This is a genomic window from Nocardiopsis eucommiae (assembly GCF_965344335.1).
Classification (GTDB): domain Bacteria; phylum Actinomycetota; class Actinomycetes; order Streptosporangiales; family Streptosporangiaceae; genus Nocardiopsis; species Nocardiopsis eucommiae.
Genome location: NZ_CBDRIY010000005.1, coordinates 1 through 54,583, shown reverse-complemented (window position 1 = coordinate 54,583; position 54,583 = coordinate 1). Strand labels below are relative to the sequence as shown.

General features: G+C 72.0%; 53 protein-coding genes and 1 riboswitch (1 of these 54 cut by a window edge). Of the genes, 28 read left to right on the top strand and 25 right to left on the bottom strand.

Features of this window, described 5'->3' with window-relative positions; translation table 11 throughout:
• Positions 1-1,602, bottom strand: the 5' portion of a protein-coding gene (locus ACRWK8_RS04585) for a carbon starvation CstA family protein (RefSeq protein ID WP_378738887.1). The gene continues 162 nt to the left of window position 1, outside the view; 1,602 of the gene's 1,764 nt are visible here — the first part of the coding sequence; the start codon lies at positions 1,600-1,602; the stop codon falls past the left edge of the window.
• A 151-nt stretch (positions 1,603-1,753) separates the two neighbouring features.
• Here ACRWK8_RS04585 and ACRWK8_RS04580 point away from each other — a divergent pair, with 151 nt between their 5' ends.
• Complete coding sequence (locus ACRWK8_RS04580; RefSeq protein ID WP_378738889.1) at positions 1,754-2,560, top strand: hypothetical protein; 807 nt, start codon at positions 1,754-1,756, stop codon at positions 2,558-2,560.
• Positions 2,561-2,655: 95 nt separating this feature from the next.
• Positions 2,656-3,654, top strand: coding sequence for a small ribosomal subunit Rsm22 family protein (locus ACRWK8_RS04575; RefSeq protein ID WP_378738891.1), 999 nt, complete (start codon positions 2,656-2,658; stop codon positions 3,652-3,654).
• A gap of 307 nt (positions 3,655-3,961) precedes the next feature.
• On the opposite strand, the gene ACRWK8_RS04570 is transcribed toward ACRWK8_RS04575, so the two are convergent.
• Entirely contained in the window at positions 3,962-5,362 is a 1,401-nt protein-coding gene (locus ACRWK8_RS04570) for a CoA transferase (protein ID WP_431868539.1), read from the bottom strand.
• Positions 5,363-5,519: 157 nt separating this feature from the next.
• Between ACRWK8_RS04570 and ACRWK8_RS04565 the strand changes: the two genes are divergently transcribed.
• Positions 5,520-6,359, top strand: a complete 840-nt coding sequence (locus ACRWK8_RS04565; protein WP_431868537.1) for a helix-turn-helix domain-containing protein — start codon at positions 5,520-5,522, stop codon at positions 6,357-6,359.
• On the opposite strand, the gene ACRWK8_RS04560 is transcribed toward ACRWK8_RS04565, so the two are convergent.
• From ACRWK8_RS04560 to ACRWK8_RS04550, 3 genes are read right to left on the bottom strand one after another with little or no spacing between them, the layout of a single operon-like run.
• Positions 6,334-6,765, bottom strand: a complete 432-nt coding sequence (locus tag ACRWK8_RS04560) for a DUF2000 domain-containing protein (protein WP_431868535.1) — start codon at positions 6,763-6,765, stop codon at positions 6,334-6,336. The genes ACRWK8_RS04565 and ACRWK8_RS04560 overlap by 26 nt on opposite strands.
• 46 nt (positions 6,766-6,811) lie before the next feature.
• Complete coding sequence (locus ACRWK8_RS04555; protein ID WP_431868533.1) at positions 6,812-7,453, bottom strand: TetR/AcrR family transcriptional regulator; 642 nt, start codon at positions 7,451-7,453, stop codon at positions 6,812-6,814.
• A gap of 23 nt (positions 7,454-7,476) precedes the next feature.
• Entirely contained in the window at positions 7,477-8,640 is a 1,164-nt protein-coding gene (locus ACRWK8_RS04550) for an acyl-CoA dehydrogenase family protein (RefSeq protein ID WP_378738902.1), read from the bottom strand.
• Between the two features lie 144 nt (positions 8,641-8,784).
• Between ACRWK8_RS04550 and ACRWK8_RS04545 the strand changes: the two genes are divergently transcribed.
• On the top strand, positions 8,785-9,582 hold the full coding sequence (locus ACRWK8_RS04545) for a TIGR03084 family metal-binding protein (protein ID WP_431868531.1): 798 nt from the start codon (positions 8,785-8,787) through the stop codon (positions 9,580-9,582).
• A gap of 299 nt (positions 9,583-9,881) precedes the next feature.
• Here the strand turns inward: ACRWK8_RS04545 and ACRWK8_RS04540 are convergent, their stop codons facing one another.
• Positions 9,882-11,084, bottom strand: a complete 1,203-nt coding sequence (locus ACRWK8_RS04540) for a DUF418 domain-containing protein (protein WP_431868529.1) — start codon at positions 11,082-11,084, stop codon at positions 9,882-9,884.
• A gap of 1 nt (position 11,085) precedes the next feature.
• Positions 11,086-11,694 carry a TetR/AcrR family transcriptional regulator gene (locus ACRWK8_RS04535; RefSeq protein ID WP_431868527.1) on the bottom strand — a complete coding sequence of 203 codons (609 nt, stop codon included), beginning with the start codon at positions 11,692-11,694 and terminating at the stop codon, positions 11,086-11,088.
• A 159-nt stretch (positions 11,695-11,853) separates the two neighbouring features.
• On the opposite strand from ACRWK8_RS04535, the gene ACRWK8_RS04530 reads away from it, so the two are divergent.
• The 3 genes from ACRWK8_RS04530 (at position 11,854) to ACRWK8_RS04520 (ending at position 14,415) form a co-directional block, all read left to right on the top strand.
• Positions 11,854-13,152: a flavin monoamine oxidase family protein gene (locus ACRWK8_RS04530; protein WP_431868525.1), complete on the top strand. Its 1,299-nt coding sequence runs from the start codon at positions 11,854-11,856 to the stop codon at positions 13,150-13,152.
• A gap of 155 nt (positions 13,153-13,307) precedes the next feature.
• On the top strand, positions 13,308-14,111 hold the full coding sequence (thiD, locus tag ACRWK8_RS04525) for a bifunctional hydroxymethylpyrimidine kinase/phosphomethylpyrimidine kinase (protein ID WP_431868523.1): 804 nt from the start codon (positions 13,308-13,310) through the stop codon (positions 14,109-14,111).
• Positions 14,112-14,220: 109 nt separating this feature from the next.
• Positions 14,221-14,415 carry a CsbD family protein gene (locus ACRWK8_RS04520; RefSeq protein ID WP_378738915.1) on the top strand — a complete coding sequence of 65 codons (195 nt, stop codon included), beginning with the start codon at positions 14,221-14,223 and terminating at the stop codon, positions 14,413-14,415.
• Between the two features lie 72 nt (positions 14,416-14,487).
• Here ACRWK8_RS04520 and ACRWK8_RS04515 read toward each other — a convergent pair whose 3' ends face one another.
• The gene (locus tag ACRWK8_RS04515; RefSeq protein WP_352387820.1) at positions 14,488-14,994 is read right to left on the bottom strand and encodes a MarR family winged helix-turn-helix transcriptional regulator; all 507 of its coding nucleotides are present in this window, start codon (positions 14,992-14,994) and stop codon (positions 14,488-14,490) included.
• 90 nt (positions 14,995-15,084) lie between these two features.
• Between ACRWK8_RS04515 and ACRWK8_RS04510 the strand changes: the two genes are divergently transcribed.
• The 5 genes from ACRWK8_RS04510 to galK all read left to right on the top strand — a co-directional run bounded on the left by ACRWK8_RS04510 (position 15,085) and on the right by galK (position 20,200).
• Positions 15,085-16,047, top strand: coding sequence for an EamA family transporter (locus tag ACRWK8_RS04510; protein ID WP_431868520.1), 963 nt, complete (start codon positions 15,085-15,087; stop codon positions 16,045-16,047).
• Positions 16,048-16,287: 240 nt separating this feature from the next.
• The gene (locus tag ACRWK8_RS04505) at positions 16,288-17,076 is read left to right on the top strand and encodes a DeoR/GlpR family DNA-binding transcription regulator (RefSeq protein WP_431868518.1); all 789 of its coding nucleotides are present in this window, start codon (positions 16,288-16,290) and stop codon (positions 17,074-17,076) included.
• Positions 17,073-18,098, top strand: a complete 1,026-nt coding sequence (gene galT, locus ACRWK8_RS04500) for a galactose-1-phosphate uridylyltransferase (RefSeq protein WP_431868516.1) — start codon at positions 17,073-17,075, stop codon at positions 18,096-18,098. The genes ACRWK8_RS04505 and galT overlap by 4 nt, the downstream gene beginning before the upstream one ends.
• 3 nt (positions 18,099-18,101) lie before the next feature.
• Complete coding sequence (galE, locus tag ACRWK8_RS04495; RefSeq protein WP_431868514.1) at positions 18,102-19,064, top strand: UDP-glucose 4-epimerase GalE; 963 nt, start codon at positions 18,102-18,104, stop codon at positions 19,062-19,064.
• Positions 19,061-20,200: a galactokinase gene (gene galK / locus ACRWK8_RS04490; protein WP_431868512.1), complete on the top strand. Its 1,140-nt coding sequence runs from the start codon at positions 19,061-19,063 to the stop codon at positions 20,198-20,200. Before galE ends, galK begins: the two co-directional genes overlap by 4 nt.
• Here the strand turns inward: galK and ACRWK8_RS04485 are convergent.
• On the bottom strand, positions 20,197-21,030 hold the full coding sequence (locus ACRWK8_RS04485; RefSeq protein WP_378738931.1) for a tetratricopeptide repeat protein: 834 nt from the start codon (positions 21,028-21,030) through the stop codon (positions 20,197-20,199). The genes galK and ACRWK8_RS04485 overlap by 4 nt on opposite strands.
• A gap of 358 nt (positions 21,031-21,388) precedes the next feature.
• Here ACRWK8_RS04485 and ACRWK8_RS04480 point away from each other — a divergent pair, with 358 nt between their 5' ends.
• Entirely contained in the window at positions 21,389-22,324 is a 936-nt protein-coding gene (locus ACRWK8_RS04480; RefSeq protein WP_431868510.1) for a Gfo/Idh/MocA family protein, read from the top strand.
• 16 nt (positions 22,325-22,340) lie between these two features.
• On the opposite strand, the gene ACRWK8_RS04475 is transcribed toward ACRWK8_RS04480, so the two are convergent.
• On the bottom strand, positions 22,341-22,604 hold the full coding sequence (locus tag ACRWK8_RS04475) for a GlsB/YeaQ/YmgE family stress response membrane protein (protein ID WP_378738935.1): 264 nt from the start codon (positions 22,602-22,604) through the stop codon (positions 22,341-22,343).
• 342 nt (positions 22,605-22,946) lie between these two features.
• Between ACRWK8_RS04475 and ACRWK8_RS04470 the strand changes: the two genes are divergently transcribed.
• Entirely contained in the window at positions 22,947-23,390 is a 444-nt protein-coding gene (locus tag ACRWK8_RS04470) for a helix-turn-helix domain-containing protein (protein WP_431868507.1), read from the top strand.
• A gap of 39 nt (positions 23,391-23,429) precedes the next feature.
• On the opposite strand, the gene ACRWK8_RS04465 is transcribed toward ACRWK8_RS04470, so the two are convergent.
• The 3 genes from ACRWK8_RS04465 to ACRWK8_RS04455 all read right to left on the bottom strand — a co-directional run bounded on the left by ACRWK8_RS04465 (position 23,430) and on the right by ACRWK8_RS04455 (position 25,329).
• A complete protein-coding gene (locus ACRWK8_RS04465) occupies positions 23,430-24,041 on the bottom strand; it encodes an ATP-dependent Clp protease proteolytic subunit (protein WP_431868505.1) in 612 nt (203 codons plus the stop codon).
• The gene (locus ACRWK8_RS04460) at positions 24,038-24,694 is read right to left on the bottom strand and encodes a ClpP family protease (protein ID WP_378738941.1); all 657 of its coding nucleotides are present in this window, start codon (positions 24,692-24,694) and stop codon (positions 24,038-24,040) included. Before ACRWK8_RS04460 ends, ACRWK8_RS04465 begins: the two co-directional genes overlap by 4 nt.
• 140 nt (positions 24,695-24,834) lie before the next feature.
• Positions 24,835-25,329 carry a MarR family winged helix-turn-helix transcriptional regulator gene (locus ACRWK8_RS04455; RefSeq protein ID WP_378738943.1) on the bottom strand — a complete coding sequence of 165 codons (495 nt, stop codon included), beginning with the start codon at positions 25,327-25,329 and terminating at the stop codon, positions 24,835-24,837.
• A 245-nt stretch (positions 25,330-25,574) separates the two neighbouring features.
• Between ACRWK8_RS04455 and ACRWK8_RS04450 the strand changes: the two genes are divergently transcribed.
• Genes ACRWK8_RS04450 through mnhG form a run of 6 tightly spaced genes read left to right on the top strand, consistent with a single transcriptional unit; the run spans position 25,575 to position 32,366 of the window.
• Positions 25,575-28,535: a Na+/H+ antiporter subunit A gene (locus ACRWK8_RS04450; RefSeq protein WP_431868635.1), complete on the top strand. Its 2,961-nt coding sequence runs from the start codon at positions 25,575-25,577 to the stop codon at positions 28,533-28,535.
• Positions 28,532-29,365 carry a Na(+)/H(+) antiporter subunit C gene (locus ACRWK8_RS04445; protein WP_378738946.1) on the top strand — a complete coding sequence of 278 codons (834 nt, stop codon included), beginning with the start codon at positions 28,532-28,534 and terminating at the stop codon, positions 29,363-29,365. Before ACRWK8_RS04450 ends, ACRWK8_RS04445 begins: the two co-directional genes overlap by 4 nt.
• Before the next feature lie 2 nt (positions 29,366-29,367).
• Positions 29,368-31,035, top strand: a complete 1,668-nt coding sequence (locus tag ACRWK8_RS04440; RefSeq protein ID WP_378738949.1) for a Na+/H+ antiporter subunit D — start codon at positions 29,368-29,370, stop codon at positions 31,033-31,035.
• Positions 31,032-31,643 carry a Na+/H+ antiporter subunit E gene (locus ACRWK8_RS04435; RefSeq protein WP_378738951.1) on the top strand — a complete coding sequence of 204 codons (612 nt, stop codon included), beginning with the start codon at positions 31,032-31,034 and terminating at the stop codon, positions 31,641-31,643. Before ACRWK8_RS04440 ends, ACRWK8_RS04435 begins: the two co-directional genes overlap by 4 nt.
• Positions 31,640-31,963: a monovalent cation/H+ antiporter complex subunit F gene (locus ACRWK8_RS04430; protein WP_378738953.1), complete on the top strand. Its 324-nt coding sequence runs from the start codon at positions 31,640-31,642 to the stop codon at positions 31,961-31,963. The genes ACRWK8_RS04435 and ACRWK8_RS04430 overlap by 4 nt, the downstream gene beginning before the upstream one ends.
• A complete protein-coding gene (gene mnhG, locus ACRWK8_RS04425) occupies positions 31,956-32,366 on the top strand; it encodes a monovalent cation/H(+) antiporter subunit G (RefSeq protein ID WP_378738955.1) in 411 nt (136 codons plus the stop codon). Before ACRWK8_RS04430 ends, mnhG begins: the two co-directional genes overlap by 8 nt.
• Before the next feature lie 78 nt (positions 32,367-32,444).
• Here mnhG and ACRWK8_RS04420 read toward each other — a convergent pair whose 3' ends face one another.
• The 3 genes from ACRWK8_RS04420 to ACRWK8_RS04410 all read right to left on the bottom strand — a co-directional run bounded on the left by ACRWK8_RS04420 (position 32,445) and on the right by ACRWK8_RS04410 (position 35,744).
• The gene (locus ACRWK8_RS04420; RefSeq protein WP_431868501.1) at positions 32,445-32,846 is read right to left on the bottom strand and encodes a DUF779 domain-containing protein; all 402 of its coding nucleotides are present in this window, start codon (positions 32,844-32,846) and stop codon (positions 32,445-32,447) included.
• Positions 32,846-34,369: an acetaldehyde dehydrogenase ExaC gene (gene exaC, locus ACRWK8_RS04415; protein ID WP_378738959.1), complete on the bottom strand. Its 1,524-nt coding sequence runs from the start codon at positions 34,367-34,369 to the stop codon at positions 32,846-32,848. Before exaC ends, ACRWK8_RS04420 begins: the two co-directional genes overlap by 1 nt.
• Before the next feature lie 109 nt (positions 34,370-34,478).
• Entirely contained in the window at positions 34,479-35,744 is a 1,266-nt protein-coding gene (locus ACRWK8_RS04410) for a GAF domain-containing protein (protein ID WP_431868498.1), read from the bottom strand.
• 495 nt (positions 35,745-36,239) lie between these two features.
• Between ACRWK8_RS04410 and ACRWK8_RS04405 the strand changes: the two genes are divergently transcribed.
• Positions 36,240-37,355, top strand: coding sequence for a hypothetical protein (locus ACRWK8_RS04405; protein WP_431868496.1), 1,116 nt, complete (start codon positions 36,240-36,242; stop codon positions 37,353-37,355).
• Between the two features lie 78 nt (positions 37,356-37,433).
• Here ACRWK8_RS04405 and ACRWK8_RS04400 read toward each other — a convergent pair whose 3' ends face one another.
• The 3 genes from ACRWK8_RS04400 to ACRWK8_RS04390 form a co-directional block, all read right to left on the bottom strand.
• On the bottom strand, positions 37,434-38,855 hold the full coding sequence (locus ACRWK8_RS04400; protein WP_431868494.1) for a short-chain fatty acyl-CoA regulator family protein: 1,422 nt from the start codon (positions 38,853-38,855) through the stop codon (positions 37,434-37,436).
• A gap of 208 nt (positions 38,856-39,063) precedes the next feature.
• The gene (locus ACRWK8_RS04395; protein ID WP_431868492.1) at positions 39,064-39,285 is read right to left on the bottom strand and encodes a type II toxin-antitoxin system HicA family toxin; all 222 of its coding nucleotides are present in this window, start codon (positions 39,283-39,285) and stop codon (positions 39,064-39,066) included.
• Positions 39,282-39,515: a type II toxin-antitoxin system HicB family antitoxin gene (locus ACRWK8_RS04390; protein WP_431868490.1), complete on the bottom strand. Its 234-nt coding sequence runs from the start codon at positions 39,513-39,515 to the stop codon at positions 39,282-39,284. Before ACRWK8_RS04390 ends, ACRWK8_RS04395 begins: the two co-directional genes overlap by 4 nt.
• Before the next feature lie 196 nt (positions 39,516-39,711).
• Here ACRWK8_RS04390 and ACRWK8_RS04385 point away from each other — a divergent pair, with 196 nt between their 5' ends.
• The 4 genes from ACRWK8_RS04385 to ACRWK8_RS04370 all read left to right on the top strand — a co-directional run bounded on the left by ACRWK8_RS04385 (position 39,712) and on the right by ACRWK8_RS04370 (position 44,996).
• On the top strand, positions 39,712-41,220 hold the full coding sequence (locus ACRWK8_RS04385) for an MmgE/PrpD family protein (protein ID WP_378738967.1): 1,509 nt from the start codon (positions 39,712-39,714) through the stop codon (positions 41,218-41,220).
• A 73-nt stretch (positions 41,221-41,293) separates the two neighbouring features.
• Positions 41,294-42,430 carry a bifunctional 2-methylcitrate synthase/citrate synthase gene (locus ACRWK8_RS04380; RefSeq protein WP_378738969.1) on the top strand — a complete coding sequence of 379 codons (1,137 nt, stop codon included), beginning with the start codon at positions 41,294-41,296 and terminating at the stop codon, positions 42,428-42,430.
• A gap of 217 nt (positions 42,431-42,647) precedes the next feature.
• Entirely contained in the window at positions 42,648-43,682 is a 1,035-nt protein-coding gene (locus ACRWK8_RS04375; protein WP_431868487.1) for a methyltransferase, read from the top strand.
• A 138-nt stretch (positions 43,683-43,820) separates the two neighbouring features.
• Complete coding sequence (locus ACRWK8_RS04370; protein WP_378738974.1) at positions 43,821-44,996, top strand: beta-1,3-glucanase family protein; 1,176 nt, start codon at positions 43,821-43,823, stop codon at positions 44,994-44,996.
• 165 nt (positions 44,997-45,161) lie between these two features.
• On the opposite strand, the gene ACRWK8_RS04365 is transcribed toward ACRWK8_RS04370, so the two are convergent.
• The 5 genes from ACRWK8_RS04365 to ACRWK8_RS04345 all read right to left on the bottom strand — a co-directional run bounded on the left by ACRWK8_RS04365 (position 45,162) and on the right by ACRWK8_RS04345 (position 50,412).
• Positions 45,162-45,572, bottom strand: a complete 411-nt coding sequence (locus tag ACRWK8_RS04365) for a hypothetical protein (protein ID WP_378738976.1) — start codon at positions 45,570-45,572, stop codon at positions 45,162-45,164.
• A gap of 172 nt (positions 45,573-45,744) precedes the next feature.
• The gene (gene mmsB / locus ACRWK8_RS04360) at positions 45,745-46,671 is read right to left on the bottom strand and encodes a 3-hydroxyisobutyrate dehydrogenase (RefSeq protein WP_431868484.1); all 927 of its coding nucleotides are present in this window, start codon (positions 46,669-46,671) and stop codon (positions 45,745-45,747) included.
• Entirely contained in the window at positions 46,668-47,774 is a 1,107-nt protein-coding gene (locus ACRWK8_RS04355; RefSeq protein WP_431868482.1) for an enoyl-CoA hydratase/isomerase family protein, read from the bottom strand. Before ACRWK8_RS04355 ends, mmsB begins: the two co-directional genes overlap by 4 nt.
• Complete coding sequence (locus ACRWK8_RS04350) at positions 47,774-48,916, bottom strand: acyl-CoA dehydrogenase family protein (RefSeq protein ID WP_378738982.1); 1,143 nt, start codon at positions 48,914-48,916, stop codon at positions 47,774-47,776. Before ACRWK8_RS04350 ends, ACRWK8_RS04355 begins: the two co-directional genes overlap by 1 nt.
• A complete protein-coding gene (locus ACRWK8_RS04345) occupies positions 48,913-50,412 on the bottom strand; it encodes a CoA-acylating methylmalonate-semialdehyde dehydrogenase (protein ID WP_378738984.1) in 1,500 nt (499 codons plus the stop codon). Before ACRWK8_RS04345 ends, ACRWK8_RS04350 begins: the two co-directional genes overlap by 4 nt.
• Positions 50,411-50,556, bottom strand: a riboswitch (adenosylcobalamin (AdoCbl) riboswitch). It overlaps the preceding gene by 2 nt.
• A 175-nt stretch (positions 50,557-50,731) precedes the next feature.
• Here ACRWK8_RS04345 and ACRWK8_RS04340 point away from each other — a divergent pair.
• On the top strand, positions 50,732-52,012 hold the full coding sequence (locus ACRWK8_RS04340) for an MFS transporter (protein WP_431868480.1): 1,281 nt from the start codon (positions 50,732-50,734) through the stop codon (positions 52,010-52,012).
• Between the two features lie 38 nt (positions 52,013-52,050).
• Here ACRWK8_RS04340 and ACRWK8_RS04335 read toward each other — a convergent pair whose 3' ends face one another.
• On the bottom strand, positions 52,051-52,650 hold the full coding sequence (locus ACRWK8_RS04335) for a TetR/AcrR family transcriptional regulator (RefSeq protein WP_378738989.1): 600 nt from the start codon (positions 52,648-52,650) through the stop codon (positions 52,051-52,053).
• A gap of 478 nt (positions 52,651-53,128) precedes the next feature.
• Here ACRWK8_RS04335 and ACRWK8_RS04330 point away from each other — a divergent pair, with 478 nt between their 5' ends.
• Positions 53,129-54,232 carry a WD40/YVTN/BNR-like repeat-containing protein gene (locus tag ACRWK8_RS04330; protein WP_378738992.1) on the top strand — a complete coding sequence of 368 codons (1,104 nt, stop codon included), beginning with the start codon at positions 53,129-53,131 and terminating at the stop codon, positions 54,230-54,232.
• A gap of 1 nt (position 54,233) precedes the next feature.
• The gene (locus ACRWK8_RS04325) at positions 54,234-54,518 is read left to right on the top strand and encodes a MoaD/ThiS family protein (RefSeq protein ID WP_378738994.1); all 285 of its coding nucleotides are present in this window, start codon (positions 54,234-54,236) and stop codon (positions 54,516-54,518) included.
• The last annotated feature ends 65 nt before the right edge of the window (positions 54,519-54,583 follow it).

The window sequence follows — 54,583 nt, the reverse complement described above, 5'->3', positions numbered from 1 at the left end:
CAGGAAGAGGTCGATCAGGGAGTCCGACCTCAGGAACGAGACCAGGTTGACAATCAGCGCCCACGAGGTCATCACCAGCAGGAACAGCAACGGGATGAGGATGGCCAGCGGGTTGCGGCCCCGCTTGGTCACCCACACCGCGATCACGGCCAGCGCGAGCCCGGCGGTGAGCTGGTTGGTGGTGCCGAACAGCTGCCAGAGGGTGCCGAAGGCGAAGTCGCCCGGGATGAGCGCCAGGCCCAGGGGGACGATCGAGGCGACCAGGGTCGCGGCGGTGAGGTTGCGCGCCAGCGGCCTGAAGCGGACGATCTCGGCGATCTCCTGGACGATGTAGCGCTGGAGGCGCACGCCGGTGTCCATGGTGGTGGCGGCGAAACTGACCACCACGACCACCGCGAAGATGACGCCGATCTCCAGCGGGACGCCGATGTTGTTGGCGAACTGGCCGACACCCTCGACGAAGTTGCCGGTGGCCCCGGCGGACGCGGAACCGAAGTCGCTGTACAGCCCCCGCCAGTCCGCCAGCGGCGAGGCCGAGGCGGCGACGACACCGGCGGTGCAGGCCAGGATCGAGCAGACCGCGAGCGTGCCCTCACCGGCCGCGCCCAGGTAACCGACCATCCGGGAGTCGGTCTCCTTGTCGATCTGCTTGGCCGTGGTCCCCGACGCCACGAGGCTGTGGAAGCCGGAGATGGCGCCGCAGGCGATGGTGACGAACAGCAGGGGGAACCAGGGCGGGGAACCCGCCGGGACGTCGCTGTTGATCACCGGGGCGACGATCGTGTCCCAGCCGACGATCACACCGAGGCCGATGACGACGAAGGCCAGCATCATCTGGTGCAGGTTGATGTAGTCCCGGGGCTGGAGCAGCATCCACACCGGGATGCGGGAGGCCACGAACGCGTACACGAACAGCAGGATGATCCACACCGTGTTGGGGGTCATCCCCATCGCCTCGGAGACACCCGTGATGTCGATCGGGAACATCACGCCGAGCGGGATGCACACGTAGACCAGGGCCAGCGCGATGATCGAGGGGACCAGGGCCGCGGTGCGCCTCTTGTAGACGATCTGGCCGACCGCGATCGCCAGCGGGATCTCGATGAGCACCGGCAGGACGGCCGCCGGGTAGCTCACGAACAGGTTCGAGATGACCACCGCGAACACGGCGTTGACCATGGTCAGCAGGAAGAAGATGATCACCAGGAAGAGCGTGCGGGAACGCTTGCTGATGACCTCGCCCGCGAGGGTGCCGATGCTGCGGGCCTTGTGCCGGACCGACACCACGAGGGCGCCGAAGTCGTGCACACCGGCGGCGAAGACGGTGCCGAGCAGGATCCACGCGAGGGCGGGTCCCCAACCCCAGAAGACCGCGACGGCCGGGCCGACGATGGGCGCGGCACCCGCCACCGAGATGAAGTGGTGGCTGAAAACGATATGCCGATTGGTCGGAACGAAATCGACGCCGTCCTTGTAGGTGTGCGCCGGGGTGATGTACCCGGGGTCGAGCGCGTACACCTTCTCTGCCAAATATCGCGAATAGTAACGGTAGCCAACGGCGAACACCGCCACCGACGCGAGTAGGACTAGGGCTGCGGGCATGGCCGAGGCCTACCTTTCACGCTCCGGGTCCAAGTCGTCACCGCGTCCCCTCTGTCCGTGCTCGTCACCTGGGGGGTCGCGGCCGATTCGGAGTATGGGTTAAAGTCACCAGAAATTAACATGCGGCATTCCTCACATATAAGGCCTGACCTTGACGGACCTGATCACGGTTTGGCAGCGATCCACCGTCGCCGAACTCTCCTGGACCACTCCTTCCGGCCCTTCGGGTATTCCCGTGGTTCCACTCATGTGGCGTGACTCCCCGTGCGTCGCGCTGCCCTACTCCATGGCCGGGACCGCCGGGGAGCTCCGGGGGCGGACCGTGGCGTTCAGCGTGAGCGCCGAGGACGCGGGGGGCCGCTCGGCGGTGGTCGGGACCGGTCCGGTCGAGGTGGTCGAGGACCTCGACGGCTCCGCGTTCGTGGAACACCTGGTGGAGCAGGAGGCGATCAAGCACCCGCCCACACGGCTGCGCGCGGACAGCCTGATCGCCCGCCGTGAGAACTGGTGGTGGGTGCCCCGCCTGCTGGTCTCCCTCACCGGGATCGAGGAGCAGCACGCCCTGCGCCCCCGGACCCGCGCGCGGGACGCCCTGCTGGTGCGGGACCGTGCGGGCCGCCCGGAGGTCGAGGTGGTCACGGCCGAGGCCTGGTCCGACCGGGGCGACGTCACCCTGTGGTCGCGCGGCGGCACCCCGCTCGAAGGAGAGGGCGAACCGGCCTTCGTGTTCGCGCACCAGTACAGCCCGGACTTCGAACGCTGGGAGCGGTGGTCCCGCCGGGGCTCGCTCTCCGGGGACACCCTTCTGGTGACCGGATCCGAGGGCGGCCCCACCGGCGACTCCCCGTCCGGCCCGCTGGCCCCCTACGGCCTGCTGGAACGCCTCGGCAACCACCGCTCCCTCGCCCGCGCCTGCCGCACGGCCATCGCCCGGGCCGAGTCCCGACGGAACACCTGACCGGGTGGAGCCCCGGGGGTCCCCGCCGGACGCTCCGGTCCGGGCGGGGGCGGCGGATAGGATGCGCTGGTAACGGCGATCGAGAAGAAACGCGCATGGGGAATCTGAACACCGAACTCTTCGCGGCGATCGACGGTGTCGCCAGCGGGGCCAACGAACACGCGCTGGCCGCGTCGGTCCAGGAACTCATGAGGAAGTACCGGAGCAGGGTGGACCCGCAGGACCTGGTCCTGGCCTCGGACACCGACGTCGCCGCCTACGCCGCCTACCGGCTCCCCGCCACCTTCACCGCCGCCGAGGCCGCCTTCGAGACCGCCGCGGCCTCGATCCCCGGGTTCGCCCCCGCCACCCACCTGGACGTCGGCGGCGGCATGGGCGCCGCCGTGTGGGCCGCCTCCTCCGCCTGGCCGTCCCTGCGCTCGACCACCGTGCTGGAGCAGTCCGCCCCCGCCATCAGGCTGGGCAAACGCATCGCCCGCCGGTCCACGGCACCGGCGGTCAGCGGATCGGAGTGGGAACGCTTCCGGCTCACCGGAGCCGTCCCGGACGGTCCCCGCGTGGACCTGGCCACCATGTCGTACGTGCTCAACGAACTCACCCCGGAGGTCCAGGAGGAGGTCGTGCGCTCCCTGGCCCGACGGGCCCGGACCGTCGTGCTGATCGAGCCCGGCACCCCCGAGGGGTACGCGCGCGTGATCAGCGCCCGGAGGCACCTCCTGGCGGAGGGGATGACCGTGGCGGCGCCCTGCCCGCACGGCGAGGCCTGCCCCATCGCCCCGGGTGAGGACTGGTGCCACTTCTCCGAACGCCTCAACCGTTCGGGCGTCCAGCGCAGGCTCAAGTTCGGCACGCTGGGCTTCGAGGACGAGAAGTACTCCTTCGTGGCCGCCACCACCGACCCCGTCGACCGCCCCGCCGACCGCGTCCTGCGCCACCCCCAGAAGCGCAAGGGCCTGGTCTCGCTGAGCCTGTGCACCACGGGCCCCGGGATCGAGGAGCGGGTGGTCTCCAAGCGTCAGGGCCAGACCTACCGCGCGGCCCGCAAGGCCGACTGGGGCGACGCCTGGCCGCCCCCGGAGACGGTCGGCGACTGACCGCGTCCGCCACCCCGGCGTCATCCCCCGAGTACGGAAGCGAAGCCCGCTGGGAACCGCCGCGCCCCGACGACGAGGGCGTGGCGTGGCCCCGGACCGGGAGTACGTCTCCGTCCCGGCCCTCCCGAACGACGACGGCGTCCTCGTAGCCATTCCCGCTGGACGGTTCGGGAGACCGCGTCACCCTCCTGGACGGGGAACTGGAGCCCGTGGAGGACTTCACCGTCCCCACCCGGTGACCCGCGTCCCCTTCCGGTCGGACCGCCCGGGCGCCTCGATCGCGGTGACGGCCGCCGCTATCCAGTGGTCAGCGCCAGGTGGCCGGGTCCCCGCCCCACCGGGTGGAGGCGTGGGCCCACCCCTCGGGACCGCCCGCGTAGGAGACCGGCGGGAGCGCGTGGCGCAGCCCGCCGTAGGCGGACGGGGACTCCGTCAGCCAGTCGGCGGGGTCGTACCCCCCGCCCTCGGCCGGGACGCGGACGACGTCGTTCATCAGCCAACCGGCGGTGCCCGCGAGGGAGAAGCGCAGGCGCCGCCCACGGCCGTCCCGCTGGCGGTCGGTGAGGGCCCGCAGCACCCCGGCGGCCAGCAGGTAGCCGGTGCCGTGGTCCAGGGCCTGGGCGGGGAGCGCCCCCGGACGCCCCTCGGGACCGGCCTCGATCGCCGCGATCCCGCTCGCCGCCTGCACCAGGCTGTCGAACCCCCGCCGACCGGCCCACGGCCCCGACCAGCCCCAGGCACACAGCTGGGCGACGACCAGCCCGGGACGGCGGGCGACCAGTTCCTCGGCGGCCAGCCCGTGGGCGTCGAGTCCGCCGGGCCGGTAGCCGGCCACCACCACGTCGGCGGAGTCCAGCAGCGCCTCGAAGGTACTCCGCCCCTCGGCCGTGCCCAGGTCCAGCAGGGTGGAGCGCTTGCCCATGCCGGTGTCGGTGTGGCTGTCCGGGTCCTCCTCCAGCCACGGGGAGTCCACGCGCAGGACGTCCGCGCCGAGCAGCGCGAGGGTCCGGGTGGCGACCGGACCGGCGATGACGCGGGTCAGGTCGAGCACCCGCGCCCCGCTGGCGGGGAGCCCGATGTCGCCCTCGGCCAGGCGGCGCCCGCCGTCGGGCCCCAGCGCGGCGGCCTCCGCCAGCGGGAGCCCGGCCGCCCGGAAGCCGCCGGGCGCACCCGGCTCCCCGTTCCCTCCGGGCGCGGGCGCCACGGCGACCGCCAGGCCTCCCTCGGCGTACACCGCGTCCTGGACCTCGCGCGCGGGGGTCGAGGCCACCCTCGCGGCCAGCCCCTCCGGGCCGGTGCCCTCGTCCAGCTCCAGTGCGGCCAGCAGTCGGGCCCGGTGGTGGGGGTAGTTGGCGTGGGTGCGCACCCAGCCGTCGGCGGCCCGCCAGAATCCGGAGAGCGGTGCGAAGGGGGTCGGCGCACGACCGTCCACCAGGAGGTGGCGCTCGCTGACGAAGGAGGTGGCCACCGCTCCCTCCTCGACGTTCACCTCCGGGACCGGCTGGCCGCCGCGCGCAGAGAGCAGTTCGGCGGCGGCGAGGGAACACGCTCCCACGGTGGCCCGGGCCAGCTCCCGGACGGGCAGGGTGGCGGGCAGCACCGCCCCCGCTCCCCGGTAGGCCACCCGTTCCGTCAGCTCCGGTGCGCCACCGATCGACTGCCACGCCTGGGTCGTCGCCGTGTCCTGTGCTCCGCCGGGGTTCGTCATGGCGCCATTGTGCCCCTCCGGCTCCCGGACGCCTCCGATCAGCCCCCGGTCGGGGTGGCCCCGGGTCACGCACGGGGCCACCGGCTCGGGTCGGCGGCCCGGGTCGGTGGTTCACCGGTCGGACCGTCACCCGGTGCGCGCCGCGTAGGCTGCGGGGATGGACGGCCACGCGGACACGGTGGTCCTCAGACCGGGGATCGACGGCATCGCCGAGGTGTTCCACACCCACCTGCGCCAACACGCCTACCCGATGCACACGCACCGGTCGTGGACGCTGCTCATCATCGACTCCGGAACCGTCCGCTACGACCTGGGCCGCCACGAGCACGGCGCCCTCGACCGCACGGTCACCCTGCTGCCGCCGGGCGTCCCGCACAACGGCACCCCCACCACCGCGCAGGGGCTGCGCAAGCGGGTGCTGTACCTGGAACCGGAACAGATCGACACGGGGCTGGTCGGCCGGGCGGTGGACCACCCGATGTTCGACGACCCCCTCCTGCGCCACCGCGTCCACCAGCTGCACGGCGCCCTGTTCCGGCAGGGGGACCGCCCGGAGGCGGAGAGCCGGCTCGAACTGGTCTCCGAGCGGCTCCGTCAGCACCTGCGCGGCACGGTGGGTCCCGCCGCGCACCCCGACGACCCCGGCCTGGCCGAGCGGTTGCGCGACCTCCTGGACGCGCGCACCGTCGAGGGGGTGCCGCTGGCCGAGGCCGCCCGGACCCTGCACGCCCACCCCGCCCACCTGACCCGCGTGTTCACCAGGCGGTTCGGGATGCCCCCGCACCAGTACCTGGTGGGTCGGCGCGTGGACCTGGCGCGGCGGCTGATCCTGGAGGGGCGGGCTCCCGCGCACGCGGCGGCCGTCTCGGGCTTCTACGACCAGGCCCACCTGAACCGGCACTTCACCCGGATCCTCGGGCTGCCTCCCGGCCACTACGCCCGCGCGCGCCGAATGGGCGCCCCGTCGCGGCTCAGCGGTGCATCCGAGCGCCCTTGACGATCCGGTCCACCCCGTTCTTGGCTCCGTGCACGGCCAGTCCCACCAGGTCCAGGGAGTCGCGGCCGACCGCGCGGACGGCGGCCCTGTTGTCCCGGTCGTTGCCGGTGGCGAACAGGTCGGAGGTGAACACCGCCAGGTCGGCCTTCCGCGAGACCGCCCGGCCGTGCGCCCTGGTCAGGGTCTCCCTGTCGGCCTCGAACACCATGACGGGCTGGCGGAACATCGGCAGGTAGGCGGTGCCGTCGGCGTCCTCATAGGGGTGGCCGACCAGCTCCGGGACACGACTCCCCAGCCCACTGACCAGGAACGACGTGACGTTGAGCCGCTGCCAGACAGCCAGGTCGTCACGGAGCAGGACGGCGATCTTGGTGTCGAAGCGCACGGGTGCGTCTGTGGTCTCCATGCGTCACATCCTCACCAGTGGCACCGGCCGGGGTCTTGTACGTTCCTCACCGATCGCCCGGCGGCTCGTACTCCAGGCCGACGCCGCGCGCCCACAGTCGGGTGGCGGTCTCCACCACCACGTCCGGGTCGTGCTCCTCGCCGTACAGGAAGAGCATCCGGGCGGTGTGCTCCACCATGCCGCCGAGCATGCTCGCCGTGGCCTCGACGTCGATGTCAGCCGAGGCCAGCCCCTCCTCCTGGAGGCGGCGCGTCCCCGAACTGATGCGTTCGACGAAGAGGCCCCGGATCTCCAGGAAGAGGGTCCGGAAGACCGGGTGGCGCGGCGATATCTGCTCGATGACCTGCATGATCCGCGCGTTGTCCCGGTAGGCGGCCAGGAAGCGGACGGTGGCGTGCCGGATCCGGTCCACGGGGGCGGTGCCCCGGGGCGCGGCGGAGCGGGCCGCGTCGAACATCTCCCCGGCCACCCCCTTGGCGACCTCGTGGAAGACCTCGTCCTTGGAGTCGAAGTACGTGTAGAAGCTCCCGTAGGCGATCCCGGCACGGCCGGTGATCTGGGCGATCCTGGTCTCCTCGAACCCGCGTTCCTCGAACTCCTCGCGGGCCGCCTGGACCAGGGCACCCCGCTTGCGCCGCCCGCGTTCCGTGGGCGGTCGCCCGGTGGCCGTCTGCTTTCCCACTGGCATCCCTCGACCCTCGCTCCCCTCGGTCACCGCAGGGGGAGGAACTTCGCGATGACCTCGTTCATGATCTCGTAGGTGCCGCCGCCGATGCTGAACACCCGGGCGTCCCGGTAGTGGCGTTCCACCTCGGTGCCGCGCATGAAGCCCGTGCCGCCGTGCAGCTGGACGGCGTTGTCCACCACGTAGTCCATGGCCTCGGTCGCGGTGTTCTTGGCCATAGCCACCTCGGAGATGAGCGGCTCGCCGTCCTGGAGCCGCTCCGCGATCCCCCGCACGTAGGCGGTGGCGACCTCGGTCCGGCGGTGCATCTCCACCAGCCGGTGCCGCAGGACCTGGCGCCGGGACAGCGGCCCGCCGAAGGCCTCGCGCTCCCGCACCCACGCGACGGACAGGTCGACGCAGCGGCGTGCCATGGCGCAGGCCTGCACGGACAGGCCGATCCTCTCGCTGGCGAACTGGCGCATGATCTGGTGGAAGCCCTGGTCCACGCCGCCGACGAGGTGGTCGGCGGGCACCCGCACGTCGGTCAGGGAGAGCTCCGCGGTGTCCGAGGAGCGCCAGCCCATCTTGTCCAGCTTGCGGGCGGCGGTGAACCCGGGGGTGCCGCGGTCCACGACGAACAGCGAGATGCCGTCGTGGCCGGTGCCGGAGGTCCGGGCGGCCACGGTGACGAAGTCGGCCCGGTACCCGGAGGTGATGAAGGTCTTCGCCCCGTCGAGCACCCACGTGTCGCCGTCACGGACCGCCCTCGTGCGCAGGTGGGCGACGTCCGAACCGGCCTCGGGTTCCGTGATCCCCAGCGAGCAGACCAGCTCCCCGGCCAGCGCCGGGCGGACGTAGTCCCGCACCAGGTGCTCACGCCCGTCCTCGACCAGTGCGGGCAGGGCGATGGTGTGGGTGAACAGCGAGGCGAGGACCCCGGTGGGCACTCCGGCGAGGACCGCCTCCTCGGAGACGACCAGCTGGTCGATCATCTCCCCCTCGCCGCCCACGGACGCGGGCTGGCCGAGCCCGAGCAGCCCGAGCCGACCGGCCGCGCGGTGCAGGTCCCGGGGCAGTTCGCCCTCGTCCTCCCACCGTTCGACATGGGGAAGGATCTCCCTGGCCGCGAAGGTCCGCACGGTCTCCCGGAGCGCGGCGCGTTCGGGGGTGTTCCATCGGTCGGTCCGCGGGGTGTCGGTCCCGGTCATGTACGCACACTCGCATCCGTGTCGCGGAGGGGTTCGGCCGGACCCCTGGGAGATCCAGCTCACACTTTGTTATGGTGCGCGGAACATGACAGAACAGTCAACATCTGGGGAGCCGCAGGACAGGCGGCCCCGGGAGGAGCCCCCGTGGTCGACACCGCCGTACTCGTCGAGGACCTGCGAGCCGAGCAGGAGGAACTGGCCGCCCTGCTCCGGGGCACCGACCCCGCCGACTGGTCCCGACCGACCCCCTCCCCCGGGTGGAGCATCACTGACCAGATCGCCCACCTGGCCTTCTTCGACGAGTCCGCGCTGACCGCCGTCACCGACCCGCAGGGGTTCGCGACGATGGTGGAGGCGGCGCTGGCCGACCCGGAGGGGTACGTGGACACGGCCGCCGCCCCGCTGGCGGCCCTGCCTCCGGGCGCCCTGCTCGGTCGCTGGTGCGAGGCCTCGGCGGCGCTCCGGAGCGCCCTCCTCGACGCGCCCGCAGGGACGCGGGTGCCCTGGTTCGGGCCGCCGATGAGCGTGCCCTCCAAGGCGACCGCGCGGCTGATGGAGACCTGGGCGCACGGCCAGGACGTGGTGGACGCGCTGGGCACGACCCGACGCCCCACCGACCGCCTGCGCCACGTCGTCCACCTGGCCCTGCGCACCCGGTCCTACAGCTACCTGGCCCGTGGCCTGCCCGCGCCCGTCACGGAGGTCCGGGTGGAGCTCACCGCCCCGGACGGCGGCCTGTGGAGGATGGGTCCGGACGGGGCCGAGGAGGTCGTGCGCGGCGACGCCGAGGAGTTCTGCCTGGTCCTGACCCGCCGCCGCCACCCCGCCGACACGTCGCTGACCGCCGAAGGTCCCGCCGCCCGGGAGTGGCTGGAGGTGGGCCAGACCTACGCGGGCGGTCCCGGCCAGGGCCGCCGTCCCGGCCAGTTTCCGCGCCGTTGAGGTCCCGACCGCCGACACGGGCCCGGGTCCGGGAGTCCGAGAGCGCGGGAGTCCAGGAGTCCGAGAGCCTGGGAGTCCGAGAGCCTGGGAGGCGGACACCGGGGCGGGCGACCAGACCGTTCGGGAAGTTGACCGAACTGTCAGGACGAGTCCGGGGTCAGGTGCCCTGAACCCTGGTGCGTTGGTTCCGCTCGTCGAACTCCACGAGCGCGGGCGGCCGATGTTCGGTGCGGGAACGAGGGGTGCGGTGTCGGGACGCGGGCGCGGTCCTTCCGGGCTTCGGGGCGGGGGTCCCGGAACTACCGGGCTCGGGAGAGGACCTTCTTCTGCAGGGCCTCCAGCGGACCATGACGGAAGGCGCGCAGCCACAGCAGGGAGGACACCACCAGCACCAGCGACACCACGGCCCACAGGACCAGCACCCACCACCGTCCCGTGTCCGCCATCCGTTCGGCCAGTCCGAGGCCGAAGCCGTAACAGACGAACATGAGGAGGACGTTCTGGGCCACGTACCCGGTCATCGCCATCCGCCCGAGGGCGGAGACCCCCGTGACCACGGGCCCGGTGCCGTTCGTGCGGTCCAGCAGGCGGCCGACCAGCCCGATCAGACCCACGGCGACCAGCGGAGCCACCACGTAGCGGTCCATGAGGAGCCAGTCCGGCCCGGCGACGGCGGTGACCACGGTGAGCGGGACGCCGAGTCCGAGACCCCACCCGAGCAGGCGGACGCGGAGGGCCCGCCCGACGGGGTCGCCCGCGAAGGCACCGGCCCGCAGGAGCCGCACCCCCAGCAGGAACATGAACACCATCAGACCGAAGGTGAGGACGGGTTCGAGGCGCAACCCCAGGAAGTGGTCCAGGCGGAAGGCGACCTGGTCCGCGTAGGAACCGTGCGCGTAGAGCTCGACCGCCTCGGGTGGCACGGTCGAGGTCCTCGCGGGATCCGTCACGAGCGCCGCCGTCACCAGGCCCATGAGGGCCACGTGCAGGGACACCGACACCCACATGACCCTGTTCCGGGCGCGCTCCGAACGAGTGAGAAGCCAGGCGACCAGCAGGGCGACCGCCGCGTACCCCATGAGCACGTCACCCGCGAAGACCAGTGTGAAGTGCACCGTCCCCTCGACGAACAGGAACAGCGCCCGCCACCGGTAGGGTCCGGGCCAGCGCGCGCCCCGTCGGGCGGCCGACCGGAACTGGACGGCCAGGCCCGCGCCGAACAACAGCGTGAGCAGGGCGAGGAACGTGCCGTTGGCGGCGGTCCGGAAGACGCCCTCGGCCAGGGTGGCGGCGGAGGGGTCGGCGTGGAACGACGTGAACGGACTCAGCTCGTCGGAGCCGTACAGGATCGCGGCGTCCCCGCCGGGCCCGGCGAACAGCCACACGTTGGTGGCGAGGGTGCCGAGGATGGCGACACCCCGCAGGACGTCCAGCAGGGGCAGCCGTCCGCCGACGGCACCGCCGGGGGTTGCGCCTCGGAGCGCTGTGTCGTCGCTGGTCACGTCAGGCTTCCTCCGCCCGCGCGGAGAAGAGGCGGTCGAAGTGCAGCCGGAGCAGGCGCTCGGCGGTGGCGTCGTCGAACAGGTCCGGGGTGGCCAGCTGGTGCAGGGTGAGCCCGTCCGCCAGGGCCACCAGGGCCGCGGCCTCGGCGTGGGGGTCGAGGTCGGCGGGGAGCTCGCCCAGGCGCCGCGCGGCGTCCAGCCCCTCCGCCAGCCCGTCGACCAGCTGGCGGGTGGTGGTCCGGTGCAGCTCGGCCATCTCGGGGTCGCGGACGGCGTTGGGGAGGAACTCCAGCCAGACGGTCAGCTCCATGCGCCGTTCCTCGTCCATGGGCAGGAGGGTGTGCGCGATCCGGAACATGAGGTCGCGGACGGGCGCGACCCGCTCCACCGCCTCGATCCTCTCCTCACCGCGCCGGTAGAGGTGCTCGACGCCGAAGCGCAGGAGGTCGGACTTGCTGCGGAAGTAGCGCTGGACCAGCCCCACGGACCCGCCGAGCTCGTCGGCGACGTCCGCGAAGGTGGTCGCGGCCAGGCCCTTCCGGGCGATGGTGCGCAGCAGGGCCTCGGCGACCTGGCGCCTTCTCTCGTCGTGGTCAGCGGTGCGTGGCATATAAAAATATTAGGGACATATTTTTATTACCGCAAACGCTGACCCCTCCCGGCCGCCCCTGGTCCGGGCCTCCCGTGGTTTCCGTGTCCGGGGTCGCCCCGATAATGCGGTGACGGCTTGCCCGCGCACGGGGGCCGAGACGGGCGAACGGGAGGCGACGTGGGAGCGGACGGGCGGGGCGCGAAGGGCGCGCCGCGACCAGCGGTGAGCCGCAGGTCCCTGCTGGTCGGCGGGGGTGTTCTCCTGGGCGGCGCCGCCCTGCTGGGCGCCTCGGTCCACGCCGCCCGGGAACGCTGGGACGTGGCGGTCGTGGGGGCCGGGGTCACCGGGCTCTCCGCCGCCCGCAACCTCGCCGACCACGGCCTCACCGTGGTCGTCCTGGAGGCCCGCGACCGGATCGGCGGCCAGCTGTACACCGACCACACCTTCAGCTCCGTCCCCGTCGAGCTGGGCGCCGGACTGATCCACGGCCGGGAGGCCCACACCTGGGAACTGGTGGCGGAGGCCGGGGTCGAGACCGTCCCGGTGCGCGCCGGGGAGGGGGTGTCCGACCCCGTCCCGACCCCGGAGGCCCCCCGCGACGACGAGGACGCCGCCGCGTACCTGCGCCGGATGGGCGTGCCCGAGGACCGGTGGCCCCCGGTGGCCATCGACAACGAGTCGCTGGAGCGGTGGAGCGCCGTGTGGATGCGCGAGTACGGGATCTTCGACTGGTGGTCCGTGCCCCGGGACAACTTCCGGGTGGTCGGCGGCTACGACGGCCTCCTTCCGCCGCTCTCCCACGGGCTGGACGTGCGCCCGGAGCACACGGTGCGCCGCGTGCGGTGGTCCGGGCGCGGCGTGGAGCTGGACACGGCGGCGCCCGACGGGGACCTCACGGTACGGGCGGACCGGTGCGTGGTCACGCTGCCGATCGGGGTCCTCAAGGCGGGCGACGTCGCGTTCGAACCGGAGCTGCCGTCGAGCCATCAGGAGGCGGTCGACGCCCTGGACCGCACCGACGCCCTCAAGCTCGTGTACGAGTTCGACCGCGCGGTCTTCCCCGCCGACGAGGACGCCCTCGGATGGGACGAGGACACCGGCTTCGTGTTCTGGTGCCTGTCCCGGGTCTCCCCCGAGGTGGTGGTGGCCTGGGCCGCGGGAGAGCGCGCCCGGGAGCTCCTGGCGCTGCCGCCGGACCAGCGGTTCGCCGCCGGACTGACGGCGCTGTCCGAAGCGCTCGGGGAACGGCTGCCGACACCCGTCGCGCGGACCACGCACGACTGGGCGGCCGACGAGTTCAGCCGGGGCGCCTACCTGGTCGTCCCGCCGGGCGCGCACGACGCACCGGGCGCCCTCGCCCGACCGTTGGAGGGAGTGCTGTACTTCGCGGGTGAACCGACCACCGGTGAGAACACCGTGGACGGCGCCTACGCCAGCGGCTACGACACCACGGACGCCCTGCTGGCCCGGGGGTGAGGGCGCACACCCCGACGGATCTCCGGGTGTCCCCAGAACCACACCCTGAACGTTATGCCGGAAATGGGCACTTGTGATGCAATAACCAGTGGGTTCGTGACCCGTGAGGGCCCCGACACCGCGCATCTGCACAGCAAGTTAGAGGGAGGTTGGCGATGACCAACCGCGCGTACGTGATCGCAGGGTCGGAGGCCACCGGCGGCGCCGGGATCCAGGCTGACCTCAAGGCCTTCCAGGAACTGGGCGTCTACGGCATGGGGACGATCACCTGCATCGTCTCCTTCGACCCCGGGAACGGATGGGGCCACCGCTTCGTGCCGGTCGACCCCGGTGTCATCGCCGACCAGATCGAGGCCGCCACCGCCTGCCACGACCTCGACGTCGTCAAGATCGGCATGCTCGGCACCCCCGACACCATCGACGTCGTCTCCAAGGCCCTCCAGCGCCAGACGTGGCGGCACGTGGTCCTCGACCCGGTCCTGATCTGCAAGGGACAGGAGCCCGGCGCCGCCCTGGACACCGACAAGGCCCTGACCGCGCAGATCCTGCCGCTGGCCACCGTGATCACCCCGAACCACTTCGAGGCCCGCACCCTCGCGGGGATGGAGTCGATCGAGACCGTCGACGACCTCGTCGAGGCGGCCCGCCGCATCCGCGAGCTCGGCCCCCGGCACGTGGTCGTCAAGGGCGGCACGGAGCTGCCCGGCCCCGACGCCGTCGACGTCTACTTCGACGGCGAGGAGGTCACCGTCCTGAGCGCCCCGAAGATCGGTGAGGAGCGGGTGAGCGGGGCGGGCTGCACCTTCGCCGCCGCGATCACCGCCGAGCTGGCCAAGGGCGCCGAGGTGGGCGACGCCGTGCGCACCGCCAAGGCGATGGTCCGCGAGGGCATCTCCCAGCGGCTGACGACCCACGCGCCCTTCGCCTCCGTCGTGCCGGTCTCGCCCTCCCGGCCCTGATCCCCACGGGGTGTCCTCGGTCACTCTCGCCACATACGTCGCCCGGATCATGATTGATTCCGGCTGAATCGGACAAGCCTGTGGGTGAATCCGATCGAAGGAGGCTCGCATGTCCGAGAGCGACAAGGCCGAGAACAAGTTCGACGAGTTCAAGGGCAAGGCCAAGGAGGGCGTCGGCAAGGCCACCGGCAACGAGCAGTGGCAGGCCGAGGGCAAGGCCGAACAGACCAAGTCCAAGCTCAAGCAGGCGGGCGAGAAGGTCAAGGACGCCCTGACGCCGGACGACAGGCCCGGACGCGACTAGGACTCCCAGGTCGCACCCAGGACACCAGGGGGAGGTCCCGCACGGGGCCTCCCCCTCGTCACGTCCAGGGGCTCACGGCGTCTCGGGGGCGGTGTCGCCCAGGGAGAGCAGCAGCGTCCGCATCAGGTCGGCGAGCTGCTCCTGCTCCTCCCCGCTCAGGCCGTCGAGCAGGCGCGCCTCGTTCTCCACGTGCGCGGCCACCGCGCCGTCCACCAGCGCCAGACCCTTGCCGGTGAGGGTGACCAGGACACGGCGTCGGCTCGCCGGATCGACCTGGCGGTGGACCAGCTCCTTGCGCACGAGGCGGTCGACCCGGTTCGTCATGGCGGCCGAACCCACCATCATCATCCGGACCAGGTCCTTCGCGGTCAGCTGGTACGGCTCCCCGGACCGCCGCAGCGTGGCCAGCACGTCGAACTCCCAGCGCTCCAGGTCGTACTCGGCCAGGAGGTCGGAGACCCTCCTCCCCAGCAGCTGCTGCAAGCGGTTCATCCGACCGATCACCCCCATCGGGGAGGCGTCGAGGTCGGGCCGCTCTCGGGCCCACTGGGCGAGGAAGAGGTCGACGGCGTCGTTCATCCGGCGATCATAGCGCCGTGGCCTTGACCTCCTCCGCTCCGTTCACCTAACCTTTCAGCATCGAACACTTCGACATCGAAGGGTTGGCTGATGACTCCCCCCGTCACGGCGACCAACGGGCGCGTGCGCGTTCTCGGTGACTCACTGGTCACCGCCCTGGCACCCATGGTGTGGGGCAGCACCTACCTGGTCACCACCGAACTCCTGCCACCCGACCGCCCCCTGCTGGCGGCCCTCCTGCGCGCCCTTCCCGCCGGACTCCTCCTGGTGCTGTTCGCCCGGGCCCTGCCCTCGGGGGTGTGGTGGTGGCGTTCACTGGTCCTGGGCTCCCTGAACATCGGCGCCTTCCTCTACCTCCTCCACGTGGCCGCCTACCTGCTGCCGGGCGGCGTCGCGGCCCTGGTCATGGCGGTCCAACCGGTGATCGTCATGCTCCTGGCCGCCCTGTTGCTGGGCGACCGGCTCCGACTGACGCACCTCCTCGCCTGCCTGCTCGGCGCGTCCGGCGTGGGCCTGCTCGTGGCGGGCCCGGAGGCCGCCCTGAACCCCGTGGGGATCCTGGCCGGGCTGGCCGCCGCCGTCTCGATGGGCACCGGCCTCGTCCTCACCAAACGCTGGGGGCGCCCCGAGGGGGTGAGCCTGCTGGGCGCCACCGGCTGGCAGCTCACCGCCGGAGGGCTCGTCCTGCTGCCGCCCACCCTGGCCGTCGAGGGCCTGCCCGCGGGCCTCGGCGCGGCCCACCTCGCCGGGTACGGCTACCTGGGCCTGGTCGGCGCCCTGCTCTCCTACGTGCTGTGGTTCCGGGGGCTGGAGCGGTTGCCGGCGCTGGCGGTGTCCTTCCTGTCCTTCGCCAGCCCGCTCACCGCGACCCTCCTCGGCTACCTCGTGCTCGGCGAGACCCTCTCCCCCGTCCAGGGCCTGGGCGCCCTCGCCGCGATCGGCGCCGTGCTGCTGGTCCAGCTCACCTCGCACCGCTCCGCCGGACCCGCGCGCGACACCTTCCACCCGCCCAGGTCCAGACCGGCGGAGACCCACGAGGAACCGGTGTCCTGACGGGTCCCTGATCCATGGATCGGGCCAGGTACCGGCGGGCGGGGCCGCGCCGGGGCGTCCTCGGCGCAGGCGGTCCGGTCCGGACCGGCCCTGAGTTCGCGCGGTCGCACCGAGCCAGAACCGACTCCAGCCGGAAACCAACAGAATCCTTCAGTTCGACCCACCCCGTTGACAGCGAACCCGGCGACAGGGCACCTTAATCAAACAAGTTCGCACATTTTCAATCATCGGAGGGCTCGGATGCTGGCCGCGCAACGGCGGGAGCTCATCCTGGAACAGGTCCGACGGGACGGCGGTGTCCGCGTCACCGAGCTGGTCGAGGCCTTCGACGTGTCCGACATGACCATCCGGCGTGACCTCGACGCCCTGGAACACCGGGGCTCGCTGGTGAAGGTGCACGGTGGCGCCGTCGCCGCCGAGGGCGCCCGCACCACGGAGCCCGGGTTCGAGGCGAAGTCCACGCTCCAGTCCGACGAGAAGAGGGCGATCGCCCGCGCCGTCGCGGCGCTGGTCGAGCCGCACAGCGCCGTGGGGCTCTCCGCCGGGACCACCACGGCCCTGGTCGCGGAGCACCTGCGGGACACCCCCGGACTGACCGTCGTCACCAACTCGATCCACGTGGCCGAGGTCCTCTACCGCTCCGCGCGCACCGACCAGACCGTGGCGCTCACCGGCGGGTTCCGCACCCCCTCGGACGCGCTCGTGGGCCCGCTCGCCCTGGCCTCCGTCCGCGGGATCAACCTGGACACCCTGGTCCTGGGCGTGCACGGCATCCACGACCGGGCCGGGTTCACCACGCCCAACCTGACGGAGGCCGAGACCAACCGGGCCCTCGTGGAGGCGGCCGGGACCCTGGTGGTCGCCGCCGACCACACCAAGTGGGGCACGGTCGGGCTCAGCACCATCGCCCCGCTGGACCGCTGCGACGTGCTCGTCACCGACGACCGGATCACCCCCGCCGCACGTGAGACCCTCCAGGACCGCGTGGGCCGCCTCGTGGTCACCGACGTCCCCCGGGAGGACGGATGAGGAAGACCGCCGCGCGGCTGGCCGACGGCCGCGAGATCATCTACTACGACGAGGAGGGCAGCGTCCGCGAGGAGGTCCCGGACCGGCGCGACCTGCCGCCCACCGTCTCCGGATCCGAGCTGCGCTGGGACCCGCTCCGGCGCGAGTGGGTGATCATCGCCGCGCACCGCCAGGACCGCGTCCACCTGCCGCCGAGCGACGAGTGCCCGCTGTGCCCCTCCCGGGACGGTCACCACTCCGAGGTGCCCTCGTCCTCCTACGACGTCGCGGTCTTCGAGAACCGCTTCCCCGCGCTGAGCGGACCCGAGGGACGCTGTGAGGTGGTCTGCTTCTCCTCGGACCACGACACCTCGCTCGCCGCGCTCGGGCCCCGGCGCGTGCGCACCCTCGTGGACGCGTGGGCCGACCGGACCGAGGAGCTGTCCGCCCGGCCCGAGGTGGCCCAGGTGTACGTCTTCGAGAACCGGGGCCGGGAGATCGGCGTGACCCTGCACCACCCCCACGGGCAGATCTACGCACTGCCCTTCGTCACCCCCCGGACCGAACGCGACCTCGACTCGGCCCGGCGGCACCGCACGGCCACGGGCGGCGACCTGTTCTCCGACATCCTGGCCGCCGAGAGCGCCGGGCCCCGCGTGGTGCTGCGCAACGAACACTGGACGGCCTTCGTCCCCGAGGCGGCCCGTTGGCCCGTGGAGGTCCACGTCTACCCCCACCGGGCCGTGCCCGACCTGCCCGCCCTGGACGACGGCGAGCGCACCGCCCTCGCGGAGCTCTACGCCGACCTCCTGGGCCGCGCGGACCGGCTGTACGACACCCCGCTCCCCTACGTCTCCGCCTGGCACCAGGCGCCCGCCCACGACCCGGAGGCGCGCGGACTGGCCCGGCTGCGCCTCGAACTGTTCTCCGTACGCCGCGCCCCCGGCAGACTCAAGTACCTGGCCGGGACCGAGTCCGGCGCGGGTGTGTTCAGCAACGACGTGGCCCCCGAGGCCACGGCCCGACGACTCCGAGAGGTCTGATCCGTGAAACTCCTCGTCACCGGCGGCGCCGGCTACGTCGGCGGTGTCGTCACCGCGCTGCTGACCGGGGCCGGGCACGAGGTCACCGTGCTCGACGACCTCTCCACGGGGCACCGGGACGCGGTCGCCCCCGGGGCCATCATGGTCGAGGGGGACCTGCGCGCCGCCACCGACGTGCTCGACCCGTCCTTCGACGGGGTCGTGCACCTGGCCGCGAGGTCCCTGGTCAGCGAGTCCGTCCGGGACCCGGGACCGTACTGGGAGACCAACGTGGGCGGCACCCTGGCCCTGCTGGAGGCCGCGCGCACCCACGGGGTGCGCCGCCTCGTGTTCTCCTCCACCGCCGCCACCTACGGCGACCCGCCCACGGACGCGCCGCTGCGCGAGACCGACCCGGCCCTGCCCACCAACCCCTACGGTGCGAGCAAGCTCGCCGTGGACCATCTGCTCGACGGGTGGGCACGGTCGCACGGGCTGGGCGCGGTGAGCCTGCGCTACTTCAACGTCGCCGGGGCCCACCTGGGGTTCGGCGAACGGCACGAGCCCGAGACCCACCTCATCCCGAACCTCCTCCGGGTGGCCTCCGGGGAGGTCCCGCACGCCTCGGTCCTCGGTACCGACTACCCGACCCCGGACGGCACCGCCGTCCGCGACTACCTGCACGTGGCCGACCTCGCCGGGGCCCACCTGGCGGCGCTGGAGCACGCGGCCCCCGGTACCCACCGGGTGTTCAACCTGGGCGGCGGCACCGGTTCCTCGGTGCGCGAGGTCCTGGCCGCCGTGCGGCGGGTCACGGGACACCCGGTCCCGGTGGTGGAGGAGCCCCGGAGAGCCGGTGACCCGGCGGTTCTGGTCGCCGCCGTCGACCGGGCCCGCCGGGAGCTGGGCTGGGAGCCCACCCGTGGACTCGACGAGATCGTGGCGGACGCGTGGGACTTCACGCGTGCCGGGGAGGTCTCCCGGTGAGCGCCGCGACGGAGTTCCGGGCGGCGTTCGGCACGGAGCCCGAGGGGGTGTGGACCGCGCCGGGGCGGATCAACCTCATCGGTGAGCACACCGACTACAACGACGGCTTCGCGCTCCCGATCGCCCTGCCCCACGCGCTGACCGTGTCCGCCGCGCGCCGTCCGGACGCCCGGGTGCGCCTGCGTTCACGGGAGTTCCCCGACGTCTTCGAGGCGCGGCTGGCCGACCTCTCCCCCGGTACGGTGCCCGGCTGGGCCGCGTACCAGGCGGGCGCGCTGTGGGCGCTGGTCGACGAGGGACACCGGATCGGCGGACTGGACCTGCTGGTGGAGAGCGGCATCCCCACCGGGACGGGGCTGTCCACCTCCGCGGCGGTGTGCTGCGCGACGGTCCTGGCCGCCACCGGTCTGTACGGGTCGGAGCCCCCTCCGGCCGAGGTGGCCCGGCTGGCCCAGCGGGCGGAGAACGACTTCGTCGGGATGCCCTGCGGGATCATGGACCAGTCCGCGGTCATGCTGGCGGACGAGGGCCGGGCGCTCTTCCTGGACTGCCGCTCCCTGGAGACCGAGCAGGTACCGTTCGACCCGGCCGCCCACGGGCTGTCCCTGCTGGTGGTGGACACCCGGGCGCCGCGCCGTCTGGTCGAGGGCGCCTACGGCGAGCGACGGCGCTCCTGTGAGGAGGCGGCCCGGATCCTGGGGGTGCGGGCACTGCGCGACGTCTCCGTCGGGGGGCTTCCGCGGGCGCTGGCCGCACTGCCCGATCCCGTGGTCCGCCGCAGGGTGCGGCACGTGGTCACCGAGAACGCGCGGGTGCTGGAGACGGCGGCGCTCTTCCGCGCCGGGCGCCCCCGTGCGGCGGGCCCGCTGTTCACCGCCTCCCACGTCTCCCTCCGGGACGACTTCGAGGTGAGCGTTCCGGAGGTGGACACCGCGGTCTCCGCCGCCCTCTCCGCCGGTGCGCTGGGGGCCCGGATCACCGGCGGTGGTTTCGGCGGCTGTGTCATCGCCCTGGTGGAGTCCGGGGCCGTCGTGGACTGCGGCAAAGCGGTACGCGTGGCCTTCGCCGAACGCGGCCACACCGAACCGGTGGTGTTCACCGCCCTGCCCTCCGCCGGGGCCCGCCGCCTGAGCTAGGGAAGGAAGGAACGGATGCGCCGCGCCTCGGTCTCACTGCCGATCTCGCGGTAGAGCCGTTCCGCCTCCACGAGGTGGTCCCGCCAGTTCCTCTCCCCGGCCAGCTGGGTCACACCGGCCAGCGCCTCACGCACCCGGGCCATCTGCACGGTGTGGCCCCGGGCCTCGAACCCGGCCAGGGAGAGCTCCAGTTCGCCCCGGGCCTCCCCGCCACGGCGCTTGCCGTTGAGCGCGCGGCCGCGTTCCAGGCGCACCCTGGCGAGGTTGACCTCGTCCACCGGAGGAGCGGCGAAGACCATCAGAGCCGTGTCCAACCGCTCCAGGGCGTGGTCGAAGCGGCCCAGGGTCACCAGCGACCGTCCGCGCAGCAGGTCCAGCACCGCCGTCCCCCCGGGTCGCCCGTCCGGGTTCCGGAGCGGTTCGACCAGGTCGAACAGGTCCAGCGCCTCCTGGTCGCGCCGATCCCGCTGGGCGACGACGCCCCGGGCCTCCAGGGAGGCGGCGCGCGCCCGGTCGTCACCCTCGGCCTCGGCCAGCGCGAGGGAGGCGACGAACTCACGGTCCGCCCCCGCCAGGTCCCCCGCGTCGAGCAGCACGAGGCCCAGGAGGTGGCGGACCCAGGCCTCCAGCCCGGTGTCACCGAGCCTCCGGGCCGTGTGCAGGCTCGCCTCGAGCAGGTCGGCGGAGACTCCGGACCCGTGCTCGGCCCAGCGCGCGCAGGCCCGCAGGGAGTCCATGTTGGTGCGCATCCAGGCGCTGGTCTCCTCCGGCCCCTCCACGTCGAGCAGGACGGTGGTCCGAGGGGTGTCCTTCTTCTGGTCGGTGTCCACGGGTTGGCCCCCTTCGTGGCGAACACGCGCACCGGGCGGTCACCACGCCGCCGACGTCTCCGCTGGCCGAACCGCGCCCGGTGCTCACGATTGCCCATGATGGTCGAGACCGGAGTAATCCACCAGGAGTTTCACAGGCCGCTCCCGGCCCCACCCAGCGGCCCCTTCCGGGAGAAAGCCCGACCCACCTGCGACGACGCCGGAACGGGACCGCGGCCCGCGCGTCCGGACCTGGCCACGTCGAAGGTGCCCGAGGGGCTGTGGAGGATCGGGCTTCGCACCGCCCGGTCTTGCTGAGAGCGTGTCCGTGGGCGAGGGTGGCTGGTGCACGGCAAGACCACTGACACCGGAGGGTCCCATGGGAGTGCGGTTCGGACTGTTGGGCACGGGCTTCTGGGCGAGCGAGACCCACGGCGCCGCGCTGGCGGCGCACCCGGAGGTGACCCTGGTGGGGGTCTGGGGTCGCGACCCCGCGAAGGCGGCGGGGTTGGCCGAGGGACTGGGCACGCGGCCCTACGAGGACGTGGACGCGCTCCTCGCCGACGTCGACGCCGTCGCGATCGCCCTCCCCCCGGACGTCCAGGGCGACCTGGCGCTGCGCGCGGCCCGGGCCGGGAAGCACCTGCTGCTGGACAAGCCACTCGCCCTGTCCGTCGAGGCGGCCGACGCGATCGTGGCCGAGACGCGGGCGCGCGGTCTGGCCTCCGTGGTCTTCTTCACCAGCCGCTTCTCCGACACGGTGAACGACTTCCTGGTCCGGGCCGCCGACGACGGCGGCTGGGACGGGGTGCGGGCGACCCTGTTCGCGTCGATCTTCCAGCCGGGCAACCCGTACGGAGCCTCTCCCTGGCGCCGGGAGCGGGGCGGGTTGTGGGACGTGGGACCGCACGTGCTCTCAGTGGTGCTGCCCGTGCTGGGACCGGTCGAGGAGGTCACGGCGGTCGCGGGCCCCCGGGACAGCGTGCACGTGCTCACCCGGCACCGGGGCGGGGCGGTGGGTTCCCTCTCGGTGTCGCTGGACGCGGCACCGGAGGCGGGCGCCTTCTCCGTCGACCTCTACGGCGAGCACGGGTGGCGGGCGGTTCCGGGTGGGGGCCGGAGCGCGGTCGAGGCCTTCGGATCGGCCGTCGACCGTCTGTTGGCGCAGCTCCGCGACGGCCCCGGTGACCCGTGTGACGTACGTTTCGGCCGGGACGTCGTGGCCGTCCTCGCCGCCGCGCAGGCCTCCGCGAGCGGCGGTGGGACGGTACGCGTGGCCGAGGCCACCGGAACATATCCGGTGGCCTCGGACTGAGTCGCGGTGCGGCGGATCAGGCCGTGCTGGTGTTGTTCTTGGAGTACATGCCGTCGGCGAGGTACACGATGCCTGCGGCGACCAGGACCTGAACGATCAGCACGAACAACCAGAACCCGGTGAAGAGGCTCGCGATCCAGCCACCGACGAAGGCGGCCACGATGCCCAGGAGCAGCGTCAGCCAGATGGGCAGGTGCTGCTTTCCGGGAACTATGAGACGTCCGAGCGCACCGATGATCAGTCCAACGATGATCGCGGTGATGATTCCAGAGATCTCCACGAGTCCCTCCCCAGGTAGACGCGTTCCTCCCGTTCCCGCTCCGGAAGCCGTGGACACCGGACCAGACACATCCTTTGCCCCGCATTGTGCACTTTGGGGGCATCTCCGCGGACCCCGATGGACCCCGCGCCGGGACCAAGGACCCTCTCCGACACCCGGAAGCCGTTCGCGCCTCGCAATGCGGCGGGGGAGCCACGCCGGGACGCGGGAGCCACGCGTCTCGGGGCGGGTCCGCTCCCTCGGGGTTCTGCCGTCCGCAGAAGGCTCCCGGAACCCCTCCCGGTACGGGACCGGCGCGGCGTAGGCTCGAAGGGTCGGGACACGGCAACACGGGAGGCACCGATGTCCGAAGGCGTCCTGCGCGCGCTGGACGAGGCCCGCGAGGGCGACCGCTCCCGGGCGCGTCCCGGTGAGCCCCTGATGCGCGACCTCATCGGTGACCTGTTGCGCCGCACCCGGGTGGAGCAGGGGCGCACCCTGCGCGAGGTGGCCGAGGACGCCCAGGTGTCCCTCCCCTACCTGTCGGAGGTCGAGCGCGGCCGCAAGGAGGCCTCCTCCGAGGTCCTCGCCGCGATCTACCGCTCCCTGGGTCTGAGCATCATCGACGTCCTCGGGGAACTCCACCGGCGCACCCTCGTCGCCCGGTACGGGGCCGTCACCCAGCCCAGGTCCTCCCGCGTCGTCGACGAACCGGGCACGGGGGTTCCGAGCGTGCTCCTCAGGAGCCGGTCGGTCCACACGCCCGCGCCGTACCGCCGGACCGGAGTGGTGTCGCTCGCGGCCTGACCCACGACGGCCCCGGGTCCGCCCCGGGGCCGCGCCCGCTCAGGCGGTGACCCGCGTCAGGTCGCGGGTGGTGATGACCTCGTCCACCAGGCCGTAGTCCCGGGCCTGCCACGCGGTGAGGATCATGTCCCGGTCGGTGTCGGCCCGCAACCGCTCCTGGGTCTGGCCGGTGTGCCGCGACAGGATCTCCTCCACCTGGGACCGGACCCGCAGGATCTCGGCGGCCTGGATCTCCAGGTCGGCGGCCTCCCCCCGGCCCTCCGTGGACGGCTGGTGCAGCAGCACCCGGGCGTGCTCCAGCGCGGCCCGTTTGCCCGGGGCCCCGGCGGCGAGCAGCACCGCCGCGGCGGAGGCGGCCTGCCCCATGCAGACCGTGGCGACGTCCGCGCGGACGAAGCTCATCGTGTCGTAGACGGCGGTCAGGGCGGTGTTCGAGCCGCCCGGCGAGTTGATGTACAGCTGGATGTCCAGGTCCGGGCTCTCGTAGTCCAGGTGCAGCATCTGCGCCATGACGACGTTGGCCACGTCGTCGTCGAGCGGCGTGCCCAGGAAGATGATGCGTTCGGACAACAGCCTGCTGAACACGTCGAACGAGCGCTCGCCGCTGGGGGTCCGCTCGATGACCATCGGTACCGTGTAGCGCCCGCTCATCGGGGATCCCCCGTCCGTGCTCCGAAGCCGGTCGAGCCCCGCCCCAGGCGCATCACGCCCTCCATCTGGTCGATCGACTCCACCACGTGGTCGACGAAGCCGTAGTTCCGCGCCTCCTCGGCGGTGAACCAGGCGTCCCGGTGCTGGTCGGCGGTGATGGTCTCCGCACTCTGACCGCTGTGCCGCGCGATCAGCTCGATCATCGTCCGCTTGGTGTGCGCGAGGTTCTCCGCCTGGATGGCGATGTCCGCCGCCGTACCGCCCAGGCCCCCGGACGGCTGGTGCATCATGATCCGCGCGTGCGGCAGGCTGTACCGCTTGCCGGGCGCGCCGGTGCAGGCGAGGAACTGGCCCATGCTCGCGGCGAACCCCATGACGAGGGTGGACACGTCGTTGGGGACGAAGTTCATCGTGTCGTAGATGGCGAGACCCGCGGAGACGACGCCGCCGGGGCTGTTGATCGCCAGGGTGACGTCCCGGTGCGGGTCCTCGTCAGCGAGCAGGAGCAGCTGGGCGCAGACACGGTTGGCGCTGTCCTCGTCGACCTGCGTTCCCAGGAGCACGACGCGGTTGCGCAGCAGCCGTGCCGCGAGCTGGTCGTCGAAGCTCCCACCCGGCGCGTGCTCCGCGACGAGTTGTTGGTGGATCGGCATGGGCCCTCCTCGGTCCGGCGTTCGCGGAACGGACCACACGTCCGTTCCCGCCGGTCCTCCCAGCCTGGGCCGGTGCGGGCTCCGACCTCCACCGTTTCGGCCCGGGGCAGATCTGCCACGGGCAGAGCACCGGGGACGACTCAGGTGTCGTCTATGGCCTCACGCAGGTCGCGCAGGACATCGAGGACCACGGGACGCAGCGAGGGCCTTATCGCGTCGAAGACCTGGCGCTGTTTTCGTTCCATGTACTTGCGCCGTTCGGCGAGCACCCGCTCGCCCTCCTCCGTGATGGCCACCACGGTGCTGCGTTCGTCACGTTCCGAACGGCGCCGGACCATCATTCCCTTGCGTTCCAGCTGCTGGATCATCCGCGTGGCCGACGGGGACGACACGCCGACGATGTGAGCAACCGCACCGACACTCGGACTGTCCATGCCGCGTACCGCTTCCATCAGCAACGACTGTGTCAGGGTGAGTTCCTCGGCACCGCGATGCCCGTGCCCGCCGCGTGAGCGCGCATGGAGCGCCGCGTTGATCAGTTCGGTCCACACACGCTGGAACTCCTCGAGTTCAGCGGCGTTGGGCTCGGGTGATTCCTGCTGATCAGAACAGGGCTCGGGGGTCTCGTCGGGCACGAAACGGTCCTCGCAGGCTGGGCAGTGACGCGGGTCCTCGACCCGCGCGGAGGTTTGACGTTTGTGTAGTCTAGCTATTAAATAGCTTGCGCACGCAAGTTCAAGTTAATCCATGCCCCCTCAAAACGGTAACGACACCCCGTACACCGATCCGGTTGTGGCGGAGTTGTCTGCTGCGGGGCGTGGACGTCCGCCCGAACACCCGGGTGGGCCCGGACCGGTCCGGGAGGGGCGCATTGACAACAGTGCTGGTCGCGCATTTCATCACAGCTGCGGTCGCACCGTTACTGGTGCGCCTCTGGGGCCGTAACGGCTTCTACGCGCTCGCGATCGTCCCGGGTCTGGCCACCGTGTGGGCCCTCTTCCAGCTTCCCGCCGTCCTGAACGGCGAGAGCCTCTCCGAGTCCGTCGCGTGGGCACCCCAGTTCTCGCTCCGGCTCGGCCTCCACATGGACGCCCTCGGCCTGGTCATGACGCTCATCGCCGCGGGCGTGGGCACGCTGATCCTGATCTACTGCGCGCGTTACTTCAACGACTCCGAGCCCGGCCTCGGACGCTTCGCCGGTGTGTTCGTCGCCTTCGCCGGGGCCATGCTCGGCCTCGTGCTGGCCGACGACCTCATCCAGCTCTTCATCTACTGGGAGCTGACCACGGTCTTCTCCTACCTCCTCGTCGGTCACAACGCCGAGGTGAAGGAGAGCCGCCGGGCGGCGATGACGGCCCTGACCGTCACCACCTTCGGCGGACTGGCCATGCTCGTCGGCATGATCATGCTCGGTGAGACCGCCGGGACCTACGTGATCTCCGAGATCGTCGCCGACCCGCCCGCCACGGGCCCCGTCGTCACCTCGGCCCTGGTGCTGATCATGATCGGCGCCATGTCCAAGTCGGCGCTGTTCCCCTTCAGCCTGTGGCTGCCCGCCGCCATGCAGGCGCCCACGCCGGTCTCCGGCTACCTGCACGCCGCGGCGATGGTCAAGGCCGGCGTCTACCTGGTCGCCCGCCTCACCCCGGCCTTCGGGGACGTCGCCGTCTGGCAGGGCATGGCCCTGTTCTTCGGCGTGGCCACCATGGTCTTCGGCGGCTGGAAGGCGCTGCGCCAGTACGATCTCAAGCTCGTCCTGGCCTACGGCACCATCAGCCAGCTGGGCTTCCTCATCGCCCTGCTGGGCACGGGCACCCGCGCCGCCGCCCTCGCCGGCGTCGCGATGCTGGTCGCGCACTCGCTGTTCAAGGCCCCGCTGTTCCTCGTGGTCGGCATCATCGACCACAGCACCGGAACACGGGACCTGCGCGAACTGTCCGGCCTGCGCCAGTCCATGCCCACCACCTACTGGGTCTCGATCGTGGCCCTGGCCTCCATGGCCGGTCTGCCGCCCACCGCGGGCTTCGCCGCCAAGGAACTGGCCTTCGGCGCCTACACCCACGGCGGCACCCTGGACACCGTGGTCCTGGTCGGGCTGGTCCTGGGATCGACCCTCACCGTCGCCTACAGCCTCCGCTTCCTGTGGGGCGCCTTCTTCGACAAGGAGGGCGTCCAGCCCACCCCGGTCCACGCCCCCGGCGCGCTCTTCCTCGCACCGGCCGTGGTCCTGGCGGCGCTGAGCCTGGTCGGCGGTCTCCTCTCCTACTGGGCCGACCCCCTCTTCGCGGTCTACGCCGACACGGTCCCGCAGGGTGAGCACGAGACGTACCAGTCCTACCTGGCCCTGTGGCACGGCTGGGAGCTCCCGCTCCTGCTGTCCGCGATCTGCGTGGTCGGCGGTCTGGTCCTCTTCTCCTTCCGCAACCGGGTGGTGTGGCTGGGCACCCGCCTGGCCTTCGTCAACCCCGAGCGCAACTACCGGCGGATGCTCGCCGGTCTGGAGAACCTGGCCCTCCAGGTCACCGGCAGCACCCAGCGCGGTTCGCTCCCCGTCTACCTCGGCACGATCCTGATCGTCCTGGTCGTGGCGGCCGGGATCCCGATGGTCTCCGGCCGGATCTGGGCCGGACCGCAACCGGAGCTCCGGCTCTGGGACACGCCGGTCCAGATCATCCCGGCCCTGATCATCGTGATCACCTGCCTGCTGATCCTGTTCGTGCGGCGCCGCCTGTTCGCGGTGATCCTCGTCGGCATCGGCGGGTACGGCGTGGCCGCGCTGTACTTCCTCCAGGGAGCTCCGGACATCGCGCTCACCCAGTTCCTGGTGGAGACCGTCAGCCTGGTGGTCTTCGTCCTCGTACTGCGCCGCTTCCCGTCCCACTTCTCGGCACCGGCCCTCAAGGGCCGCCGGATCTGGAACATGATCATCGGCCTGGCGACGGGTCTGATGGTGGCCACCATGACCTGGTTCGCACTGGCCGGTCGGTTGGAGCCCTCGATCTCCGCGGGCTACCCGGCCGCGGCGAAGGAGGCGGGCGGCTACAACATCATCTCGGTGCTGCTGGTGGACGTCCGAGCCTGGGACACCATGGGTGAGATCTCGGTGCTCGCCGCCGCGGCCGCCGGTGTGGCCAGCCTGATGTTCGTCCGGCGCCGGGCCCAGCCCCGCAAGGCCCCGGGCGGCGTGATGGCACTGTCCGTCACCCAGCCCCCCGAGCCCACCAACGGCCACGGGAGCGTGGACCTGGGCGACCTCCGGGTCGCCCCGCAGAACATGCACGTGAAGCCGCAGTGGAACCGGACCTGGCTGCCGGGTGCCGACAGCCTGCCGACCGAACGCCGGTCACTGATCTTCGAGGTGGTCTCGCGCTTTCTCTTCCCGGTGATCATGATCATCTCGCTGTACCTGATGCTCACCGGCCACACCGACATCGGCGGCGGTTTCGCCGGTGGCATCGTGGCGGGGCTGGCGTTCATCGTCCGCTACCTCGCGGGCGGCAGGTTCGAGCTGTACGCCACCGCGTGGGTGCAGCCGGGCGCCCTGATCGGCGCCGGACTGGCCCTGGCCACCGGCGTGGCGATCGGCGGCGCGATCTTCGGCGGCGACGTGCTCGCCGGGAACGACTGGTACATCAACCTCGGGATCCTGGGCAGCCCGCACATCACGGTCTCGCTGTTCTTCGACATCGGCGTGTACCTGCTGGTGATCGGCCTGATCCTGGACATCCTGCGCAGCCTCGGAGCCCGTATCGACGAACAGATCGAACGGGACGCCGCGCACGCCGAGGAAGAGGGCTCCGCGCCCGGAACCGCCGCCCGCGCAGAGGAGGTCACCTCGTGAGCGAGTCACCCAGCCTGACCCTCGTCCTCGTCATCGGCGTCCTCGTCGCGGTCGGCGTCGTGCTCCTGCTGGAGCGCAGCCTCACCCGTGTGCTGCTGGGCTTCATCGTGATGAGCAACGGCGTCAACCTGATGATCCTGGCCATGGCCGGGCAGGCCGGCGGCCCGCCGGTCCTGTGGTTCACGCCGACCAACGACGAGATGACGGACCCGCTGCCGCAGGCGATGATCCTGACGGCGATCGTCATCACCCTCGGCATCACGGCGTTCCTGCTGGCGCTGGCCTACCGAAGCTGGCAGCTGGAGGGCAACGACGAGGTCCAGGACGACGCCGAGGACCTCCGGATCGTGCAGGGCGAGGGCCGCCGCGCCGTGCGGCAGCGCTTCCTCCAGGAGCGCCGCCGACTGCGGGCGGACATCCGCCGCCAGCGCGCCGAACTCCAGGCGACCATCGCCGCGGCCGACGCCCAGGAGCTGGCCGAACAGGCCCGTATCAAGGCGGAGATCGCGGCGGCCCAGGCCGAGCTGGCCCGGTTCGAGGTCGAGGCCGAGGACGGCCAGGGCGACGAACGCTCCGAGGAGACCGTGCGCCGCCTGACCGACCGTCAGCAGAGCATGGTCAACCAGGTCACGGAGCTGCGCGGCCGTATCCGGCTGGGCCGCAGGCGCCTGCGTGAGCACCGGCGCGCCGACCGCGCCGCCGAACGCGAGCTGTGGCGCGAGCTGCGCCGCCGCATCCGTTCGCAGCGGCGCCAGGCCAGCCAGACCATGCGCGCCGAGCGGGAACGCCTGGCTCGCGCGGAGGACAGCGATCTGCAAGGGAACGACTGACCATGGGATGGGACTACTTCGCCGGAATCCTCCACTACCTCATTCCCCTGCCGGTGGTACTGCCGCTCTTCGCGGCCGGGGTCAAGCTGGCCCTCGGTATCCGCTGGCCCCGCGTCCAGCAGTGGCTGAGCGTCATCACCCTGACGCTGGTGCTGGTGATCGGCGCGGCGCTGATGGTGGGCGCCGACATGTTCGGCCCGCAGGCCGTCCAGGTGGGCGGCTGGGAGACGCCGATCGGCATCACGCTGGTGGCCGACCGGCTGTCCGCGCTGATGGTGACGGTGTCGGCGGCGATCACGCTCGCCGTGCTCGTCTACTCCATCGGCCAGGGGATGGCGGGCAAGGCCGAGGTGGCGCCGCTGTCGGTGTACCAGCCGACCTACCTGATCCTGGTGGCCGGTGTCTCCAACGCCTTCCTCGCCGGTGACCTCTTCAACCTGTACGTCGGGTTCGAGATCCTGCTGACCGCCAGCTACGTGCTGCTGACCCTCGGGGGCACGCAGTCGCGCATGCGGGCGGGCGCCATCTACGTGGTGGTATCGCTGGTCTCCTCGGTGCTGTTCCTCATCGCCATCGCGCTGATCTTCGGCGCGACGGGCACGGTGAACATGGCCCAGCTGGGCGAGCGCCTCCCGGAGATCTCCACGGAGCTGGCCCTGGTCCTGGAGGTCATCCTCGTGATGGCCTTCGGCATCAAGGCGGCGGTGTTCCCGCTGGCGGCCTGGCTGCCCGACTCCTACCCGACCGCGCCCGCGCCGGTCACGGCCGTGTTCGCGGGCCTGCTGACCAAGGTCGGCGTGTACGCGATCATCCGGGCCGAGACCCTGATGTTCCCCGGCACGCAGCTGAACGAGATGCTCATGTGGGTGGCGCTGGCCACGATGATCATGGGCATCCTGGGAGCCGTGGCGCAGACGGACATCAAACGTCTGCTGTCGTTCACCCTGATCAGCCACATCGGGTACATGGTGTTCGGTGTGGCGTTGGGGAGCGAACTCGGCATGGCGGGCGCGGTGTTCTACATCGCGCACCACATCACCGTGCAGACCACGCTGTTCCTGGTGACGGGGCTGATCGAACGCAGGGGAGGGTCCACCTCCCTGGACCACCTCGGCGGTCTGGCCAAGATCGCGCCGATGCTCGCGATCCTCTTCTTCATCCCCGCGATGAACCTGGGCGGCATCCCGCCGCTGTCCGGCTTCCTCGGCAAGATCGGCCTGATCCAGGCCGGTGTGGAGTCCGGCACCCCGCTGGCCTACACGCTGGTCGGCGCGTCGGTCCTGACGAGCCTGCTCACCCTGTACGTCATCGCCCGGGTCTGGAACTACGCGTTCTGGCGGACCCCGTCCGAGGGCATGGTGGCCGAGCCCGGCACCGTGCTGGACGACTCCGAGGCCGACGACACCTCGACGGCGGCGCTCGGCCCGTCCGGCGAGGCGGTCGGCCCGTCGTCCCGGCTCGGTGACACCACCACCGCGACCGCCCCCGTGGTGACCTCGGTGGTCCTGCCCAAGAGCATGGTCGGCGCCACCATCGCGCTGGTCGCGTTCGGGCTGGCCATGACCGTGTTCGCCGGTCCGCTGATCGCGTACTCCTCGGAGGCCGCCGTCGAGCTGATCGCGCAGACGCCCTACATCGAGGCGGTCCTCGGATCCGGAGGTTCACAGTGAACGATCTGAAGACCAGGAAGAAGCAGGGCGCCCGGGCGATCCGGCACCGTCTGGGGAAGGTGCAGGTCCCGGTCGCCCTCGGCATGACCGTGGTCTGGATGCTGCTCTTCGACGGGTTCCAGCTCCGCACGGAGTCGCTGGGGATCGCCCTCCTCGGCTTCACGGTGTCCGTGGCGGTCATGCTGGTCTTCCCGCTGCCGCCGATCGTCCCGGGGTTCCGGTTCTGGCCCGTGCAGGGCGTGCGGATGTTCTTCTACGTCCTGGGGAAGATGGCCGTCGCCAGCTTCCAGGTGACGACCCAGGTGTTCCGTCCGGGGCCTCCGGTACGCAGCTCGGTGGTCTCCGTACGCCTGCGCACCGACTCCGACCTGATGCTGGTGTGCACCTCCATCACCGTCTCGGTGATCCCCGGCAGTGTGATCGTCGAGGTCGCCCAACCGGAGCACGTCCTGTACGTGCACGTCCTGGGCGCGGAGAGCGAGGCCGAGGCGGAGAAGGCCAAGGCGGACATCCTCGACCTGGAGGAGCGCATCGTGCGCGCGCTCGGCACCCGGGAGAACATCGCCGATCTGGAGGCCGCCCTGGCCGCCGGGAAGGGGAACACGTGAGCGCGCTGTGGGTCATCGTCGCCGTCCTGCTCGGGGTGGCCGCGCTGCTGTGCACCGCCCGGCTCCTGCTGGGGCCGAGCATCCTCGACAGGGCGCTGTCCGTGGACGTCCTGCTCGCCTCGGCCCTGACCGGGCTGGGCGCCTACGCCGCGTACTTCCGGGACCCCACGATCCTGCCGATCCTGCTGGTGCTGTCCCTGCTGGGCTTCGTCGGTTCGATCAGCATCTCCAAGTTCGTGGCCCGGCGTCCCGAGGAGCACGTCCGCCCGGAGGACACCATCCACCCGGGGACCAAGGGGGAAGGGGAGAGCAGTGAGTGACCAGCTCGTCAACGTCCTGGACTGGATCGCGATCCTGTGCATCCTGGCGGGGGCCCTGCTGTCCCTGGTCGCGGCCGTGGGTCTGATCCGGTTCCCCGATCTGCTCTCCCGTATGCACGCCGCCGCCAAGCCGCAGGTCCTGGGCCTGCTGCTGGTGCTGGTGGGGATCGCCCTGCGTCTGGTCCCGCAGGAGGAGACCGGCACCTTCAGCATCGGCACGCTGATCCTGGTGGGCCTCTTCCAGGTGGTCACCGTCCCGGTCGCCGGTCACATCGCCGCCCGTGTGGGCTACCGGACCGGCCGCATCCGCGAGGACCTCGTGGTCACCGACGAACTGGCCGACCGCCTGGACGCCAAGCGCCGGGCCGAGAAGGCCCAGGAGAGCGGCGGTAGCACCTCGTAGCGAGAAGCGGAGAACGCGGGCCGGGGCCGGAGGAACGGCGTTCTTCCGGCCCCGGCCGTTCCCACGGCGGGCGCGCCCTCACTCCGCGCGCTCCGCCTCCTCGTCGGTCATCAGCCGCGACCTGACCAGGAACCGGTGGCCGGTCGGGGCCTCCACGGAGAAGCCGGAGCCCCGGCCGGGGACGACGTCGATGGTCAGGTGCGTGTGGCGCCACAGCTCGAACTGGGACCGCGACATCCACACCGGAACGGGGTCCGGCAGTCCGGCGTCGAGGTCGCCCAGACGCACGTCGGAGCCGCCGGTCCGGAACTCCCCCACCGGATAGCACATCGGGGAGCTGCCGTCGCAGCAGCCGCCGGACTGGTGGAACATCAGCGGCCCGTGTTCGGCGGTGAGCTCCCGGAGCAGGGCCGCCGCGCTCTCGGTGAGGGCGACCCGCTGCACGGGCTCGGCGCCCGCCCTCCGTGGGGAGTCGTCCATCAGAAGAACCCCTGCGCCTGTTCCGAGTAGCTGACCAGCAGGTTCTTGGTCTGCTGGTAGTGGTCGAGCATCATCTTGTGGTTCTCGCGGCCGATCCCGGACTGCTTGTACCCTCCGAACGCGGCGTGCGCGGGGTAGGCGTGGTAGTTGTTCACCCACACGCGCCCGGCCTGGATGTCCCGGCCGGCCCGGTAGGCGGTGTTGCCGTCACGGGTCCACACGCCCGCGCCGAGCCCGTACAGGGTGTCGTTGGCGGTCTTCACCGCGTCGGCGTAGTCGTCGAAGCGCGTCACCGCGACCACGGGGCCGAAGATCTCCTCCTGGAAGATCCGCATGTCGTTCCGGCCCTCGAAGACGGTCGGGCTGACGTAGTAGCCGCCCGCGAGGTCGCCCTCCATCTCGGCCCGGCCGCCCCCGGCGAGCACCCGGGCACCCTCCTGACGACCGATGTCGACGTAGGACAGGATCTTCTCCAGCTGGTCGTTGCTGGCCTGGGCGCCGAGCATGGTCTCGGTGTCCAGGGGGTCGCCCTGTCTGATCCGGCCGACCCTCTCCAGGGCGTCGGCCATGAAGTCGTCGTAGACCGAGCCCTGCACGAGGGCACGCGACGGACAGGTGCAGACCTCCCCCTGGTTGAGGGCGAACATGGTGAAGCCCTCCAACGCCTTGTCGTAGAAGGCGTCGCGCTCGGCGGCCACGTCCGCGAAGAAGACGTTCGGGCTCTTGCCGCCCAGTTCCAGGGTGACCGGGATGAGGTTCTCCGAGGCGTACTGCATGATCAGGCGGCCGGTGGTGGTCTCACCGGTGAAGGCCACCTTGCGGACCCGCTGGTGGGAGGCCAGCGGCTTGCCCGCCTCGACCCCGAACCCGTTGACGATGTTCACCACCCCGGGCGGGAGGAGGTCCGCGATCAGGTCGACGAGCACGAGGATGGACGCCGGAGTCTGCTCGGCGGGCTTGAGGACGACGGCGTTGCCCGCCGCCAGGGCCGGGGCGAGTTTCCAGACCGCCATGAGGATCGGGAAGTTCCACGGGATGATCTGGGCGACCACGCCCAGCGGCTCCTGGAAGTGGTAGGCGACGGTGTCCGCGTCGATCTGGGAGCTGTGGCCCTCCTGGGCGCGGACGGCCCCGGCGAAGTACCGGAAGTGGTCGATCGCGAGGGGGATGTCGGCGGCCAGGCACTCACGGACCGGTTTGCCGTTCTCCCAGCTCTCGGCCACCGCGAGCCGCTCCAGGTTCTCCTCCATCCGGTCCGCGACGCGGTTGAGGACCAGCGCCCGTTCCGCCGCCGAGGTGCGGCCCCAGGCAGGGGCGGCCCCGTGCGCGGCGTCGAGGGCGAGTTCGACGTCCTCGGCCCCGCTCCGCGCGACCTCGGTGAAGGTCCGGCCGGTGACCGGGCTGGGGTTCTCGAAGTAGCGGCCCCGGACCGGCCGGACCCATTCGCCGCCGATCCAGTTCTCGTAGCGGGGCGCGTACTCGACGACGGCGCCGGACTCACCGGGGGGCGCGTAGATCACCATGGCGCGTTGCCTCCTCGTGTTCACTGCGCGGGCGCGCGGGGCGCCCGGCTCCTCCAGGAACGTGGAACCGTGACGCTAGTGACCGGCAGGTTGCGACCACGTTGCGCGGTCAGGATCCGAGCCTGCGGAGCCGTCCCCGGAGGGCCGCGTGGCGGGGTGAGCCCGGGTCAAGGGCGCGCAGGGCGGCCGTAAGGACCCGGGGGTCCTCACGCCACTCGGGCCGCTCCGACCAGGCCAGGAGCGCCTGGGGGTCGGCTCCGGCGGCGAGCACCTCGCACACCTCGGCCTGGAGTTCCTCCCGGGCCTCGGCGACCCCGGGCGCCTCCGACCGGGGCAGCACCGGCCCCTCGTAGAGGGCGACGGCCTCGCGGCAGCCGCCGTCGGCCAGGAGACGTCGGACCTCGTCGAGATCGGTGGTGAGCGGTCGGCACAACCGGTACGGGCGTGAGGCCAGCAGCCCCGACCCCAGCAGGCGGCGCAGCCGGGACATCTCGGCCCGGACGGTGACCGGGGCGGCGTCCCGTTCGTGCAGCAGGGCGCCGAGGGCGTCACCGGTCAGGCCGCGCGGGTGGCGGGCGAGGAGCAGCAGGATCTCGGAGTGGCGGGTGCTGAGCTCGACGGTCCGGCCGTCCGCCTCGAACAGTCCGTGGTCGCGGCCGAGGACCCGTAGGCGGGCCGGTTCTCCCTCCGTGCGGGGAGCCGGAAGGAACCCGCTGGCCCGCTGCGCCCGGATCTCCATCTCGGCGGCCGTGGCGGCCGCCCTGACCAGGGCCAGCGCCTGCGGGGAGGCGAGGGGGTCCGCTCCGGTGAGGTCGAGGACACCGATCAGCGCGCCGGTGTCGGGGTCGTGCAGCGGGGCCGCCGAACAGCTCCAGTGCTGAACGCCCCGGCTGAAGTGTTCGCTGGCGAAGACCTGCACCTCGTGGTCGAGGGTGAGCGCCATGCCGGGCGCGCTGGTGCCGACCGAGCTCTCACGCCAGTCGGCGCCCTCGACGAAGTGCATGGCCTCGGCGCGGCCGCGCAGGTGGTGGTCGCCCTCCACCCACAGCAGGCGGCCGGACGCGTCCCCGACCGCCACGATCTGCGGCCCGGGCGCGGTGTCCAGGAGGAGGCGGCGCAGCAGCGGCATGGCCGCGGCGAGGGGGTGGGCGCTGCGGTGGGTGTGCAGGGCGGGGCCGGTGAGTTCGAGGCGGGGCAGCGTACGGTCGGGGTCCACCCCGTGCAGGACACTGCGCCGCCAGGACTCCCCCACCACCGGCCGGACCCGTCCGCTGAGCCGACCGGAGCAGGTGAAGCGTTCGTGCGCGACGGCCACGTCCCGTCGCAGGGCCTCGGGGTCGGTCTCCCATGACCACGCGTTCCATACCCCGGACATCGGCGTCCCTTCGTCGCGACGGCTGGACCCGGCGGGTGTCCGGGCCGGGCCCCTGAGTCAATCCTCGCCGCCCGGTCCTGACAAGGGGTTCCGGGCGGAACCACCGGCGAGTTGCCCCGCGCACGTCACGTCCGTGCCCGAACGCGCCCCGGGCCCGGGGACCGCGCCGGTGATGGGCCTGGCTGGTACCGTCACCGATTCGACGCTCCCCGGACCCCGGGGGCCGCGCCGGGTGCCCCGTCCCGGGGGGAGGACGGCCCCGTGTCCCGCCCGCGACGGAGGAATCCCACGCATCCACCTCTGTCACGGGATTCTGGGACACTGCGTGCATGGGGCGTCCCCCTCAGCATCCGCGCCCCTCCCCCGTCCCCTCCCTTCGTGCACCGGATACCTCCGCGGCGAACGTGGTCGGCGTGGTCACGGCCCCGCGCCGCGGGTCGGCGACGACCTCCGAGCAGTCCCCGCACCGAAACTGACCCGCGAAAGCAGGCCCCCATGTCGACCCCAGAGACCGGCCCCGCTCCAGAGGCCGGTTCGACCCCCGAGGCGACTCCACCGGCGGGCGGACCCCCGGCCGCCCCCGACCTCGGGCTGCCCGGGCCCCCGCAGGGCGCACCTCCGCCGCCGCCCCCGCACCACCTCCCGCCCCGGCCGCCCGTCCCCGAGCCGCCACAGGAGGAGCCGACGCGGGTGCGGCCCTCCCGGCACTGGTACTGGACCGGCACGCTCTTCCCGGTGAGCCTGCTGGTCAGCATCCTCCTGCTGAGCGGCAACCCCGGCGCCGCACCGGGTCTCGTGGTCGGCGGTGTCCTGACGCCGATGCTGGCCTTCCTCGTCTCACTGATCACCTGCGTGACCGTGCTCGTCATCCGGTCCAGCCGGATCGCCCGTCGACGCGGGGAGCGGGCCCGGCGCGAGCACATGGCGTTCACGGGCGCGCCCGTGGGACCGCCGGTGTTCCACCCGGGGTACGCCCCGCCCCCGCCCCGGATCGAGATCCCCGCGGGGGACCTCCGCCCGCGCCGCCGTTCGATCCTGGCCAGCGCCCTCGTGCTGCCCGTCGGCGTCGCCGTGGGGGTGACCGCCATCGTGACGGGGTTCTCCTACGACCTGCCCCCGGAGCACGCCAGCGAGGTCATCCGGACCGGCGGCACGGCCACCTTCGAGGTCACCGAGGAGCAGACCGGGTCCCTGGGCCTGTACTCGAACGTCCCGCACGAGGACGAGGACGGGATCTCCTGCGTCCTGGACGGCGCGGGCGCCCCGAGGCTCACCGAGAAGGTGGTCGGGTACAGCCACGAGGAGTGGCGCCTGGTCCGGTCGGTCGAGTTGAGCGCCCCGGGCGAGTACGACCTGACCTGCACGGGACGGCCCGGCCTGGAGTACGTGGTCGCGGACACCGACGTCGCCGTCGCCTACGACAAGCGGATGATGGCCGGGTTCGGGACCCTGATGCTCTCCGTCGTGCTCGGTTTCTTCGTCTCGCTGATCCTCGTGATCACGCTCAGCGTGAAGCGCGGCGAGCACCGGAGCCGACTCGTCCGCGAGCACCAGGTCCGCGCCCAGCAGGCCTGGGTTCAAGCCCGGCAGCAGGGCCCGCCCCGGCACTGACACCCCCGGAGGGCGCCCCGGACCTCGCCCCGGGGTGGGCGACGCACCGGTGTCCTCCCCGGGCACGGCCGGACGGGTTCAGGCCGGGTGGTCCGCGACGGGGTAGGGCGAGACCGTGCTGGAGTTCTCGTTGACCAGCAGGGAGCGACCGGCCGGGGGGAACGCCCGCTGCGGGCAGGCGGGGCGCTCGCAGACCTTGCAGCCCAGGCCGATCGGCGTGGCCGAGCCCGGGTCCGCCAGGTCCAGTCCGGTGGAGTACACGAGCCGGTTCGCGTGGCGGAGCTCGCAGCCCAGCCCGATCGCGAAGGTCTTGCGGGCCGCTCCGTAGCCCCCGTATCCCCTGGTCACCGTGCGCGCGACCCAGAAGTAGGAGCGGCCGTCGGGCATCTGCGCGATCTGCCGTTGGATGACGTCCGGGGCGGAGAAGGCCGCGTAGACGTTCCACAGCGGGCAGGTGCCGCCCGAGCGCGAGAAGTGGAAGCCGGTGGCGGACTGGCGCTTGGACATGTTGCCCGCCCGGTCCACGCGCACGAACGAGAAGGGCACCCCCCGCCGCCGGGGGCGCTGGAGGGTCGAGAGGCGGTGGCAGACGGTCTCGAAGCCTACCCCGAAGCGGTCCGCGAGCAGTTCGATGTCGTGGCGCTCGGCCTCCGCCGCCGCCTGGAACTCGCGGTAGGGAAGGATGAACGCGCCCGCGAAGTAGTTGGCCAGGCCGATCCGCGCCAGCCGGACCGCCTGCTCGGTGGTGAGCTCCTCCCCTCGGGCGAGTTCGTCCAGGAGGGGCCCGTGTTCGAGGAAGGCCAGCTGGGTGGCGAGCTGGAAGGCGCGTTGGCCGGGGCGCAGGTGCGCGGCCAGGGTGAGGACCCGGCGCTCGGCGTCGTACACCCGGTTGCGAGCGGCCTCACCGCCGGGCGATTGACTCTCCACCCTGACGCCGTGGCGTTCCTCCAGCAGACGCGTGAGGACGACGTGGGCGCGGCCCGGTTCGACGCCCTGCCGCCCGGCGAGGTCCTCCGCGCGTTCGTCGAGCTCCCCCACGTAGTTCTGGCGCTCGTAGAAGAAGTCGCGGACCTGCTCGTAGGCCATGGGAGCCACGGACGCCCCTCCGTCGTCCCGGCCCTCGGCCAGGGCGGCGGCCTGCCCGGAGACGTCCCGGTACCTGCGGTGCAGGTCCACCAGGACCCGGGCCACGGAGGGCATGCCGGAGGCCAGCTCGTCGAGTTCGTCCGGGCTCACCTGGTCGCCGGTGGGGACGTCGGTGAGCGCCTCCCGGAGCTCCGCGATCAGCCGTGAGGTGTCGCTGGTCGCGAAGAAGCCGGGATCGACCCCGAACGCCTCGGTGATCCGTAGCAGGACGGGGACGCTGAGCGGGCGCTGGTTGTGCTCCATCTGGTTGAGGTAGCCGGCGGAGATGCCCAGCTCGCGAGCGAGCTCGGACTGCTTGAGCGAGTGCTCCTGCCGCAGCCTGCGCAGCCGCGGCCCCGCGAAGACCTTGCGCACGATGGCCCCTTCCGTCCCCGCCAGGCTAACCCGAAGGTGTCTCGCCAGGCGTTAGCAGACTTCGCAGGAATGCCGGGAGGACTTAGCCGACCTCAGCACGCGGGCCCGCACTCGTGGAGCCAGGACTCCCAACGGAGTCACCGGCTCGGTGCCTCTGAGCATCCAGGAATCGCACCCATCCGGGGGCCACCGTCGGAAGGCATACCACTCAGAGGAGGTCGCGGAGCTCGTCCGGGGTGAGACCCGCCTGTTTGAGGACGGACACCGTGGTCCCACGCTTGAGCTCCTTGTGCAGCGGGACGATCACCACCCGGGCACCCTTCCTGAGCTTCGCGTGGTCGCCCTTGGTCCGGACGTGCTCGAAGCCGATCCGCTGGAGTGCGGCGACCACTTTGGCACCGGAGGAGATCGGAATGTGGGAAGGGCTCACGCGGGCAAGCGTACGTCGATCTCCGTGACCCTGGTGGGAGTTTCCGCCAATTGCCGGACGGCGTCCTCGTCGTCCTCGAAGTACAGCTCCAGGGCTTCGGTGAGCGCATACAGCGCTTCCTCCTCCGTCTCACCCTGAGAGGCGACCTCAACGTCCACCGCGCGCGCCACGTAACCACCGGCCTCGTGGTCGGGCGTCACAGTGACGGCCAGGTGCAGTGTGCGGTGCATGCACGCAACGGTACCCAACGGAGAGGAGATCTGAGGGAAGTTCGTATGCAAACTAGCAATCTGCAACCTGCAAGGTTTGCACCCTTGGCTGAATCACGCCTGCGGGTTGGCAGAACTCAGCAGGTTTCGCCCCTTCCACCAGGTGATTCGCCCATGCGAACCTCGGCTGCACAGAGACCGCGTCGAGGGGATGAACATGGAGCAGCACCGCGTCCGGGTCCACCGGAGCTCCGAGGGGCCCGCCAAGGAGGAGCAGCTGGCCCACCGGATCGCGTCCGTGGCAGCCGACCCGGTCAGGGTCGAGCCCGCCGTGGTGGAGATGATCGGCAACCGGGTCATCGACAACGCCGCCGTGGCCGCCGCCTCCCTGCGCCGCCGCCCCGTCCGCAGCGCGCGGGCGCAGGCCACCCGGCACCCGCTGAACCCCGGCGCGGCGATCATGGGCACCCCGCCGTCCACACGCGTCTCCCCCGAGTGGGCGGCCTGGGCCAACGGCGTGGCCGTCCGGGAACTGGACTTCCACGACACCTTCCTGGCCGCCGACTACTCGCACCCCGGCGACAACATCCCGCCGATCCTCGCCGTCGCCCAGCACCTGGGCCGGGACGGCCGCGCCCTGGTGCGGGGCATCGCCACCGGGTACGAGATCCAGGTCGCCCTGGTGAAGGGCATCTGCCTGCACGAGCACAGGATCGACCACATCGCCCACCTGGGCCCGTCGGCGGCGGCCGGGATCGGCACCCTCCTGGAGCTCGACACCGAGACCGTCTACCAGGCGGTCCAGCAGGCCCTGCACGTGACCACCACCACGCGGCAGTCGCGCAAGGGCGAGATCTCCAGCTGGAAGGCGTACGCGCCCGCGTTCGCCGGGAAGATGGCCGTGGAGTCCGTCGACCGCGCCATGCGCGGCGAGGGCGCCCCCTCCCCCGCCTACGAGGGCGAGGACGGCTTCATCGCCCGCCTGCTGAGCGGGCCGGGCGTCGACTACCTCGTGGAGCTGCCGGGCCCGGGTGAGGCCAAGCGCGGCATCCTGGACACCTACACCAAGGAGCACTCGGCCGAGTACCAGAGCCAGGCCCTCATCGACCTGGCCCGACGTCTGGGCCCGAGGATCGGGGACACCGCGCGGGTCCGTTCCGTGACGATCCACACCAGCCACCACACGCACCACGTGATCGGCACCGGTTCGGGCGACCCGCAGAAGATGGACCCCCGGGCCAGCCGGGAGACCCTGGACCACTCCATCCCCTACATCTTCGCCGTCGCCCTCCAGGACGGCGAGTGGCACCACGAGCGCTCCTACGCTCCCGAGCGCGCCCAGCGTCCGGACACCGTGGAGCTGTGGCACCGGATCAGCACGGTCGAGGACCCGGAGTGGACCCGCCGCTACCACGCGACGGACCCGAAGGAGAAGGCCTTCGGCGGCCGTGTGGTGGTGGAGATGGCGGACGGCTCCGTGATCGAGGACGAGATCGCGATGGCCGACGCCCACCCGCTCGGTGACCGTCCCTTCACCCGCCCTGACTACGTCGCCAAGTTCCGTGCCCTCTCCGAGGGGATCGTCGCCCGCGCCGAGCAGGACCGCTTCCTGGACCTGGTCGAACGCCTGCCCGAGCTCACCACCGACGAGGTCCGCCAGCTGTCCTTCATGGAGGACCCCGACACCGCGCCGGGCGACCTGCCGACCTCCAAGGGGATCTTCTGATGCCGCACACGCCTCCGACGACGCCTTCGCCGAAGGCGTCCCCGACTTCACGATCCGAACGGATGTGGTGAGCATGACCGACACGGCGATCCGCAAGGGCCTGGCCGGGGTGGTGGTCGACACCACCGAGATCTCCATGGTCGACGAGGCCTCCAACTCGCTGACCTACCGCGGCTACCCGGTGCAGGACCTGGCCGCCTCGTGCACGTTCGAGGAGGTCGCGTACCTGCTCTGGTACGGGGAGCTGCCGACGGCGGGCCAGCTGCGCGAGTTCACCGCACGGGAGCGGGCCAACCGCGCCCTGGACCGGCACACCCTGGACCTGCTGCGCCGCCTCCCGGAGACCGCGCACCCCATGGACGTGCTGCGTACCGCCATCAGCTACCTGGGCGCGGACGACCCCGCCGAGGACGACGCCTCGGTGGCGGCCAACCGGGCCAAGGCCGAGGCCATGCTGGCCAAGCTGCCCACGGTGGTCGCCGCCGACCACCGGCGGCGCCGGGGGCTGGACCCGATCCAGCCGGACCCGGGCCTGGGGCACGCCGAGAACTTCTTCCACATGTGCTTCGGAAGGGTCCCCGAGCCCGAGGTGGTGCGCTGCTTCGAGGTGTCGATGATCCTCTACGCCGAGCACAGCTTCAACGCCTCCACCTTCACCGCCCGGGTGGTGACCTCCACCCTGTCGGACATCTACAGCTCCGTGACGGCGGCGATCGGCGCCCTGAAGGGTTCGCTGCACGGCGGCGCCAACGAGGCCGTCATGCACATGCTCCAGGAGATCGGTTCGGCGGAGCGCGCCTCCGACTGGCTGGACACCGCCCTGGCCGAGAAGCGGAAGATCATGGGCTTCGGGCACCGCGTGTACAAGCACGGGGACTCCAGGGTGCCGACCATGCGCGCGGCGCTGGACCGGATGGCCGCGCTCAGGGGTGCCGAGGAGCTCATGGAGCTGTACGGAGCCCTGGAGGCGGAGATGGTGGCCCGCAAGGGCATCCACCCGAACCTGGACTACCCGGCGGGCCCCGCCTACCACCTGATGGGGTTCGAGGTCCCGACCTTCACGCCGCTGTTCGTGATGGCCCGGATCACCGGGTGGACCGCGCACATCCTGGAGCAGCAGGAGGCCAACGCGCTCATCCGCCCTCTGAGCAGCTACACGGGGCGCGAGCGCCGTCCGGTGCCGCTGCCCGCCCAGCGCCTGGCGGGCTGACCGCCGCCGGGACACCCCGGCCCGGCCCGGTCTCCCTCGGGGCCGGGCCGACGGTGTCACCGCCCCGTGACACGTCCGCGCGAGGGCACCGTGACGCGGAGGGGCCGCCCGTGGTGCGGGCCCCGGTTCGCCGCGTGTGGGGAGATTCCTCCCATGGGACGCCCCCCGCTGGGTAGTGTCCGGGGGAGACCGCGGGCCGAGGACGGGAGCGTGCCGGATGAGCGCAGAGCGTGGGGAACACGTGAGCACCGACGAGGCCAGGGAGGCGTCCGCGCGGCTGTGGTCGCTGGCCAGCCCGGTCACCCCGATGGCGATCCGGGCGGTGGCCACGCTGAGGGTCGCGGACCACCTGGCCGAGGGGCCGCGCACGGCCGCCGAGCTCGGCGCGGCGGTCGGGGCGGACCCGGACGGCCTGGCACGGGTGCTGCGGTACCTGGCCGGGGAGGGCCTGTTCACCCTGGAGGGGGGCCGGTTCGCGCTCACGACGGTCGGGGACTGCCTGCGGACGGACCACCCGTACTCCCGGCTACCCTGGTTCGCCGGGGACGGCGCACACGGGCGCGCCGACCTGTGTCTGTCCGAGCTGGCCGAGGCGCTGCGCACCGGCCGGAGCGCCTACTCCCTGCGTTTCGGCGGCTCCGGTTTCTGGGAGGACCTGTCCGCCGATCCGGAGCTGTCCCGGTCCTTCGACGAGCTCATGAGCGGCCGGATGGTCAACCACTCCGAGACCATCGCGGAGATGTACGAGTGGCAGGCGCTGGACCACGTCGTGGACGTGGGCGGCGGCAACGGCGCGCTGCTGCTCACCCTGCTGGAGCGCTTCCCCCGGCCGCGCGGGACCGTGGTGGACCTACCCGGTCCGGTGGCTGCGGCGCGCGCGAACTTCCGGGAGGCGGGTCTGGCCGACCGCGCCGACGCCGTCGCGGGGAGCTTCTTCGATCCGCTTCCGGTGACCGGCGACGCCTTCGTGCTGGGGTGGATCCTGCACGACTGGGACGACGCGTCGGCCGTGACGATCCTGCGGCGGTGCGCGGAGGCGGCCGGTCCGACCGGGACGGTGCTGGTGGCCGAGCACGCCGCCGAGGACGTGGTGAGCGAGCTGGACCTGCGGATGCTGGCCTTCTTCCAGGGCCGGGAGCGGAGCACCGACGAACTGGCGGCCCTGGCCGAACGGGCGGGGTTGTGTGTCGCCGGGAGCCACCGGCACAAGGGGGTCGCCCTGGTGGAGCTGACCCCCGGCCACCCGATGTGATCTACGCCACATACACCTCCGTCACCACGGGTAACGTGATCACCACGTAATTCCCGCCGCTGACCCCGTTGACGCGGATGCCCCCGGACTGGCTCCATGGTGCGCACCTCTTCACACCCGCTACTGAGGAGTTCGTACATGATCAACCGCAGGCTCTTCCTGGGCGGCGCCACGATCGCCGCCGGAGCTCCCCTGCTCGGCGCGACCGGTTGCGCCACCAGCCCCCAGAGCATCACCCCCGTCTCGAACACGGCCAACCTGGGAGCGCTCCCGGTGAGCGTGACCAACAACAGCGGCCGCTTCGGGGACGACGAGGTCCTCGTCTACGTCGTCGGCACCGACCTGGTCGACGACGTCCACTGCCGGGTCGACGCCGAGGGCACGCCCCACCCCGTCAGCGTGGACGACAACACCGACGACGGCTACACGGACTACTCGATCCCCCTGGGCGCCCTCTCCGGCATGACGCTCCCGTACATGTCCGGCCGGATCTACTTCGCCATGGGCGGGAAGCTCGGCATCCGGATCGTGGAGGACGGTGACGGGAACCCCGCCCTCCAGCTCCCCGCCGGCTGGGTCGAGGACGACCACGGCTTCGACGTCCTGCACGACTCGGTGGAGTTCACCCACAACGAGGACGGCATGTTCTGCAACACCTCGATGGTGGACCAGTTCAGCGTGCCGATCGGTATCCGGCTGACCGGGAACGAGGACCAGAGCACCGGTTTCCTGCTGCCCGGCGGACGCGACGCGATCTTCGAGACCCTCGCCGCCGACCCGGACTTCTCACCGCTGGTCTACGACAGCCACCGGATCATCGCCCCCGGCCACGGGCTCGACGCGGGGATCTTCCCCACCGACTACTTCGACCCGTACGTGGACCAGGTGTGGTCGCACTACGCGGGCACCGACCTCAGCGTCACGACCAACGCCGGGACCTTCACCGGCCGGGTGCAGGGCGACGAGCTGCTGTTCGACGGCGGGGTCTCCCCCATCGCCCGGCCCAGCACCCGGGACGTGTTCTTCTGCGACGGCGCCCTGGCCGCGCCCAACGACGGGATCACCGGCCCCGTGGCGGCGATCGTGGGGGCGGCGCTCAACCGCGCCACCCTGCTGGACCACGCGGCCCAGCCCACCAACGACCCGGCCGAGTTCTACCTGGCCGACATCGCCAACCGCTACGCCGGGACCTTCCACGAGCACACCGAGGACGGCAAGGCGTACGGGTTCGCCTTCGACGACGTCGAGGACTTCGCGTCCTACATCCAGGACCACGGCCCGTCGGGACTGGAGATCACCCTGACGCCGTTCTAGGGACCTGACGGCGCTCCAGGAAGCCGCCACGGCGCGGCCCCACGAACGCGCGCCCCGGACGACCGGTCTGATGGGAGGCCGGGCGGCCGGGGCGCGCACCTCCCTGTCAGCCGGTCGGGGCGGGGACGGCTCCGTCAGGCTTCCCGGTCTCCGTCCCCGGCCGGCTCAGCGGGTCGGGTGCTCGGTCTCCTCGTACCAGCGCCTGGCGGACTCGCCCTCGTTGAGGATGAGGACGACGACCATGAGCACGAGGCCGACGATGCCGCTCTCCCCGGTCAGCATGTTGATCAGCGCGGAGGTGACGCCGACCCCCACCACCACGCGCACCAGGGTCCGGGTGCGGTGTCCGCCCCGACCGACGGTGGCGGCCACGTAGACGTAGAAGACGGTCGTCGCGAGGGCCACGAGCATCAACAGCCAGAAGGCGCCGGGGCTCACTCCGGTGGCGCTCTCCAGCTGCCCCGAACTCACCGCGCTCACACCCACCAGGGCCAGCAGGAGGGCGAGGCCGGCGATGCCGGACATGACGAAGAGGATGACCTGGACGGCCGTGAGCGCGCCGGGTTTGGGATTCATGGGGGATGCAGCTCCGTGCTGGGGTGACGATCGTCCGGGACCTCGTCCCGGGCCTGACCCTCCGTGAGACGCCTCGCGGAGGACCCTGGTTCCGCCCTCCGTGCCGGTCCCGATCACCCGGACGACGCGCGGCCCGGGTCCCCTCGGGTCACCCGGGCCGCGTCCGCCGGACTCACTCCGTGGCGGGCTCCGCCCCGCCGGAGCGCTCGCGCACCGACTCCACGATCGCGGAGAAGTCCCGGGGCTCACCGTCCAGGCCCTCCACGAAGGCCCGGTAGACCTCGGCGGCCCGGCTCCCGACCAGCGCCTCCACCCCGGTCTCCTCCAGCGCGTTGGCCGCCAGACCGAGGTCCTTGGCCATCAGCGCCGCCGCGAACCCCGGCCGGTAGCCGTTGTTGGCCGGACTGGTCGGCACCGGACCCGGGACCGGACAGTACGAGGTGAGCGACCAGCACTGCCCCGAGGCCGTGGACATCACGTCGTACAGCGCCTGGTGGGTCAGGCCCAGCCGCTCGCCCAGCACGAACGCCTCGCTCACGGCGAGCATCGACGCGCCCAGCACCATGTTGTTGCAGATCTTCGCGGCCTGCCCGCCACCCGGGCCACCACAGTGCACGGCCCTGCCGCCCATCACGTCCAACAGAGGCCGCGCCGTGGCGAGGTCGGCCTCCTCCGCGCCGACCATGAAGGTGAGCGTCCCGCCCTCGGCCCCCGCCACCCCTCCGGAGACCGGGGCGTCCATGGCCCGGTGCCCGGCCTCCACGGCGGCGGCGTTGGCCGCGCGCGCGTCGGCCACGTCCACGGTGGAGCAGTCCAGGAAGAGCGTTCCGGGGCGGGCGTCCGCCAGCAGGCCCTCCGAGCCCCCGTCGCCCCGGTAGGCGGCGAGCAGATGGCGACCGCTCGGCAGCATGGTGATGACGACGTCGGCCCCGGCCACGGCCTCGGCTGCGGACCCGGCCACCCGGACCCCGGCACCGGCCGCCCGCTCCAGCGCCTCGGGGACCAGGTCGTAACCGGTGACGTCGTGCCCGGCGGCGACCAGGTTGGCGGCCATCGGCCCGCCCATGTTGCCGAGTCCGACGAAGGCGATCGCGGTCATCGCGCACCCCCGTCGGCCGTGGCTGGCGGTTCGGCGAGGCCGACCGGCCCGTCCGGGGCGGGCGCGAAGGCGCGCTCGACGTCGGCGTCGGTGACCCCCGCCAGCGTGGCCGGGGACCACCGGGGGTCGCGGTCCTTGTCGATCACCTGCGCGCGGATGCCCTCCGCCAGGTCGGGCCAGGTCAGCGCGGCCGTGGACACCCGGTACTCCTGTTCGAGGACCTCCTCCAGTCCGGCCAGGCGACGGGCCCGGCGCAGCGCGGCCAGGGTGGTCTTCACGGCGGTCGGGGACTTGGCCCCGATGGTGTCGGCCGCCTTCGCCGCCTCCGGATCACCGTGCTCGCGCAGTCGCGCCACGATCTCCTCGGCGGTGTCGGCGGAGTAGCAGGCGTCGATCCACCCGCGCCGGGACTCCAGGGGCGCGGCCGGGACGCCCTCCGCGAAACGGGCCACGGCCTCGGTGACGTCGGCCTCCGTGGCCGCCTCCGTGAGCGCGGAGACGAGGTCGGGCAGGCGCTCGGAGGGCACGTAGTGGTCGGCCATGCCGGTGTACACCGCGTCCGCCGCGCCGATCGGCGTGCCGGTGAGCGCCAGGTGGGTACCGGTCTCACCGGGCGCCCGCGAGAGCAGGAACGTGCCGCCGACGTCGGGCACGAACCCGATGGTGGTCTCCGGCATGCCCACCTTGGAGCGTTCGGTGACCACGCGGACCCCGCCGTGCGCGGAGACCCCCACGCCCCCGCCCATGACCACGCCGTCCATGAGGGCGACGTAGGGCTTGGGATAGCGGGCGATCTGCGCGTTGAGGTGGTACTCGTCCCGCCAGAAGTCGGCGGCCTGGCGGTCGCCGTTCACCGCGCTGGCCCGGATGGCGCGGATGTCGCCGCCCGCGCACAGGCCGCGCTCCCCCGCGCCGTCGAGCAGCACCACCGACACGCCCTCGTCCTTCTCCCAGGAGGTGAGGGCGTCCGCGAACGCGCGGACCATGGCGTGGTCGAGGGCGTTGATGGCGCGCGGCCGGTTGAGCGTGGCTCGGGCGAGCGTGCCCTCCACGCGCAGCAGCACGGAGGCGTCGTCCTCGCCGGTGTTCCTGTCGCTGGTCATCAGGCGGCCCCGGTGAGTCGTCGAGCGATGATGAGGCTCATGATCTCGTTGGTTCCTTCCAGGATTCGGTGCACCCGCAGGTCGCGCACGATCTTCTCAATGCCGTACTCCGTGAGGTAGCCGTACCCCCCGTGGAGCTGGAGGGCCTGGTCCGCGACGGTGTACCCGGCCTCGGTGGCGAACCGCTTGGCCATCGCGCACAGGTGCGCGGCCTCGGGGTCCCCGTCGTCCAGGGCGCCCGCCGCCCGCCACAGCAGGGAGCGGGCGGCCTCCAGTTCGGTGGCCATCTCCGCGAGCCGGAACCGCAGCGCCTGGGCGTTGATCAGCGGGGCGCCGAAGGCCTCGCGGCTCCCCAGGTAGGCGGTGCTGCGCTCCAGGGCGGCCAGGGCGCCGCCGAGCGAGCAGGCGGCGATGCCGAGGCGCCCGCCGTTGAGCCCGTTCATCGCGATCCGGAAGCCGTCGCCCTCGCCTCCCAGGAGGCGGTCGGCGGGCAGCCGGACCCCGTCCATGAGCACCTGACGGGTGGGTTGGGCGTTCCAGCCCATCTTGGCCTCGTCGGCACCGAACGACACCCCCGGGTCGTCGCGGTGCACGACGAACGCGGAGATCCCGGCCGCGCCGACGCCACCGGTGCGCGCCATCACCACGTACACCTCGGAGACGCCCGCGCCGGAGATGAACTGCTTGGACCCGGTGAGCACGTAGGCGTCCCCGTCGCGGACCGCCCGGGTGCTGAGCGCGGCGGCGTCGGAACCGGCGCCGGGTTCGGTGAGGCAGTAGCTGCCCAGGGTCTCCATGGAGCACAGACCCGGCAGCCAGCGGGCGCGCTGGTCGGCGTCGCCGTAGCGGTCGACCATCCAGGCGACCATGTTGTGGATGGACAGGTACCCGGCCACGGACGGGCATCCGGTGGCCAGGGCCTCGAAGACCAGGGCGCCGTCGAGCCTGGTCAGCCCGGTGCCGCCGGAGTCCTCGGAGACGTAGAGGCCGCCCATGCCGAGGTCGGCGGCCCTGCGGAGCACGTCGACCGGGAAGTGCTTGGTCTGGTCCCAGCCGACGGCGAACGGTGCGAGGTGTTCGTCCGCGAACCCGCGCGCGGTCTCGGCCAGCGCGCGCTGTTCGTCGGTGATCGCGGCGGTCACCGGACGACCGGGATCGTGAACTCCGCGCCCTCCTTGACCCCGGAGGGCCAGCGCGAGGTGACGGTCTTGGTGCGGGTGTAGAAGCGGATCGAGTCGGGACCGTGCTGGTTGAGGTCTCCGAAGCCGGACCTCTTCCAGCCGCCGAACGTGTGGTAGGCGACCGGCACCGGGATGGGCACGTTGACGCCGACCATGCCGGTGTTGACGCGCTGCGAGAAGTCGCGCGCGGTGTCGCCGTCCCGGGTGAAGACGGAGACGCCGTTGCCGTACTCGTGCTCGCTGGGCAGTCGCAGGGCCTCCTCGTAGTCGGCCGCGCGCACCACGGACAGCACGGGGCCGAAGATCTCCTCCCGGTAGACGCGCATGTCGGGGGTGACGCGGTCGAACAGGGAGGCCCCGGTGAAGAAGCCCTCCTCGTGACCCTTCACCTTGAGGCCGCGCCCGTCGACCACCAGTTCGGCGCCCTCCTCCACGCCCAGGGCGACGTAGGCGTCCACCCGGTCGAGGGCGTCCCTGGACACCAGGGGTCCGAAGTCGGCGTCGGGGTCGTCCGAGGCGCCCACGGTCAGCCCGGCGATGCGTTCGGTCAGTTTGGAGACGAGGGCGTCGGCGGTCTCCTCGCCCACGGGGACCGCCACGGAGATCGCCATGCAGCGCTCACCGGCGGACCCGTACCCGGCGCCGATCAGGGCGTCCGCGACCTGGTCCAGGTCGGCGTCGGGCATGACGACCATGTGGTTCTTGGCCCCGCCGAAGCACTGGGCCCGCTTGCCGTGCGCGGTGGCCGTGGAGTAGACGTACTCCGCGATCGGGGTGGAGCCCACGAAGCCCACCGCGGCCACGCGGGGGTCGGTGAGCAGGGTGTCCACCGTCTCCTTGCCGCCGTTGACCACGTTGAGCACGCCGGGCGGGAGTCCGGCCTCCAGGAAGAGCTCGGCCAGCCGGAGCGGGACCGAGGGGTCGCGTTCCGAGGGCTTGAGGATGAAAGCGTTCCCGCAGGCCAGAGCGGGTGCGGCCTTCCAGAGCGGGATCATCGCCGGGAAGTTGAACGGGGTGATGCCCGCGACCACGCCCAGGGGCTGGCGCAGGGAGTGGACGTCGATCCCGGCCCCGGCGTTGTCGGTGAACTCGCCCTTGAGCAGGTGCGGGATCCCGGCCGCGAACTCGACCACCTCCAGTCCGCGCTGGAGGTCGCCGTGGGCGTCGGCCACGGTCTTGCCGTGTTCGGCGGACAGGGCCCGGGCGATCGACTCACGCTCGGGTTCGACCAGCTGGAGGAACCTGAGCAGGACCCGCGCCCTGCGCTGGGGGCTCCAGGAACCCCAGGCGACCTGTGCCTCCTCGGCGTCGGCGATGACCGCCTCGGTCTCCGCCCGGTCCGCCAGGGGGACCCTCGCCCTGATCCGACCGGTGCTGGGCTCGTAGACGTCACCGAAGCGGCCGCTCCGGCCCGGGACGTTCCTGCCATGCACGAAATGCGTCAGCTCGCTGACCATGCGTGTTCGCTCCATCCTCGTGGACCACACGAATCTCGGGCCGCGAGCGGTGGCCTGACTTCCGGAGTCTCCCCCGGTCACAGTGGCGGGACCGTGCTGGATTCGCACCAGCTTCCCCGCTCCTCGGCCCCCTCACCATATAGTTGGACGTCCTACTAAATCCAGACCCCGAGGCGACGCGTTGTGGGTCTCCGGCCCGCGCCGGTCGCCCACGCGGCCCGCGTGCCCCGAGTGGGTCGCGGTTAGCGTGGAGCTGTGTGCCGGTGCCCCCTCTCCGGAGCCACCCGAGACACCGGCGCGGAAAGTCGGTGGTCCCCCCGTGTCCGACCCCACCCCCCGCCCGTCGTCAGCGCCGCTCGGCGGACGTTTCTGGGCCTTCTGGTCCGCGTCCCTGGCCTCGAACCTGAGCGACGGCGTGGCGATGATCGCCGTCCCGTGGCTGGCGTCCTCCCTGGCCCCCGAGAACGCCGCGCTCGTGGCCGCCGTCGCCACCGCGGGCCGACTCCCCTGGCTCCTCCTGGCGCTCCCCGCGGGGGTGCTGGTGGACCGCCTGCCCCGGTTCACGCTGATGGTCTCCGCCAACGCGCTGCGGATGCTGCTCTGGGCGCTGCTGGCCCTGGTGGTGTTCTCCGGCTGGGCCTCGATCCCCCTGCTCGCCGCCTTCGCGTTCTGCTTCGGTGCCCTGGAGGTCTGCCACGACACCGCCGCCGAGACCACGGTGACGGCGCTGGTCCCCAGGGAACGACTGGAGAGCGCCAACGGACACGTCCGGTCCGGGGCGGTCGTCGCGCAGGAGTTCGCCGGACGCCCCTTGGGCGGGTTCGTGCTGGTCCTCGGCCTGTTCGCGCCGTTCCTGTTCAACGTCGCCGCGCTGCTGGTGTCGGTGGTGGCGCTCCTGCGGGTCCGCGCGACCACCCCCGCGACGACCGCAACGCCCTCCCCTGCTTCCGCCGGGCGGACGCCGCGCGGTGTGTGGAGCGACGTGGTCGAGGGCGTGCGGGCCCTGTGGGACCAGCCGCTGCTGCGCTCGGTGGCCGTCATCGCGGTGTTCGTGAACACCGCCTACGCCACCCTGCTCTCCACCCAGGTGCTGTTCGTCCGCGACGTCCTGGGGCTGGGGTCGACCGGGTTCGGCCTGCTCATGGCCTTCGCCGCGATCGGCGGGGTGATCGGCGGGCAGGTGGTCTCCCGTCTGCGCTCCGCGCTGCCCCACGGAACCCTGCCGACGTTCTGTCTGGCCGCGAGCGGGCTGCTGTACCTGCTGGTGGCGCTGTTCCCGCTCACCCCCGTGGTGGCCGGGGTGTATCTCCTCAGCGGCGGCCTGGTGCTGGGCTACGCGGTCGCGATGACCTCCATCCGCCAGCGCGTCACCCCGGACCACCTGCTCGGGCGCGTGAACGCCGCCATGCGCACGGTCAGCTGGGGCATGAGCGCCGTGGGCATGGCGGCTGGAGGCGTCCTGGTGGCCGTCCTGGCACCCACCCTGGGCCAGGCTGACGCGCTCCGTGTCCCCTACGCACTGGTGAGCGCGGTCAGTCTGGCGGTGGTGGTGTTCTTCGGCCGCAGGCTGGTCGGTCTGGTGCGCGAGCACGACCGGTGAGCACGGGATCGGGGCAGGAGGGTCGCGCCCCGATCCGGTCATCCCCCGGACGCCCCGAGGGTGCGGAGGAGCCCGTGGGCCTCGTCCACCCGGGCGGGGTAGGCCTCGGGGCCCTCCGCGAGCCGCATCGCCGTGAGGTCGCAGGCCATGGCGGTGTGGGCCGCCAGGACGGCGACGTTCTCCGCCGTCCCGGCCTCGGTCAGGGCACCGGCCAGGCGGAGCGCCCTCTGTTGGCGGGTGAGCAGGTAGCGGGATCTGAGGTCGATGCTCTCCCTGAGGAGCCGCACGAGCACGGCCGAGTGCGCCGGGGAGAGGGCGGTGGGTCCGCTGGCGGTCGCGGCCTCACGGAGCAGGGCGAGCGCGTCCCCGAGGTCGGTCCCCGGCTTCAGGTCCGCACGTTCGCGCACGTAGGAGCACATGCGGTCCACCTCGGCGCTGTCGTCGGCGAACAGCACCTGTTGTTTGTCACCGAAGTACCGGAAGAAGGTCGTGCGGCCGACCTCGGCGCGTTCCGCGATGGCCGCGACCGTCACGTTGTCGAATCCGTGTTCGGCGAAGAGTTGGAAGGCTGCTGACACGATCGTGGCCCTCGCCTTACGACGTTTGCGAGCGTGGAGCGTGTCCGGGGGGTGTTGCATGAGGCGACCCTATCGAGTGGGAACTCGGTTCTCGATGGTACGCGGGACCGGCCATTGGGACGGTGGTCCCGAAACGGACCGAGAGACCGAAGGAGCGGGATGTCTTCCGGGCTGGATGACGGGATGTGACCGGCGTTCCGGGGCCTGGGGGCAGCCTCGGAGCGAACACCGGTAGCCCGGGAGTTTATTGCAAAGTGATCTGGTACCGACAACCGCCTTCCACTCGCCGCAGAACCCTTGCCCGGAAAGGGTTCCCTCCACACGGAAGTTATCCCTCAACAGGGCCACCATTTCCCCGAGGGCCGAATTCGCCACCCACGGTAAATCGTTCGGGTTCCTAACTATTCACTTGCCGAGACGTCCGGAACCCGCTCCCGGCGCCTCCTCGACCCTCCCCGCGCGCTCGTCCTCGTGGCTCCCGACGTTCGTCGCACCCCTGTGCCAGAGTGGAGACCTGGCTCACATCTTGGAGTTCGTCATGGCATATCTCCTGGTCATCGGCACGCGCAAGGGGCTCTTCACGGCCCGGAGCGAGGATCGGCGCACATGGGACGTGACCGGCCCGCACCGGCTCGACGAGGCCAACGACGCCGGGGTGAGTCCCGTCTACGCGGTCGGGATCAACCCGCACACCGGGCGTCTGCTCGTCGGCACGGAGAGCTGGCACTTCGGCCCGAGCGTCTGGCACAGCGACGACCTCGGCGCCACGTGGACCGAGCCCCCGGCCCCGCCGATCGCCTTCCCCCAGGACACGGACGGCTCACTGACCCGTGCCTGGCAGTTCGCCTTCGGCGCCGACCCCGACACCGTGTTCGCCGGGGTGGAGCCGCACGCCCTGTTCAGGTCCTCCGACGGAGGCGACAGCTTCGAGCTGGTCCGCGCGCTGTGGGACCACCCGCACCGGGTCAACTGGATGCCCGGTGCCGGAGGGGCCGCCATCCACACGATCCTGCCCGGCACTCTCGGTGTGGGCCACCGGTCGCCCGAGGCGATCACCGTGGCCATGTCCACGGGGGGTGTCTACCAGACCGCGGACGACGGGGCGAGCTGGAATCCGACCAACCGGGGCATCTCCGCGGGGTTCCTCCCCGACGAGGAGCCCGAGTACGGCCAGTGCGTGCACAAGGTCGCCGCCGCCCCGGACGGCTCGTTCTACGCGCAGAACCACCACGGCGTCTACCGCAGCGCGGACCCGGCGGCGGACGGGTGGAGCCGGATCGAGGAGGGTCTGCCCACCGACTTCGGCTTCGCCATGGTCGCGCACCCGCACACCCCGGACACCGCGCTGAACTTCCCGGTGATCAGCCAGGAGGTCCACCTCCCGGCGAAGCACCGCCTGGGCGCCTACCGGACCGACGACGGCGGCCGGACGTGGCGGGCGATCAACGAGGGCCTGCCCGAGGAGCCGTACTTCGGGATCGTCCTGCGCGACGCCGCCTGCACGGACGGGGCGGAGGTGCCCGGCTTCTACTTCGGCACCCGTTCGGGGGACGTGTACGCGACGACGGACGACGACGACCGCTGGCGCCTCGTCGCCGCCCATCTGCCCGACGTCCTGAGCGTGCGGGCCACGGAGGTGTGAGATGCGGGTGACCGTGCACCTGACCAGCGTGCTGCGTGCCGACGCCGAGGGCGCCACCCACGTTCGGGTCGAGGTCGAGGACGGAACCGCGCTGCGCGGGGTGCTGGACGCGCTGGCCGCCCTCCACCCCGGCCTGGACCGTCGGATCAGGGACGAGCAGGGCGCTCTGCGCCGCTTCGTGAACGTGTTCGTGGACCAGGACGAGTGCCGCACCGTGGGCGGCCTGGACGCCCCGGTCCGCGACGGAGCGGACGTCCGACTGCTGCCCTCCGTCGCCGGGGGCTGAACGGCCGGGGGGGGGGGGGGGGGGGGGGGGGGGGGGGGGGGGGGGGGGGGGGGGGGGGGGGGGGG

Coding starts and splice junctions, on each gene's coding strand:
- exaC (WP_378738959.1), bottom strand. CDS start 34,369: ATGGTGATCTACGCGCCCCCCGGTGAGTCCGGCGCCGTCGTCGAGTAC.
- ACRWK8_RS04370 (WP_378738974.1), top strand. CDS start 43,821: ATGATCAACCGCAGGCTCTTCCTGGGCGGCGCCACGATCGCCGCCGGA.
- ACRWK8_RS04410 (WP_431868498.1), bottom strand. CDS start 35,744: ATGTCCGGGGTATGGAACGCGTGGTCATGGGAGACCGACCCCGAGGCC.
- ACRWK8_RS04440 (WP_378738949.1), top strand. CDS start 29,368: ATGGGATGGGACTACTTCGCCGGAATCCTCCACTACCTCATTCCCCTG.
- ACRWK8_RS04575 (WP_378738891.1), top strand. CDS start 2,656: ATGGGGAATCTGAACACCGAACTCTTCGCGGCGATCGACGGTGTCGCC.
- ACRWK8_RS04345 (WP_378738984.1), bottom strand. CDS start 50,412: ATGGTCAGCGAGCTGACGCATTTCGTGCATGGCAGGAACGTCCCGGGC.
- ACRWK8_RS04520 (WP_378738915.1), top strand. CDS start 14,221: ATGTCCGAGAGCGACAAGGCCGAGAACAAGTTCGACGAGTTCAAGGGC.
- ACRWK8_RS04510 (WP_431868520.1), top strand. CDS start 15,085: ATGACTCCCCCCGTCACGGCGACCAACGGGCGCGTGCGCGTTCTCGGT.
- ACRWK8_RS04385 (WP_378738967.1), top strand. CDS start 39,712: ATGGAGCAGCACCGCGTCCGGGTCCACCGGAGCTCCGAGGGGCCCGCC.
- thiD (WP_431868523.1), top strand. CDS start 13,308: ATGACCAACCGCGCGTACGTGATCGCAGGGTCGGAGGCCACCGGCGGC.
- ACRWK8_RS04555 (WP_431868533.1), bottom strand. CDS start 7,453: ATGCCAGTGGGAAAGCAGACGGCCACCGGGCGACCGCCCACGGAACGC.
- ACRWK8_RS04505 (WP_431868518.1), top strand. CDS start 16,288: ATGCTGGCCGCGCAACGGCGGGAGCTCATCCTGGAACAGGTCCGACGG.
- ACRWK8_RS04355 (WP_431868482.1), bottom strand. CDS start 47,774: ATGACCAGCGACAGGAACACCGGCGAGGACGACGCCTCCGTGCTGCTG.
- ACRWK8_RS04465 (WP_431868505.1), bottom strand. CDS start 24,041: ATGAGCGGGCGCTACACGGTACCGATGGTCATCGAGCGGACCCCCAGC.
- ACRWK8_RS04480 (WP_431868510.1), top strand. CDS start 21,389: ATGGGAGTGCGGTTCGGACTGTTGGGCACGGGCTTCTGGGCGAGCGAG.
- ACRWK8_RS04460 (WP_378738941.1), bottom strand. CDS start 24,694: ATGCCGATCCACCAACAACTCGTCGCGGAGCACGCGCCGGGTGGGAGC.
- ACRWK8_RS04420 (WP_431868501.1), bottom strand. CDS start 32,846: ATGGACGACTCCCCACGGAGGGCGGGCGCCGAGCCCGTGCAGCGGGTC.
- ACRWK8_RS04390 (WP_431868490.1), bottom strand. CDS start 39,515: ATGCACCGCACACTGCACCTGGCCGTCACTGTGACGCCCGACCACGAG.
- ACRWK8_RS04565 (WP_431868537.1), top strand. CDS start 5,520: ATGGACGGCCACGCGGACACGGTGGTCCTCAGACCGGGGATCGACGGC.
- ACRWK8_RS04365 (WP_378738976.1), bottom strand. CDS start 45,572: ATGAATCCCAAACCCGGCGCGCTCACGGCCGTCCAGGTCATCCTCTTC.
- ACRWK8_RS04330 (WP_378738992.1), top strand. CDS start 53,129: ATGGCATATCTCCTGGTCATCGGCACGCGCAAGGGGCTCTTCACGGCC.
- ACRWK8_RS04535 (WP_431868527.1), bottom strand. CDS start 11,694: ATGCCACGCACCGCTGACCACGACGAGAGAAGGCGCCAGGTCGCCGAG.
- ACRWK8_RS04550 (WP_378738902.1), bottom strand. CDS start 8,640: ATGACCGGGACCGACACCCCGCGGACCGACCGATGGAACACCCCCGAA.
- ACRWK8_RS04515 (WP_352387820.1), bottom strand. CDS start 14,994: ATGAACGACGCCGTCGACCTCTTCCTCGCCCAGTGGGCCCGAGAGCGG.
- ACRWK8_RS04335 (WP_378738989.1), bottom strand. CDS start 52,650: ATGCAACACCCCCCGGACACGCTCCACGCTCGCAAACGTCGTAAGGCG.
- galT (WP_431868516.1), top strand. CDS start 17,073: ATGAGGAAGACCGCCGCGCGGCTGGCCGACGGCCGCGAGATCATCTAC.
- ACRWK8_RS04570 (WP_431868539.1), bottom strand. CDS start 5,362: ATGACGAACCCCGGCGGAGCACAGGACACGGCGACGACCCAGGCGTGG.
- ACRWK8_RS04560 (WP_431868535.1), bottom strand. CDS start 6,765: ATGGAGACCACAGACGCACCCGTGCGCTTCGACACCAAGATCGCCGTC.
- ACRWK8_RS04470 (WP_431868507.1), top strand. CDS start 22,947: ATGTCCGAAGGCGTCCTGCGCGCGCTGGACGAGGCCCGCGAGGGCGAC.
- mmsB (WP_431868484.1), bottom strand. CDS start 46,671: ATGACCGCGATCGCCTTCGTCGGACTCGGCAACATGGGCGGGCCGATG.
- ACRWK8_RS04325 (WP_378738994.1), top strand. CDS start 54,234: ATGCGGGTGACCGTGCACCTGACCAGCGTGCTGCGTGCCGACGCCGAG.
- ACRWK8_RS04405 (WP_431868496.1), top strand. CDS start 36,240: ATGTCGACCCCAGAGACCGGCCCCGCTCCAGAGGCCGGTTCGACCCCC.
- ACRWK8_RS04375 (WP_431868487.1), top strand. CDS start 42,648: ATGAGCGCAGAGCGTGGGGAACACGTGAGCACCGACGAGGCCAGGGAG.
- ACRWK8_RS04380 (WP_378738969.1), top strand. CDS start 41,294: ATGACCGACACGGCGATCCGCAAGGGCCTGGCCGGGGTGGTGGTCGAC.